At 41.1% G+C, this 42,987-nt stretch carries 43 protein-coding genes and 1 tRNA gene; 9 read left to right on the plus strand and 35 right to left on the minus strand.

Annotated elements, in window-relative coordinates; genetic code table 11:
* Positions 1–194: 194 nt before the first annotated feature.
* From HMPREF2758_RS03260 to HMPREF2758_RS03280, 5 genes are all read right to left on the minus strand, one after another.
* A complete protein-coding gene (locus HMPREF2758_RS03260) occupies positions 195–1,205 on the minus strand; it encodes a YdcF family protein (protein WP_231385334.1) in 1,011 nt (336 codons plus the stop codon).
* Positions 1,206–1,297: 92 nt separating this feature from the next.
* Positions 1,298–2,335, minus strand: coding sequence for a hypothetical protein (locus tag HMPREF2758_RS03265; RefSeq protein ID WP_070609126.1), 1,038 nt, complete (start codon positions 2,333–2,335; stop codon positions 1,298–1,300).
* A gap of 10 nt (positions 2,336–2,345) precedes the next feature.
* On the minus strand, positions 2,346–3,143 hold the full coding sequence (locus HMPREF2758_RS03270; protein WP_016647914.1) for a hypothetical protein: 798 nt from the start codon (positions 3,141–3,143) through the stop codon (positions 2,346–2,348).
* A complete protein-coding gene (locus tag HMPREF2758_RS03275; RefSeq protein ID WP_070609127.1) occupies positions 3,136–3,828 on the minus strand; it encodes an ATP-binding cassette domain-containing protein in 693 nt (230 codons plus the stop codon). Before HMPREF2758_RS03275 ends, HMPREF2758_RS03270 begins: the two co-directional genes overlap by 8 nt.
* The gene (locus tag HMPREF2758_RS03280) at positions 3,821–4,192 is read right to left on the minus strand and encodes a GntR family transcriptional regulator (RefSeq protein ID WP_070609128.1); all 372 of its coding nucleotides are present in this window, start codon (positions 4,190–4,192) and stop codon (positions 3,821–3,823) included. Before HMPREF2758_RS03280 ends, HMPREF2758_RS03275 begins: the two co-directional genes overlap by 8 nt.
* A gap of 175 nt (positions 4,193–4,367) precedes the next feature.
* On the opposite strand from HMPREF2758_RS03280, the gene HMPREF2758_RS03285 reads away from it, so the two are divergent.
* Positions 4,368–5,666 (plus strand): MATE family efflux transporter, encoded by a 1,299-nt coding sequence (locus HMPREF2758_RS03285; protein WP_070609129.1) that lies wholly within the window; start codon positions 4,368–4,370, stop codon positions 5,664–5,666.
* 110 nt (positions 5,667–5,776) lie between these two features.
* Here the strand turns inward: HMPREF2758_RS03285 and HMPREF2758_RS03290 are convergent, their stop codons facing one another.
* The gene (locus HMPREF2758_RS03290) at positions 5,777–6,280 is read right to left on the minus strand and encodes a hypothetical protein (protein WP_246823236.1); all 504 of its coding nucleotides are present in this window, start codon (positions 6,278–6,280) and stop codon (positions 5,777–5,779) included.
* Between the two features lie 12 nt (positions 6,281–6,292).
* A complete protein-coding gene (locus tag HMPREF2758_RS08990) occupies positions 6,293–6,481 on the minus strand; it encodes a hypothetical protein (protein ID WP_242491993.1) in 189 nt (62 codons plus the stop codon).
* A 126-nt stretch (positions 6,482–6,607) separates the two neighbouring features.
* Here HMPREF2758_RS08990 and HMPREF2758_RS03295 point away from each other — a divergent pair, with 126 nt between their 5' ends.
* The 4 genes from HMPREF2758_RS03295 to HMPREF2758_RS03310 all read left to right on the plus strand — a co-directional run bounded on the left by HMPREF2758_RS03295 (position 6,608) and on the right by HMPREF2758_RS03310 (position 10,363).
* Positions 6,608–7,279 carry a DUF3841 domain-containing protein gene (locus HMPREF2758_RS03295; RefSeq protein ID WP_070609130.1) on the plus strand — a complete coding sequence of 224 codons (672 nt, stop codon included), beginning with the start codon at positions 6,608–6,610 and terminating at the stop codon, positions 7,277–7,279.
* A gap of 190 nt (positions 7,280–7,469) precedes the next feature.
* Positions 7,470–8,426 (plus strand): tRNA dihydrouridine synthase, encoded by a 957-nt coding sequence (locus HMPREF2758_RS03300; protein WP_070609131.1) that lies wholly within the window; start codon positions 7,470–7,472, stop codon positions 8,424–8,426.
* A 61-nt stretch (positions 8,427–8,487) separates the two neighbouring features.
* A complete protein-coding gene (gene sppA / locus HMPREF2758_RS03305; protein ID WP_070609132.1) occupies positions 8,488–9,492 on the plus strand; it encodes a signal peptide peptidase SppA in 1,005 nt (334 codons plus the stop codon).
* A 1-nt stretch (position 9,493) separates the two neighbouring features.
* Positions 9,494–10,363 (plus strand): RDD family protein, encoded by an 870-nt coding sequence (locus HMPREF2758_RS03310; RefSeq protein ID WP_070609133.1) that lies wholly within the window; start codon positions 9,494–9,496, stop codon positions 10,361–10,363.
* 87 nt (positions 10,364–10,450) lie between these two features.
* Here HMPREF2758_RS03310 and pheT read toward each other — a convergent pair whose 3' ends face one another.
* The 3 genes from pheT to HMPREF2758_RS03330 all read right to left on the minus strand — a co-directional run bounded on the left by pheT (position 10,451) and on the right by HMPREF2758_RS03330 (position 14,788).
* Positions 10,451–12,880: a phenylalanine--tRNA ligase subunit beta gene (pheT, locus tag HMPREF2758_RS03315; protein WP_070609134.1), complete on the minus strand. Its 2,430-nt coding sequence runs from the start codon at positions 12,878–12,880 to the stop codon at positions 10,451–10,453.
* On the minus strand, positions 12,874–13,947 hold the full coding sequence (gene pheS / locus HMPREF2758_RS03320) for a phenylalanine--tRNA ligase subunit alpha (RefSeq protein WP_006907842.1): 1,074 nt from the start codon (positions 13,945–13,947) through the stop codon (positions 12,874–12,876). The genes pheT and pheS overlap by 7 nt, the downstream gene beginning before the upstream one ends.
* Positions 13,948–14,284: 337 nt before the next feature.
* The gene (locus tag HMPREF2758_RS03330) at positions 14,285–14,788 is read right to left on the minus strand and encodes an HD domain-containing protein (RefSeq protein WP_016647923.1); all 504 of its coding nucleotides are present in this window, start codon (positions 14,786–14,788) and stop codon (positions 14,285–14,287) included.
* A 160-nt stretch (positions 14,789–14,948) separates the two neighbouring features.
* Between HMPREF2758_RS03330 and HMPREF2758_RS03335 the strand changes: the two genes are divergently transcribed.
* On the plus strand, positions 14,949–15,470 hold the full coding sequence (locus HMPREF2758_RS03335; protein WP_016647924.1) for a transcription repressor NadR: 522 nt from the start codon (positions 14,949–14,951) through the stop codon (positions 15,468–15,470).
* A 104-nt stretch (positions 15,471–15,574) separates the two neighbouring features.
* Positions 15,575–16,147 (plus strand): hypothetical protein, encoded by a 573-nt coding sequence (locus tag HMPREF2758_RS03340; protein ID WP_016647925.1) that lies wholly within the window; start codon positions 15,575–15,577, stop codon positions 16,145–16,147.
* 91 nt (positions 16,148–16,238) lie between these two features.
* Here the strand turns inward: HMPREF2758_RS03340 and HMPREF2758_RS03345 are convergent, their stop codons facing one another.
* The 8 genes from HMPREF2758_RS03345 to HMPREF2758_RS08905 all read right to left on the minus strand — a co-directional run bounded on the left by HMPREF2758_RS03345 (position 16,239) and on the right by HMPREF2758_RS08905 (position 24,528).
* A complete protein-coding gene (locus HMPREF2758_RS03345) occupies positions 16,239–17,006 on the minus strand; it encodes a TrmH family RNA methyltransferase (RefSeq protein ID WP_016647926.1) in 768 nt (255 codons plus the stop codon).
* 80 nt (positions 17,007–17,086) lie between these two features.
* The gene (gene pepV, locus HMPREF2758_RS03350; protein ID WP_070609135.1) at positions 17,087–18,505 is read right to left on the minus strand and encodes a dipeptidase PepV; all 1,419 of its coding nucleotides are present in this window, start codon (positions 18,503–18,505) and stop codon (positions 17,087–17,089) included.
* A 254-nt stretch (positions 18,506–18,759) separates the two neighbouring features.
* Complete coding sequence (selA, locus tag HMPREF2758_RS03355) at positions 18,760–20,145, minus strand: L-seryl-tRNA(Sec) selenium transferase (protein WP_070609136.1); 1,386 nt, start codon at positions 20,143–20,145, stop codon at positions 18,760–18,762.
* Positions 20,142–22,058, minus strand: a complete 1,917-nt coding sequence (selB, locus tag HMPREF2758_RS03360) for a selenocysteine-specific translation elongation factor (RefSeq protein ID WP_070609137.1) — start codon at positions 22,056–22,058, stop codon at positions 20,142–20,144. The genes selA and selB overlap by 4 nt, the downstream gene beginning before the upstream one ends.
* 21 nt (positions 22,059–22,079) lie before the next feature.
* On the minus strand, positions 22,080–22,421 hold the full coding sequence (gene yedF, locus HMPREF2758_RS03365; RefSeq protein ID WP_016647930.1) for a sulfurtransferase-like selenium metabolism protein YedF: 342 nt from the start codon (positions 22,419–22,421) through the stop codon (positions 22,080–22,082).
* 15 nt (positions 22,422–22,436) lie between these two features.
* Positions 22,437–23,414: a selenide, water dikinase SelD gene (selD, locus tag HMPREF2758_RS03370; protein ID WP_256388678.1), complete on the minus strand. Its 978-nt coding sequence runs from the start codon at positions 23,412–23,414 to the stop codon at positions 22,437–22,439.
* A 262-nt stretch (positions 23,415–23,676) separates the two neighbouring features.
* Positions 23,677–24,183 carry a hypothetical protein gene (locus HMPREF2758_RS03375; protein ID WP_016647932.1) on the minus strand — a complete coding sequence of 169 codons (507 nt, stop codon included), beginning with the start codon at positions 24,181–24,183 and terminating at the stop codon, positions 23,677–23,679.
* Positions 24,184–24,431: 248 nt separating this feature from the next.
* Positions 24,432–24,528 (minus strand) — tRNA-Sec (locus HMPREF2758_RS08905).
* Positions 24,529–25,149: 621 nt separating this feature from the next.
* Between HMPREF2758_RS08905 and HMPREF2758_RS03380 the strand changes: the two genes are divergently transcribed.
* The gene (locus HMPREF2758_RS03380; RefSeq protein ID WP_070609141.1) at positions 25,150–26,103 is read left to right on the plus strand and encodes a radical SAM protein; all 954 of its coding nucleotides are present in this window, start codon (positions 25,150–25,152) and stop codon (positions 26,101–26,103) included.
* Positions 26,104–26,297: 194 nt separating this feature from the next.
* On the opposite strand, the gene HMPREF2758_RS03385 is transcribed toward HMPREF2758_RS03380, so the two are convergent.
* The 14 genes from HMPREF2758_RS03385 to HMPREF2758_RS03450 all read right to left on the minus strand — a co-directional run bounded on the left by HMPREF2758_RS03385 (position 26,298) and on the right by HMPREF2758_RS03450 (position 39,014).
* A complete protein-coding gene (locus tag HMPREF2758_RS03385; protein ID WP_070609142.1) occupies positions 26,298–27,497 on the minus strand; it encodes a hypothetical protein in 1,200 nt (399 codons plus the stop codon).
* Between the two features lie 11 nt (positions 27,498–27,508).
* Positions 27,509–28,120 (minus strand): hypothetical protein, encoded by a 612-nt coding sequence (locus HMPREF2758_RS03390; RefSeq protein ID WP_070609144.1) that lies wholly within the window; start codon positions 28,118–28,120, stop codon positions 27,509–27,511.
* A 76-nt stretch (positions 28,121–28,196) separates the two neighbouring features.
* Positions 28,197–30,053 (minus strand): alkaline phosphatase, encoded by a 1,857-nt coding sequence (locus HMPREF2758_RS03395; RefSeq protein ID WP_070609145.1) that lies wholly within the window; start codon positions 30,051–30,053, stop codon positions 28,197–28,199.
* Between the two features lie 403 nt (positions 30,054–30,456).
* Positions 30,457–31,131: a YdjY domain-containing protein gene (locus HMPREF2758_RS03400; RefSeq protein ID WP_070609147.1), complete on the minus strand. Its 675-nt coding sequence runs from the start codon at positions 31,129–31,131 to the stop codon at positions 30,457–30,459.
* Between the two features lie 19 nt (positions 31,132–31,150).
* On the minus strand, positions 31,151–31,525 hold the full coding sequence (locus HMPREF2758_RS03405) for a hypothetical protein (protein WP_070609149.1): 375 nt from the start codon (positions 31,523–31,525) through the stop codon (positions 31,151–31,153).
* Complete coding sequence (locus HMPREF2758_RS03410) at positions 31,512–32,441, minus strand: nucleoside hydrolase (protein ID WP_083304842.1); 930 nt, start codon at positions 32,439–32,441, stop codon at positions 31,512–31,514. The genes HMPREF2758_RS03405 and HMPREF2758_RS03410 overlap by 14 nt, the downstream gene beginning before the upstream one ends.
* Complete coding sequence (locus HMPREF2758_RS03415; RefSeq protein WP_070609152.1) at positions 32,425–33,132, minus strand: TVP38/TMEM64 family protein; 708 nt, start codon at positions 33,130–33,132, stop codon at positions 32,425–32,427. Before HMPREF2758_RS03415 ends, HMPREF2758_RS03410 begins: the two co-directional genes overlap by 17 nt.
* The gene (locus tag HMPREF2758_RS03420; RefSeq protein ID WP_016647940.1) at positions 33,107–33,790 is read right to left on the minus strand and encodes a TVP38/TMEM64 family protein; all 684 of its coding nucleotides are present in this window, start codon (positions 33,788–33,790) and stop codon (positions 33,107–33,109) included. Before HMPREF2758_RS03420 ends, HMPREF2758_RS03415 begins: the two co-directional genes overlap by 26 nt.
* Positions 33,791–33,849: 59 nt before the next feature.
* A complete protein-coding gene (locus HMPREF2758_RS03425; protein ID WP_070609156.1) occupies positions 33,850–34,743 on the minus strand; it encodes a TlpA family protein disulfide reductase in 894 nt (297 codons plus the stop codon).
* Between the two features lie 9 nt (positions 34,744–34,752).
* Complete coding sequence (locus HMPREF2758_RS03430; protein ID WP_070609157.1) at positions 34,753–35,403, minus strand: cytochrome c biogenesis CcdA family protein; 651 nt, start codon at positions 35,401–35,403, stop codon at positions 34,753–34,755.
* Positions 35,404–35,629: 226 nt separating this feature from the next.
* The gene (locus HMPREF2758_RS08995; RefSeq protein WP_246823238.1) at positions 35,630–36,352 is read right to left on the minus strand and encodes a glycine/sarcosine/betaine reductase selenoprotein B family protein; all 723 of its coding nucleotides are present in this window, start codon (positions 36,350–36,352) and stop codon (positions 35,630–35,632) included.
* Between the two features lie 2 nt (positions 36,353–36,354).
* Positions 36,355–37,041: a TIGR04283 family arsenosugar biosynthesis glycosyltransferase gene (locus HMPREF2758_RS03440; protein ID WP_070609159.1), complete on the minus strand. Its 687-nt coding sequence runs from the start codon at positions 37,039–37,041 to the stop codon at positions 36,355–36,357.
* Positions 37,038–38,561 carry a TIGR04282 family arsenosugar biosynthesis glycosyltransferase gene (locus tag HMPREF2758_RS03445; protein ID WP_070609160.1) on the minus strand — a complete coding sequence of 508 codons (1,524 nt, stop codon included), beginning with the start codon at positions 38,559–38,561 and terminating at the stop codon, positions 37,038–37,040. Before HMPREF2758_RS03445 ends, HMPREF2758_RS03440 begins: the two co-directional genes overlap by 4 nt.
* A gap of 15 nt (positions 38,562–38,576) precedes the next feature.
* Positions 38,577–39,014: a hypothetical protein gene (locus tag HMPREF2758_RS03450; protein WP_070609161.1), complete on the minus strand. Its 438-nt coding sequence runs from the start codon at positions 39,012–39,014 to the stop codon at positions 38,577–38,579.
* A gap of 173 nt (positions 39,015–39,187) precedes the next feature.
* Here HMPREF2758_RS03450 and HMPREF2758_RS03455 point away from each other — a divergent pair, with 173 nt between their 5' ends.
* The gene (locus HMPREF2758_RS03455) at positions 39,188–39,901 is read left to right on the plus strand and encodes a rhodanese-like domain-containing protein (RefSeq protein WP_070609162.1); all 714 of its coding nucleotides are present in this window, start codon (positions 39,188–39,190) and stop codon (positions 39,899–39,901) included.
* A gap of 73 nt (positions 39,902–39,974) precedes the next feature.
* On the opposite strand, the gene HMPREF2758_RS03460 is transcribed toward HMPREF2758_RS03455, so the two are convergent.
* The 3 genes from HMPREF2758_RS03460 to HMPREF2758_RS03470 all read right to left on the minus strand — a co-directional run.
* Positions 39,975–40,745 carry a glutaminyl-peptide cyclotransferase gene (locus HMPREF2758_RS03460; protein ID WP_070609163.1) on the minus strand — a complete coding sequence of 257 codons (771 nt, stop codon included), beginning with the start codon at positions 40,743–40,745 and terminating at the stop codon, positions 39,975–39,977.
* A gap of 16 nt (positions 40,746–40,761) precedes the next feature.
* A complete protein-coding gene (locus HMPREF2758_RS03465; protein WP_070609164.1) occupies positions 40,762–41,874 on the minus strand; it encodes an alpha/beta fold hydrolase in 1,113 nt (370 codons plus the stop codon).
* Positions 41,875–42,120: 246 nt separating this feature from the next.
* Positions 42,121–42,987, minus strand: an 867-nt coding sequence (locus HMPREF2758_RS03470) for a Cna B-type domain-containing protein (RefSeq protein ID WP_148128875.1), incomplete at its 5' end; no start/stop codon positions are given.

Genomic DNA, 42,987 nt, shown 5'->3' on the forward strand with positions numbered 1-42,987 from the left:
CGAGCATTTTCGCAGAAAATGTTGAGGGTTTTTGCTTAGAGTCTAGGCTCTGACTTTTGAAGCACGTTTTGAACAGAGTGCGATCAATACATCTAGCAGCTCATCAGTCAATGAGCCTTGATAAACTTACTAATAAATCAATTAAAAAACTGGATCCATTGAGAAACTCACTCAATGGATCCAGTCTTTTATTTTTATCCTTCCAACCATGCAAAAACCACTAAACAAATGGCAATAAAGGCTAAAATATGCTCTTTCTTCTTTAAATACAAGAAACCAACATATTCACGAATATAAGCATTTAAGGAAAAAAGCCAATCAGCTGACGCAGCAATCCCAATTAAGGGAATATCCAATTCGTCCGCAATCAATAAAGCCCTCAAGAGATGATAATAATTAGTTACCAAGGCGATTCGTGCAGGGAAGTCAATCAACTGCTTACAAAAAAGGAGGTTTTCATATGTCGTGGTCGATCGATCTTCTTGAAGAATCTGTTCCGGATCTACCCCACGATCCTTGACATAATTTGTCATCGCTTGAGCTTCCGATATCAACTCATCCTCCCCCTGACCTCCTGACATAATCAAACAACTCTTAGGATTCAAATGAAATAGTTCAATCGCCTTATCCAAACGACGTGCCAATGTGGGGCTTACCTGATCGTGCTGAAGTCCTGCCCCCAGAACAATAATATAATCAAAATTCTGACTTTTCGACCGTCCTAGGTTTAACAAACTGGCTAAATTATAAATACTCAATAGAATCAGCGCATAGATAAAACCTACCGCCAGAAACCAATAACATAATTTGAAAGCCCAGTGGACAGACTGAAGATGGCGCAAGGAAGGATTAGCCCATAAAAAACTGGCGATAAAGAGGGTTAATAATAAACAACCCAGCGAAAACAGTCGCCGTCCTTCTGGTTTAAAAACCATTAAACTATTCAACAAGACTAAAAGTGGTCCAGAAAAGACGCCGATACCAGCCCCTAACATCAACAAACTTGCTAAAATCTTTTTGAACCAAGAACTCGTCTCCAAGTAGGTAAAATAGCCAATCAGCATCACTAAGGACAAAGTTAAAAAAGCCAATAAGCCTAACAAGATCGTATGCGGTCGCTTAAAATAATAATATATCAGCACTAAAAGACTCATTACTAATAATAAGTATAATAAAACCAAGCCCTCACCTACTTTTTTTGACATTAGCTCTATTCTAACATGTCAATAAAAAAAGTAACAGCTAAACACATACTAAAAGAGATGAAAGAAGACTCTCCCATCTCTTTGACATGGACTTAACTCACTGAAAGCCCAACAATTTGATAACCCTTACCTGTCGATAATTCTGCCGAAGCTAATTCTTTCATACTTGCTAGATCATAGACCATAATTTTTTGATCTTTAGTAATCAGGTAAAGATAATCCCCTTCAAGTTGAAGATCTAAAATCGACATATCTTCAAAAAGCGGCTTCTCTTTCGTACTATTAAAACTCATTTGTGAGACTTGAACTTGACCTTCGGAAAATAAAACCTTAAAAACTTGATCTTGATAAAAATAATATTGGCTCTGACGATCTGTGATTTTTAAAGGAGTCTTGCTAACTTTAAGTGTTTCAGGGTTTAGACGATAGACTTGAAAGTTAACGGCTTCTTCCGGATCAATCATCGATGAAGCGGATTGGTCGAGGTCTTGTTCCAGAATAAAATCTGATGTTGAACGAATCGTACTCATGGCATAATAAGATGGATCAATCCCTTCAACGAACCGCTCATCTTTAACCTCACCAGTTTTAGCATCTAGGGTTAAGACACACAATCCTCCATCCGCCGAATAGATCAAATAATCTGCCTGATTGGTATGCACAGCTTGACTAATATAAGGAAATTGCGTCTTTTTTAAGGCATAACTTGTCTCATGATAAGTCTTTTCAGCAATATTTAATTTGACAATTGCCAACTGACGTGGACCCGTATTTCTAATCCAAAGTTGATTATTAAAATAAGGGGTAAATCCCTCTAAATTCGGGCGATTTGGTAATGGAAATTGACGATAGATCGCTTCTTTGTCAATGGATCCTTGATCCACGACATTCATAAAAGAATCTAACTCTAAAGAATTGGACTTACCTTGATAGACATCAATCCGCTCCAAAGGCGTATTGGGCTGTGACTCTAAGAAGAAACTAAGTGGCCGATCCTTTAACAATTCGGCTTGTCCCTTAATCTCCTTTAATTGAACTTGATTCAAGGCCCATAAAGGCAAGCTCCAAACAATGAGGACAAATGCCAAAGCCACTCCAATAGCTCCAATCGCTAGTTTTTTTCGTTGCATATGACCCCTCCTAAATTGAAATATAGTTATTCATTAAGTACTTAGCCCCTGCTAGATTCAGAGCAATCATCAGAGCCTGCGCAACGATAAAGAAGCAAGAACTTTCAGATTGCAAAAGAGGCATCCATACAACCGTCATCACGATAGCTAGCTGTAACAATACAAAGACCATAAAATACAGTCCCCCAAGTAACAAGGTCTTGCGCCAGCCATGAGATTTCTTGGAACCAATAATAATACAAAGATTAAAAAGACTCACTAAAAAATTAATCCCCGCACTATAATAGTAAATTCCCATTGTGATTCCCACTGGTACCAAGAGATACACCAGGTTCAAGGCATGGACCCAGGCTTGAGGCCAGGCGATGACTCGAAAGATTCTTGGGAAGAAGGAACCGATTAAATTGATCAAGGGAAGCATCAGAACCTGAACCAATAACAAGCCGGCTACCATCAATAAGATGGAAAACAACTTAGCCATATAAACAGACATCCGTGAGCCTGGTAAGCTTAACAGTCGGTAGATATAAGCACCTTCTAAACGCCACTCCCTAAGCCAAGTATATATACTATAAACAATCATGGCTAATACCACACCGCCAATCACTAGGACCGTTAGCATTGACTGATCAAGAACTGTTACTATGTCTATTTTATTATTCAAGCCCATGGGATCGATCTGAAACTGTTTGACTAAAGCCAAAATCAAAGCGGCCAATTCACCGATCACCGCAAAAGCTAACAAGAATATATAAAAGCCTTTGGCCCGCCTTAACTCATCGCTCAATAACATTAAAAATTTATTCACCTCGATACACCTCCCGCATCCGATCAATCAGACCCTTACCAGTGGCTTCACGATAATCCTCTAACTGTAATTGGTCCACAATCCGCCCATCTTGTAAAAAGACAGCCTGATCAATCATAAATTCGACCTCTTGCACATCATGGCTAGAGATCAAGACCCCTTGACCCTCAATTAATTTGGAACAAAAAACCTGACTAATCTCCTCGCGAGTAAATAAATCAATCCCCGCAAAAGGCTCATCCATCAAGATATATTCGGAATCCAAAGCTAGACCCAATAGGAGATTTACCTTGGCCACATTTCCCTTAGAGAGTTCATCAATTCGATCTTCAGCATTAAGATGAAAAAATTCAAGCATCTCCAAAGCTCTGGACCGATTAAAAGCCTGATAATAATCTTGCATAAAATCTAGTGCTTGCTGAATGGTCTGATTTTTTAAGACAATAATCTGGTCTGGGACATAGGCCACTCGATTATAATCTGCTTCGGTCATCACTTGACCATCAAGCAATATTTCTCCTTTTCCTTTGGGGATCAAGCGCATGATCAAGTTCATCAAGGTCGATTTTCCTGAACCATTCTCACCAACCAAGAATGTAACTTGACCTTTTGGAATCTGCAAATCCACTTGATCTAATACCACTTTCTTCCCGTAAGATTTTGATACGCTTTTCAATTCAATCATGGGATGCCTCCTCTTCTAAATAGTCTTCTAATGCTTGGAACATAACTTTTTCATCAACATTCAAGGCCTGCACTTGACGATAAAATTGCTCAATGGCCTGCCTTAGTCGCTGCCTCCTCAATCGATTCAATAGAAGCTGATCTTGAGTCACTTGACTCGGTACATTCGCCAAGGTTACAATCACCCCTTCTTCCTCCATAGCTTTAAAAGCTCGCTGAACCGTGTTGGGATTAACCTTAAATTCAGACGCTATAGCCCGTCTTGACGGTAGCTCACTCCCTAAGGGATAAGTTCCCGCTAGGATCGCATCAATAAAATATTCCTTCATTTGTTGGTAGACGGGCAGCTTATCATTCCACTCCATTTTACCCCCCCTGTAACTTTTTAACTAAGTGTATTAAATGCTTCATACAGCTTATGTGTATTATATACTTGATACACTTTTTCTGTCAAGCACTTTTAGAACTTTTTACCGCTTTGACATTATTTTAGACTTCATGCTATGATGATCGCTAAAGACCTTAGAAAAGAGTGACCCCATGCAAGATCTCAAAGAATTTATCCACTACACCCTCAGCAATACCCTTAGTATGATCGGTATCTCTATCTATATCATGGCGGATGTTTACTTTATTGCTAAAGGGGTTGGCCCCGAAGGCATCGCTGCCTTAAATTTGGCCCTCCCCATTTATAATCTCGTCAATGCCTGCGGACTCATGCTAGCTGTAGGATCTGCGATCTATTTTATCCAGGCCAAAGCACAAAATAATCACCTGGCTAGAAACCAAGCTTATTCGACTGGACTCATCACTTGCTTAATCATCGGGGGACTCTTTTTATTCATCGGGCTCATTGCCTCTAGTCAATTAACCAAGTGGCTAGGTGCCGACGCGCATGTCTATGAAAGTACCCATGTCTATCTACGTTATGTGCTACTGTTTGCCCCTTTTTTTATTCTGAATCAATTCTTCTCCCTCTTCGTTAAAAATGATGGCCATCCACAGCTGGCCATGTATGCCATGTTGGCAGGTAGCCTCTTTAATACAATTTTTGACTATGTCTTTATTTTTATCTTTGATATGGGGATGAAAGGAGCTGTCTTAGCTACGGCCTTCTCCCCGATTCTTGGCATCCTAGTCAATAGTTGGCACCTCATTAAAGGAAAACCCAATTTTAGTTTCCAGGTCCAAGCTTTTCAACTTCAAAGATTAAAAGCTGCTCTATCCGCTGGGCTCCCCTCCTTCATTTCTGAATTATCCGTGGGCCTTGTGATGCTAGTTTTTAACTTTTTGATTTTGGATCTAGCTGGCAATACAGGAGTGGCAGCTTATGGTATCCTAGTCAATTTACTTTTCGTCATTATTGCGATCTACAATGGAATTGCCATGGGAGCCCAACCTTTATTAGGCCGTTTTTACGCCCTTCGTGACTTTAAAGGCCTGCAACGCATTCTTCATTATTCACTCATAACTGTCATCCTTGTTAGCATAGTCTTCTATAGTGTGGCTTTACTAATTCCTCATGAATTGATTGCCCTCTTTAACTATCAAGAAGACTTAGCAATGGTGCAAGTTGCCTACCAGGCGTTTGGTCCTTATTTCAGCCAATGCCTCTTTCTTGGCATTAATACCGTATTAATTATGTACTTTATCTCCAGCAATCGCTCCCGACTCGCTCAAGTTCTAGCCATTCTAAAAGGCTTTGCTTTAGTACTCCCACTAGCACTAGTCTTAACCCATCTTGCAGGGCTGTCTGGTCTATGGTTATCCATGACCCTTAGCGAAGGCATCGTCACGGCTCTTGGCATCTACTATTGGCGAAGTTCACCCCGACTATAAATCATCAAATCCAAAAAGCCGCTACTATTCACAATGAAAAGTAGCGGCTTTTTAACTAACTCCAATAATAACGAACTCTTGGTTCTAATCAACTTTAATCCGGAACCTATTTACTGAATCACTTGCCTCAAAATCGTCTCTTGTAAATCCGCATAGTCAAAATGATCTAAGGAGCTCGGATCCACCTTAGCGGCTTTTACCACTTGCCCATCTTGAATTATAAGAAAACCTGCTTCCAAATCTTGCCCTTGCGAAGAAGTTGATTTTAAACAAGCGATGATCGAAAAGGGCTTATCGGCTAGCATTTGACCAAAAGCTTGAAGTTGAAAAGTTGAATCTTGAATCAAATCTTCCACCGGACTCCCTTTAGACCATGCCTGAAAAGTGGCATCACTCACTCCTCGATGAGTCGAGTGAAGAGGGTTTTCTAGACTAACACAAGCCGTATAAGTCAAGTGATCATAATAGAAGTAAAAGTCCAACTCTGCTTGATCTTGGTAAGGGTAGACCACACGAACGAGTCCTTCTCCCAATTCTTCAACCCGTCGTTTAGAATCATCCAGTCGATCCTTAACCTTCAGATCGAAGGTCTCACGATTCGTACCTTCTTCCATCTTTGCCAAGTCTTATAATACTAAATCCTCCATGACACTTTGGTAGTCAGCATAGGCTACTTCAAGACTAGTATTCGTAGAAACAGCTGAATTTAGCCAGTCCGGAAGTGATTGCGCTTGAACGATCGACGGATTGATGGCCAACTTACCTAACAAGACTATGATAATAACCCAACTAAAATAACGGGAAACTTTATTCATGGCAATGCCTCCTTTATTAGTTACCTAAGATTGTAGGCAACTATTCCTAAAGTCGCAAGTTATTTTTATTTAAAAATTATTTTTGATAAAATAGGTTTATCACCAAAATGAAAGGGGAATCAAAGAATGACCGAAATTGTCGACCTCTATACCCGCCAACATGAGAATTCTATCTATGAATTAATGAATAAAGGGTTTATTACAAACAAAGAACTTTACGTCCGCCTCCATATGGGACTAGATGCGAATTTCTTCATCGAGCGTTATCAGACCTTTGTCGAAATGGCTCAAACAATTGTAGCACGCCCCGATTCTAGCCGTTTTCCGATCTGGGGTTCTCCCTACAAGGAATATAGCCTCATGCCAGAGGAAAATTCTTTAGTCTATCATCTTAGACTTCCGAGGGAAGAAGTGATTTATTTTGACGGTCTCAAATGGGACTATGTCCTCAATTACCTTTATGTCCCACTAGATGAAGCGGACCAAGCCCAACATACAGCCAAACTGGAAGCTCTAGGGATCCAATCAGGACATTATCTCTTCCAAGCAAAATTCCAAGGGATGTATGAAGATCTCAAGAAGGAAGTACGGCAATCCTGGTGGCGTATCTTTGATGTTGACCACATTGAACTATTTAATACCCAAGGGAACATCTGGCAGATCAAACCTGAATGGGTTCAGTCTATCCGCCATTATGGCGAAAGCCTCCAAGAGGCTGAAGCTCGCCCTCTAAATCTTCAAGCAAGTCTTGATCGTGTCAAAGCTCGCCAAAGCAGCCTAAGTGACAATCATTATTAAATGAATTAGCTATTCTATCCTTCTTGGCTAGCCACAATTTATCTAAGCTTTTTCATAGCAGCTTATTCATTCAGCTTTCTTTGCAGAAAGAATGCTTTATGCTAAAATTAAAGCACTATTTATCGAACAAGATCCGGTTTGCAGCCTGTAACCGGATTTTTTATATGAATCGCAAATTGGAGGTTTTTTAATGCAGGTTAATTTTTGGCAAAAACTTAAACGCCCCTTCTTCATCCTAGCACCGATGGAAGATGTGACCGATGTCGCTTTTCGACATGTCGTTGCTAAAGCAGGACGACCAGATGTCTTCTTCACAGAATTCACGAACTCCGAATCCTATTGTCACCCAGTAGCCGTAGACTCCCTACGCAAACGCTTAGTCAAAACAGACGATGAACAACCGATTGTTGCCCACATATGGGGAGATCGACCAGAGTATTTCGCTAAAATGGCAAAAGGAATGAAAGAAATGGGTTTTGCAGGAGTCGATATTAATATGGGTTGCCCCGCACCTAATGTCTATAAACACGGTCGAGGAGCTGGCTTAATCCATCGACCAGAAGTAGCCGCACAGTTAATTCAATCCAGTAAAGAAGGTGGTCTGCCCGTTTCGGTTAAAACAAGGCTAGGTCATCAAGATCCCGAGGAATATAAAGAATGGTTAGCTCATTTGCTAAAGCAAGATATTGCTAACCTATCCGTTCATTTACGAACTAAAACAGAAATGTCCAAAGTCCCCGCTCATTGGGAATTAATTCCAGAAATAAAAAGACTGCGCGATCAAATCGCCCCAAACACCCTGTTGACGATTAATGGCGATATACCAGACCGACAAAAAGGCTTGGACCTGGCACAAGAATATGGAATCGATGGAATTATGATTGGTCGAGGAATCTTCAAGAATCCCTTTGCTTTTGAGGATCCAGCTAGAGACCACTCTGCCAAAGAACTGATCGATCTTTTCCGTTATCATCTTGATGAGTTTGATCGCTACCCCTTTAAGCCCTTCCCCGCTCTGAGACGGTCCTTCAAAATTTATATCCGTGAGTTTAAGGGAGCCAATGACCTAAGGATTCAGCTCATGGAAGCAGAGACTTCCGATCAAGCTCGCCAGATGCTGGATGATTTTGAACGCCAGCATTTGTAATCAAATAGGTATACCCTTACAACAAAAGATGTTAAAATAAGCTTAGAAAGGTGGATCAATTATGAACAAGAAAAAATGGATTGTTATTGCATTTGCCGTCATTTTATTGGTGGCAGCAAGCCTGTCAAACTCATTTAGGCAAAAAGATTCCAGCGAAGACAAAACGGACTGGTTCAATCAACAGATGACAAGTCTCCTCTCAGACAAGAACTACGTCGAAAAAATACGCGAAGAAGGCGACCCCTCCCAACGAATCCTAGTTATCCCCATTGAAGGGGTCATTGGTGGCAACAATTCTGCTTATAATCAAGAACTCATCCTTGATACCATTGAACAGATTCGAAATGACGAAAGTATTGCAGCAGTCGTCCTAGAGATCGACACCCCAGGGGGATCCGTCTATGAGACACGGGAAGCGTATGACCTCTTTAAAGAAATCCAAAAAGAACGTCATATTCCGGTCTATGCTAGCATGAAGTCTGTGGCCGCCTCAGCCGGCTACTACTATGCCATGTTAGCCGATAAGGTTTATGCTACTCCTGAGACCCTAACAGGTTCGATCGGGGTTATCATCAGTGGTCAAAATGTCAGCAAATTACTCAACAAAATCGGTATCGAATCTTATGTGTTCAAATCAGCCGACCTAAAGGATATGGGATCCAGCACCCGTGAAATGACTCAAGAAGAAAAAGACATCTTCCAGAATATGATTGACGAAAGTTTTGAGACTTTTGTCAAAGTGGTCATGGAAGGACGCCACATGAAAGAAGACAAAGTACGCAAACTCGCTACCGGACAAGTCTATACCGCCCAACAAGCAGTCGACAATGATCTGATTGATGGAATTAAGTACTATCGTCAAGTCATCGATCAAGTGCGAACGGACAACGATCTTCAAGATGCCCAAGTCTTTGAGAAAGTATCGGATAATGAAACGTTCTCTGGCATCTTCTCTAGCTTCATGAAGGGACAAAAATCTTATCTCGACCAATTTAATGAGATCATCGACCGAGCTGAACGGTTAGAATTACCGAAAGTAGAGTATCGCTGGGAAGGTGGTTATTAATATGACCACAGCCCGGCTTAAACAAGATCAGATCGAACAAGTATTCAGAGGAACTTCGATTAAAGCATCGATTAAACGCCTTAAGTCTTCCGATATCCGCGTTATTTCCAATGATGACTTACAAAAACGACTCAAAAAGACGCAGGAGCATGAAAAGAACCAAACATTCGATCAAACCGATAAAAGTTTGGTTGATCCTGTGGCTAAATCTCAAATCGATACGCCTCCTACTTCTGAACAGAGCGTGATAGCTCCCGCTGACAAAGATCTAAAAAAGCCAGAATCAGCGGCCATTCAAGCAGGATTAAAGCCCAAATTCAAAGCAAAGGATCCAGTTCAGTCTCAGGGCCAAGCTGAAAGTAAGAATCAAAGCACTTCCCCACTAAAGCCTGGCTCATTAAAAGATTTGAATCAATTTAATTATCAGTCACTTCCTCAGGAAGTTTTTGCTGGTTTTGGGCTTCGAATTAGCGCCTACCTGGTAGATTGGCTTATCGTTCAATGGCTCAGTCGTTTAATTCTCAATCTTTGGTCACTATCCGATCGAGATTCATTCACAGGTATCATAACGATCCTCATCTATATTGGCTACTTCTTCTTATTTACTTGTTTTCTTAGAGGACGTACACCCGGTAAAATCTTATTTAATTTACGCGTGGTGCCACTTGATAAGGATCGTCAGACCCTTTCTTGGTCGAGTCTCTTGGTCCGTGAAGTGTTCGGCCGCATCATTTATTACTATGCACCCTGGTTAGGCTTAATCCTAGCTGTTACCCCCTACCACCAACACCCTGTGGATATGCTAACAGATACAGCCGTAATCAATGAGAACTACCTCACAGCCTTTAGTAAAATGCAAACTGTTCATTAAAAATACAAACCGCCATTCATTCCTCTCTTATCGGAATGAATGGCGTTTTTTTACTTGAAACTAAATCACTATAGTAACTAGACTTGGCTAACGAATTTCTAAGCCTTGAACTTGCCTCAAAGCTTCTTCAACCCGATCCATACTTGCCTTGACTTCCTCATCTGTCAAAGTCTTAGTCGAATCTTGGAAAGTTAGACGATAAGCTAATGACTTCTTACCAGCCTCAATCCGATCTCCTTCATAGAGATCAAATAGTTCTAACTCAATCAGATGTTCCCCTGCCGCTTGGCTAATGATATCCACCAGGTCTTGATGAGCCGTTGCTTGATCAACCAAAAGAGCCAAGTCACGGCTAGTTTCTGGGTATTTAGCTAGTGGGGTTTGAGTAAGGTCAGCGACTTTCTCATTAAAGATCGGTTCCAAATTCAATTCGGCAAAATAAGTCGCAGCCTCTAAGTCAAAATCTTTCGCTAAATGAGGATGGACTTGTCCCAAATAACCAATAGATTGACCATCAAAGAAGACTCGAGCGGTTTGACCTGGGTGCATAAAGGAAATTTCTTCTTCCACGTGGAATTGAATGCGATCTAATATGCCTAAATCATCAAAATAGCTTTCTAACATTCCCTTAATATCATAAAAATCATAGTTTGTTTGTTTTTGATACCAGTTGGACGCTTGAGACTGACCAGATAAAAGGATCGATAATTTTTCAATCTCTGTAGGCTGTGTATTTTCCACTTCTTGACCGTAGAATACCTTACCAATTTCATAAAAAGCAAGAGGTCCATTATGACGTGCCCGATTATATTGTGCAATATCTAATAAAGAAGCCAATAAAGACTGCCTTAAAACAGCATGGTCTTCAGACATCGGATATTGCAATTTGACAGGTATCCCTGCTTGTTCTGTCAAGGCTGCTTCTTTCTCGGAAACCAAGACATAAGATACGCACTCGGTCAAGCCCACGGATTCCAGAATAGACCGACTGGCCCGAATCAATTTTTGAAGACGCGTCAATTGAGCAGGCTTACCAGTTGCTTGAGGCAGGGTATCTGGAATCTTATCATAACCATAAATTCGAGCAATTTCTTCAAGAATATCTGCTGGAATCGCAATATCCCAACGTCTTGCAGGAACCGTCACGGTAAAGTCCTCTTCGGTAAAAGTCAGTCCAAATCCTAATCGATCAAAAATATCCTGTAGCTCGTTATCCGTCAATTCAATGCCTAACTTATCGGAGATTTGGGATTTTTCAACCGTCACTTGAACAGCTTGAGCAGGTTGGTTAATCACTTCAACTACTCCTTCTTCGACCTGTCCATGTCCAAATTGAGCCATCATAATTGAAGCCTGTTCTCCTGCAAAACTCGTTAAATCGCGGTTAATCCCTTTCTCGAAGCGACTTGAAGATTCTGAACGTAAGCCTAGACGCCGAGAACTGAGCCGGATAGTCTGACCCTCAAAGACAGCAGATTCAATTAATACCGTCTTGGTCTGGTCGGTCACATGTGTCGATAAACCACCCATCAACCCAGCTAGGGCTACCGCTTGATCACCTGCAGCAATCACTAAGTCTGAACTTTCCAACTGACGGTCTACTTCATCCAAGGTCACTAGGGTCTCATCAGGATAAGCCTTACGCACAGAGATTGACTTAGACTTCAAAGCATCAAAGTCAAAAGCATGTAGAGGTTGACCATACATAATTAAGCTATAGTTCGTCGCATCCACAATATTATTAATTGGACGAATATTCGCTTTCATTAATTTTATTTGCAAAGCGATCGGACTTGGCTTAACTGACACGCCCTTAACGAGCCGCAACTGATAATGGGCACTCATCTTAGGATCTAATACTTTGACTTGAACTTGATCCAAATAGTCAATCGCTGCAACCTGATCCGCTTGAAGACTTAAATAATCAAAGTGAGGCTCTTGATTAACAATAGCACCAACTTCATAAGCCGTTCCATACATGGATAAAGCATCTGCCCGATTGGGAGTGATGGATAATTCTAAAATAGGATCATCTAAAGCTAGATATTCAATAACAGAGGTCCCAATAGGCGCATCTTCCGGTAAAAGCATAATGCCATCTGCGAATTCCTTAGCGACTACCGAATCAGAAAACCCAATTTCCTGCAAGGAACATAGCATTCCATTGGATACTTCCCCTCTTAGCTTCGAGGACTTAATTTTAAAGCCACCTGGTAACTCTGCCCCTACTAAAGCTACAATGACTTTGGCTCCTTGATGAACATTAGGTGCACCACAGACAATTTGTAAAGGTTCGCTTTGACCCACATCCACTTGAGTCACTTGTAAATGATCCGAATCCGGATGAGCATGCTGTTCTACTACTTGCCCAACTAGCAAAGGTCCCTTCAAATCATCCGCTAAATTGGTTACTCCTTCAATCTCAATCCCCGTTCGGGACATTCTTTCGGCAATCTCCTCAGCTTGATAGCCAGAAAGATCCAATAATTCACTTAACCAACGATAAGATACTAGCATCGATTTTGACCCCCTTTAAATTGACTTAAGAAACGTAAATCGTTCTGATAGAAATGACGAATATCATCGATTGAATACTTCAACATAGCCACACGGTCGATTCCGACACCAAAAGCAAAGCCAGAATATTTTTCTGGATCAATCCCCGACATGGCAAGCACATTTGGATGGACCATCCCTGCTCCCAACACTTCAATCCAGCCAGTGTCTTTACAAATATTGCAGCCCTTGCCGCCACACTTGAAGCAAGACACATCGACTTCAACTGAAGGCTCTGTAAAGGAGAAGAAGGACGGACGAAGGCGAATTTCACGCTCTTGACCGAAGAAGGCTTTAGCAAATTGCGTCAAGGTCCCTTTAAGATCGGCTAATGTAATTTTCTCAGCGACGACCAAGCCCTCCATTTGATGGAATTGATGGGAGTGCGTGGCGTCATCATTATCTCTCCGAAAGACCTTACCCGGTGAGACCATCTTGAGCGGTCCATCCTTTTCAAAGTCGTGCTTTTCCATGGTCCGTGCTTGAACAGGTGAGGTATGGGTCCGCATTAAAACTTCTGAGCTAATATAGAAGGTATCCTGCATGTCACGAGCAGGGTGATTCTTCGGCAAATTCATCTTCTCAAAGTTATAAGAATCCAATTCAACCTCGGGTCCCTCTACAATTTGATAGCCCATCCCCAAGAAAAGATTTTCCAACTCTTCCCGTGTTTGAGTAATAATGTGACGACTTCCTTGAAAGTTTCGACGTCCTGGAAGGGTAATATCAATCCGTTCACTTGCCAACTGAGCTTGCAATTCTTTGGCCTTTAGAGCTTCTTCCTTGGAGGCCATCACCTGATTGAACTCCCGATGAAAATAATTAATCATTTGTCCTAACTGTGGTTTTTCCTCATTCGACAGATTTTTCATGGCTTTGGAAACCTGAGTCAATTGACCCTTTTTACCCGTATAATCTACTCGAATTTGTTGTAGAATCTGAGTTGACTCCGCCGCTTGAATTTGATTTAATGCGGACTCCAATAATTTTGTGATTTGATCTTGAAGTTCTTGCATTTGATCTACCATATTATTCCTCCTTCATTTAAGCTAACGTCAATAAAAAAAAGCACCTCCCAAAAGGGACGCGCAAACGTGGTACCACCCTAGTTCCTAAACGGCTGACCATTCAGGCACTTGACATTGTTAACCCCAATGAAGGTATCCTTTTCTAGTGAACCACTATTAACAGATCGACTCCGAAGTTGAACGAAAGGTCTGCTGCTCCTAGCTGGTTTTCACTCAACCCAGCCTCCCTGAAAGGATTCACAAATACCTTGGACTTCATCTTAGCCTTTAATATTGGTTCAAGTATAACTTGAAATAGATATAGAGTCAAGAACCCAAAAATTGGCTTTTCCTTCAATTAACGCACTGAAACAAAATACTTAAAAGGTGCCCTATGCTTGACTGCCTCTTTCATACCCGTCAATAATTCACGGATCGAGGAATATTTATCCATGAGGGTCACAATATAAGACTCTGGATAAGCCGGTAAAGCCAAGGTCGCTCCAAACATATGTTTTACTATAATATCTTGCTCTTTAGGGGATAACTGGGTAATTGCTAAGGCATTCTTCAAAGCAATTCTTGGATGTTCATAATTATGCCCCCGTCCCCCAACGGTCTTCTTATCTTTAGAATCATAAAAGAATAAATCATGCAAGAGTCCCGCTCGTGCCGTTGCCTTAGCGTCCAAGCCCAACCACTTGGCCAAGCGATAAGACCGATAGGACACACCAATCGAGTGGTCTAAACGGTTAGTATAATGATGATGGACATAATTTTTTAGTGACTGAACCTGTTGATTGTCCATCAAATCCGCTACATCATCTAAATACTCACGATCATCTTTCCATTTGCTAATCATTTAACCGCCCCTCTCATTCCTACCATTCTACTATACCCTAAAAAGATGACTTTTATGTAAAGATTCGATTATTTTTTGAGGTGAATCCACCAATAACTATTCTTTCCCCTCGCCAAAGAAGGAAATCTTTCTTATACTTAGAGAAAAAGGAGGTCTAAGCATGAAAGCCAAAGAACGGCGCCAAGCTATCTTAGCTGATTTAAAAGAACAATCCCATCCTATCACTGCTTCGCAACTTGCCCAACGCTACCAGGTCAGTCGTCAAGTCATTGTTGGAGACATTGCACTCCTTCGAGCCTCCAATATTGCGATTACCGCCAGCAATCAAGGTTATTTCCTAACGTCTCACTTAATAAACACAAGTTATTACACCGGTAAGATCGTCTGCCAACACGGACTAGACCAAACAGCCACCGAACTCCAAGCTATTATTGACTTAGGAGCCCGACTCATCGATGTAGAAGTCGACCATCCCATCTACGGACTCCTCCTAGCCCCTTTACCCATTGAGAAGCAGGCAGACATTGATTATTTCATGGAAAGTATCAAGCAAGATCCATCCAGACTATTATCGTCACTCACAGAAGGCCTTCATAGTCACACCATCCAATGCCGAGACTTTGAGCATTTCCGCCAAGTACAAGATCGACTCAAGGAGCTGGGCATTCTCTATCAAGACTAAAGTTCTGCCTTATGATCGATCGATACTACAATCGAAGATGTATCACCTGTCTTGACACCTGACAAACTTTGCTTTACACTGAGATCATTCTAAAGGAGGATCTCATGGCAACCCATCTTAACTATCATCCATCAAAAACTAAAAACCTAACTTATATGGCAATATTAACAGCATTTGGTATCTTAATTCCTGCCACCATGCCCATCCGTTTTGTACTAGGTCCCGCTTCTTTTACGTTGGCTAGCCATGTCCCGATCAAACTAGCCATGTTTCGTTCACCCAACTGTGCTATCACGGTAGCTATTGGCGCCGCGCTGGGATTCCTATTATCTGGTATGCCCCTGGTCATCGTCTTGCGTGCCCTTAGCCATTTAATCTTTGCCAGTATAGGCAGTTATTACTTGATGAAGCACCCAAGGCTATTAAGTCAAAGAAGACGACGTTTTATGTTCTCTTTAGTCATCAATTTTATTCATGGTATGGGTGAAGTCGTAGTAGTTTATTTATTAACCAGTATCGGACTGGCTGATTTAGGTGCGCATTATCTATTAACCCTCTTTGTCTTCATCGGCTGCTCCAGCTTCATTCATGGACTAATGGACCTAGAATTAGCTTATTATCTAGCTCGCTTTTTAAAAGAACGAGCAAAGATTCCCATCACGCCTCTAGACCTATAATTATAATGGGCCCATCAGATTTCTATTGAAGACTAAATAACGAAAAGGCTACAGACCGTAGCCTTTTTCTTGCTTTATTTAAGCTCAATTATTAAGCTTTCACCCATTCAAACATTAATATTCCACTAGCCACTGCCACATTCAAAGATTCCGCCTGACCTGGCATGGGAATATAGACCCTTTCTGTCGCTCTTTGTAAAAAGGTCTCACTAACCCCTTGGCCTTCATTTCCTACGACCAGGACGCCTTTTTTTCCAGTAAGATATTGATAAGACTGGGCTTGTCGGTGTAAGGCTGAGGCATAGATCGGCAGCTGACTTTCTCGAATAGCCTCTAAGATTTGATCATTTCTCCAACCATGTAGGATCGGCAAATGCCATAATGAACCTTGGCTAGATCGAATAACTTTATCATTATATAAATCGGCACACCCTTGATTTAACACGACACCCGATAAGCCAGCAGCATCAGCTGTGCGAATAAGGGTACCTAGATTTCCAGGATCTTGAACGCCATCACACAAGAGATAGCGGTCTCCCTTCAGGCCAAAATGACTGGTCCCTGGTATTTGAAGGACTGCCATAATCCCTTGGGATTGCTGAGTCATGGCTAAGGTATCAAAGGCCTCTTTTGACAATTGAATCACTCGATCGTCATCGATACCCTCAATAAGCCCTAATTCATCCACCCAATCCTCACGAATGAGGAGCCACTCCATGACTTGGCTAGTTTTTAAAGCTTCTTGAATCAAATGAGGCCCTTCAATAAGATAGGCTCCTGCTTGCTTGCGACCTTTAGCAGTTTGGAGTTTACGCCAGCCCTTTACTCGGTCATTATTTTTTGATTGAATCCATTCCATGACCTTCCTCCTTATCCATTATAAATTGAACAGCGCCTCAAGCTTTCAACTTGAAGCGCTGTTTTTTGAATTGCAAAATCTTAACAAGCCAAGCGGTAAATAGCTTCAGCATAAATCGCGGTTGCACGAAGCAAGTCTTCTAATGCTAAGAATTCATTGGCTTGGTGCATGGTATCAATCGAATCAGGGAACAAGGCCCCATAGGCTACCCCACGTTTCATTAAACGACCATATGTTCCACCACCAATACACTTTTCATGCGCTTCAAGACCTGTTTGGTGATGGTATACATCGAGCAGTGTTTTCACCAGATGGTCATCAGCTGGCACATAATGCGGCTCTTTAGCATGCGACATCTTGATTTCTAGATTCAGATTAGCTAGGGATTTCTCAATTTGTCCCTTGATCTTATCAGAGTCCGTTCCTTTTGGATAGCGGAAGTTGCAATCAACAAAGCCACCCTCTTCTTCATCATAACGAATGATACCCACATTCATTGAGAGAGCCCCCATCGTTTCATCAGTAATCGCTACACCTAAACGACGTCCTTCGAAGTCAATATGCAAAATTTCTCCAACTAATTGTGAGAAATCTTGGGCTGCTTGATTATCAAAGGCATAATTTTTTAAGAAATTAGCTAAATAAGTTCCTGCATTCTCTCCAACTTCTGGCGTTGAACCGTGTCCGGCCTTACCCACTAGCTCTATGTGCAAGCCATCCGCTTCAACCTGAGCTTTACCACTCACTGGTAGATCTTTAAGATAAGCCTCGAATGCCGTCTTAGCTTGGTCATTATTCGAAAAATCAACCACAGCACTCGCATCTTGTGGCACCATGTTGGCTCGAATCCCAGCTTCTAACTTAATTAAGTGGGCTTGACCTTCTTTTGATTCACCTTTAGCTAGGCTAATTAAGGCAGAGACATTTCCCTTTTCACCGTTAATAATAGGGAATTGAGCGTCTGGTGAAAATCCATAATCCGGCATTTTTTCCACTTTGGCATAATGATCCATACATTGCCAGCCAGACTCTTCGTCAGTTCCAACAATTAGATGAATACTCTGCTTAAATTCTGCCCCCAATTCACGCAATAATTTAAGGGCGAAATAAGCTGCTACCGTAGGTCCCTTATCATCGGAGGAACCCCGAGCATAGATCCGCCCCTCTTTAATAACAGGTTCATATGGATCCGTATCCCAACCAGTTCCTTCAGGCACAACGTCCATATGACCTAAAATACCCAGGACTTCTTCCCCTTGACCGGCTTCTAACCGTCCAACAAGTGGACCGAATTGCTTCGTTTCAAAACCATCTTCCCTAGCCATTGCTAGAAATTCTTCTAGGGCTTTCAAAGGTCCAGGCCCTACTGGAGCTTCCTCGCTCGCTTTATCATCTTCACGGACTGAACGAATCTTCAATAAGCGGAACAGATCAGCCAAGAGATCTTCTTGTCGTTTTTCCACTTCTTCTAACCAATTAATATGATCAAGATTTGTCATATAATCCCTCCTTATAATTCGAATAAATAAAACCTGAATACGGTACCATTATATCATAGTTACTGGAAGCTCTTCAATGTTGATTCTCCTAAACCAATGATCAAATATAAAAAGAGTGTATTTATCAAGTATCTGAATAATACAAGGCCAAAATCTGTGACCTTGATACAAGACTGAAGGCTTGCTACACACATAAAAAACCGACTTTTGAGGCGACGAAAAAATCACCGCATCAAAAGCCGGTTAATCATTAACTACGCTTCTTTTAAGACCTGTGCAATTTCGCTCATTTCTTCTTCAAGCAAGGTTCGAACATCGAACTGTACTGCATCCTGATGAATGCGAGCAATAATCGGTTTGGCTTGACCTCGTAAGTAACTTTCTAATTGGGCAGCCGACCAAGTTGGGTGCTGCACCTGTACTAAAACGGTCGGCAAAGTAGCTCCTGGATAGGACCCTCCTCCAATTTGAGATTGCCCAGCTAGGCAGTCAACTTGCCAATCTGGTAAGAGGCTTTGAATTTGATGCTTCAAAGACTCTGCTTTGACTTCTAATTCCTCTAAAGATTGACTGATCTTTTGCAGAACCGGAATTTTTTCTAAAGCGATCTCGTCCTTTAAATATTGTCGCATGGTCACTTCCAGGGCAGTTAAGGTTACCTTATCGGTCCGCAAAGCCCGCGTCAAAGGATGCGCCCGTAATTTATCCAGCAAGACCTTTTTACCCACAATAATACCGGCTTGAGGGCCTCCTAATAACTTATCTCCTGAAAAGGTCACAATATCATAACCAGCTGCAATCGACTCTTGAACTGTTGGTTCATAGGGCAAACCAAATTGCCGCATATCCATAAAGAGTCCGGACCCCAAGTCATTAAGAGCTAGAAGTCCACGATCATGAGCTAGTTGTACCAGGTCAGCGGAATCAACCTTTTCAGTGAACCCTACCAGTGCAAAGTTAGAGGTATGTACCCGCAAAATAGCCCCAGTATTCTCATTGATGGCCGCTTCATAATCGCTTAAATGTTCCTTATTAGTGGCACCAACCTCATGTAAGATGGCTCCACCTTGAGTGATCACATCTGGGATTCTAAAGGATCCCCCAATCTCAACTAATTCACCGCGAGAAATTAAGACTTCTTGATTAGCTGTTAAAGCCGATAACATCAATAAAACAGCCGCCGCATTATTATTAACTACTAATGCATCTTCCGCACCTGTGATCTGCTTCAAGACATCCTTTAGATGACTATAACGAGATCCCCGACTACCAGCTTCCAGATCATACTCTAAATTCGAATAAGAATAGGAAATCGCATGGATAGCCTCCACTGCCTCTTGAGACAAGGGTGCTCGACCTAAATTAGTATGTAGAACGGTACCAGTAGCATTGATAACTGGCTTCAAAGAAGGCTGAATCCGCTCCTGCAAGGCTTGATCAATTTGAGATACTACTTGATCAAAGGCGACTTGACCTTCATCCTTCAATTCTCCTTGAAGAATCGCTTGCCTTAATCGATCAATCTCGACTTGGATCGTCTCCTTGATATAAGCCCCGGCCAATTGGTCCTGCCACTGGCTAATCCGGTCATCAGCCAAGACCTTATCCACTTTGGGTAAGTTTGCTAATAAATGTTTCATGATAACTTGGCCTCCTCAATGCTCTCAGCATACTTGGGATTAAGAATTCGATGATCTTCTACCCGTTTAGTGATGCCCCGCTTGTCAAAATTATCCAAGATCAACAAGGCGTATTTACGGCTAGTTCCCAATAAATTACGGAAGTCAGCCAGTTCAATGACTCCATGATCTTGACAATACTCCGCTAGTCGATCCAAAGCTTCATTGTAATAGACCGTTCGAATCTCAGTTTGCTTATCTAAACGATAAAATTCATTATTCTTACGCATTTGTAAATAGACTTCTCGCTTAACCTTATCTTTGCCTACCACTTCTTCAAAAGTCAATGGTGCAAATGGATTCTCGGCTAATTGTTGAGTGATCGCTTCATAAGCCTTGGCTTGTTGCGGTGAAATAGCTATTTGATAACCTGCCAACTTAATAAGGTCGCCATCAATTTCAAGCTTTTCTGCATCAACCAAGCTCTGAATGATGGCATTTAATTCCTTGGCAGGCAACTTAGAAAAGTTAGATCGAAATTCTTCCAGAGCCATTCCTGCATCCATATTGCGTTCTTTATGATAGGTCTCCAAGAGCTGGATCATATTCTCAGCTAATTGATCATAAGAGGACTTGGCCATATAAAATTGGCCAAATTTCAACAAATGACCACTCTCCATTAACTCGGCAACATAGCCTTCAACGGCCTTCATTTCTTCACCTAAATAATCAGACATCTCTTTGACAGAAGTAAATCCAGTCGAACGATTAGCCAAGAAATCAAGGAGAACATCCACTGTCGAACCGGTTTCCATGACTTCTAGGGACTCAATGACTTCCTGGTTGAATCGTTTATGCTTTTTAGGCGTTGCATCTAATACTTCGCCCCCGCCAATAGTAACGACTGGCGAAAAGTTACGCAAGATAAAGCGGTCACCCTTCTTAACAGCAATTTGTTCTTCAAGCCGAAGTTGAATAAAGGCCTCTTCACCCGGCATAATCCGTTCAACCCCAATCGGTACTAGCCGACCAATCACTTCGCGCGTTCCAATATGTACATGGACGCGGTCCCATAATTCCATGGGTTGGCTGGCCTCTTTAAGGCATCGAACCTTGGCATCAATCATATAAGATGCCTCTAGCGGGGCTGCCGATAGAACATCTCCCCGCCCAACTTGATCCAAATCAACCTTGGTCAAATTGAGGGCGGTACGATTCCCAGCATGAGCAATTTTTTGATCTTGTTCATGAATCTGGATTGTCCGGATCCGGGTAGGAATCCCCACCGGATAAATGGTCATTTCATCTCCCACTTCAATTGCACCATCAATCAAGGTTCCAGTTACTACCGTTCCAAAGCCCTTGACTGAAAAAGCACGGTCAACATTCAAGCGTCCCGGCAAATCTTCAGCTTTCCGCTGAATATGATCCACCCGGTCTTGGATCAATGCCTTCAGCTCGTCAATGCCAATCCCAGCTACTGCATCCGTCTCAACAATCGGACTATTTTCAAGTTTACTTCCTTTGAACTGCTCACGAATATCCTCATAGACTAATTCTTTGAGGTCGGCATCCACACTAGCTACCTTGGTCAGAACAATGATAAAATCATCCACCCCTAAAAGGCTTAAGACAGCTACGTGTTCCTTGGTTTGAGGCATAATTCCTTCATTGACATCAATCACTAGTAGGGCCAAATCAATTCCAGCCGCCCCAGCTAACATATTTTTTATAAACTTTTCATGGCCAGGAACGTCCACAATCCCGACCCGCTCACCATTTTCTAAATCAATATAGGCAAAACCCAAATTGATAGAAAGGCCACGCTGCTTTTCCTCTCTAGTCGTATCGGTTTCGATACCGGTGAGGGCTTTAATCAGCGTGGTCTTCCCATGATCAATATGACCTGCCGTTCCTATTACGACATTTTTCATGCACGATTCCTCGTCGACGCTCTATGCAGGATATACAACTTTAGCTGCTGTGCGTTGGGCATCCAAGATATAACGCATATTGGTTTCTTCACCCACAGCTAAGTGATCTTTCATTTCATAGAAAGAAGTACAGGTTCCACAAGCTTTCACCGATACGCCTTTATCAGCCAGGCTTTGTAGATCTTCAACGGTATCTGCGCCTTCTTTAGCCAATAAGACTCCCCCATTATATAAGATGACTTCCTTAGGAAGCTCTTCTGCTTGTGCTAATACACTCACAAAAGATTTCATCAAGGTATGTCCTAAATCATCATTTCCACTACCTAATTTATCACTGTTAATAACTACGATATATTCTGCCATTGTACATTTCCTTTCTTATTTTACAATAATTGCCTTGTCTTGTTGTTGTGTAATATAACCAATGTGGGCAGCTTGGATATTGGCTTTCTGATAAGCTTGCATAATACCGTCTAATTGATCTTCAGGAACAGTAATTAATAAACCACCCGAAGTCTGAGGATCAAAGAGGATTTCTTCCATCGCTGGATCAGCTATATGGAAATCAATCTGGTCCTCATAGTATTGGCGGTTACGCTTAGCACCACCCGTTGTCAAATTAGCTCGGGCTGCTTCATAAGCTCCTTCAATGTAAGGAATCTTAGCGGCTTCCACTTCAGCTGAAGCGTGACCTTCAACCATTTCAATCATATGGCCTAAAATACCAAATCCGGTAATATCCGTACAAGCAGTCACTTGATAATCTAACATAATCTCGGCTGCATATTTATTCAAGGTGGTCATAAATTGAATTGCCTCATCAAATGCTGCTTGAGAAATCAAGTTCTTATTATGGGCTGTGGTAACAATCCCGACACCTAGTTTCTTGGTTGCAATCAGGGCGTCCCCTGGTTTACAGCCGTTGTTGGTCACAATCTTATCAGGATGAACGACACCTGCTACCGCCAAGCCATAGAGTGGCTTGCTTTGACGAATGGTATGTCCCCCAGCAAGTACCCCACCAGCTTCAAGCACCTTTTCAGCGCCTCCCTTTAGAATTTGAGCTAGATTATCTAAAGGCTGGGTGTTATCTGGATAGCCTACAAGATTTAAAGCGGTAATCACTTTCCCACCCATCGAATAAACATCCGAAAGGGCATTGGTTGCTGCAATCCGACCAAAATCATAAGGATCTTTCACCATTGAAGGGAAGAAATCGGTTGTTTGAATCACGGCTACATCCGGAGACACTTGATAAACCGCTGCGTCATCGCTGGAATCATAACCCACTAAAAGATTGGGATCAAATTGTTTAGGTAAACCGCCTAAAATTTCAGACAAACTGCCTGGTCCTATCTTGGCGTTTCACCCACCACAAATTTCTAGTTCGGTAACCTCTTTATGTTTATCTACCATTATATCCCTCTTTTCTTTAACTTTATATTTCCATTATACAACGAATAACAAATAATTTCAGCGCTTGGGCTCATAAAGTCTACTCTTTTATATAATCGAGCCTTGAATTATCATAGTAGGCAAAGGCCTATGCAAGCTAGCTCAATTGTCTGACCCTAACAAAAAAAGCTAAGCCTGCAGGCTTAGCTTAAGATTAAAGGAATTAGAAGTCTAATTTTTCTGATTTAACGCGACCTTTTTCATTTACGAAGTAGCGGTCAACACGATCAGTGAAAGGCACAGCAGAAGCTCCGGTACCATCTTTACGTAAAGATACTTGTAAGACTTTGTGGTCAAAGCCTTCAACTTCTTTAAGTACACCCTTCATGACTTTAAGGATTGAAACTGGAGTTTCAGGTTCTTTAAGTGTTACGAAAGCTTTACCCTTCTTCAAGGCTTCACCTACTAATGTTTCAACTTCTTCAGCTGGTGCGCCAAAGATAAGATAGTATTCGCCATCTTTTTCTAAGTCTTCTGCTTTACGCACTTGAACAGAATCATGTTTTTTCTTAGCTAATTGCATGATGTTAGCCATCAAAGGACGTGATCCAGTTGAACGGTGTCCAGCAATAATCACTGATTCCTTGTTATCGAAAGCTTCTTCGATATATTGAGCAACTTGTTCATTAAAAAGACCTTGATCTACAAACTTTTGTAATACAGCATCCATTAATTAAAACCTCCATAACATTTCATTACTTACTATCTATACAATAGCACAATTTCCATCAAAATGAAAGTCTATCGCAAAATCTATGGAAAAGTATACCAGGTCCAGTGAGTCTCTTTTAGCATCTTTCCTGACGATCGCTATCCGATTCTATCATTGATTATTATCTAGCCCTAGTAATTACTCCATCCGGTCTATACAAGCATAAAAAATAGCCAGCTGTTAAACAACTGGCTAGCTAATATTCCTGGCGGGAACGTGTGAGAATCGAACTCACCCAAGACGCTCTTAACGCCTCATACTGGTTTTGAAGACCAGAGGGAACACCAGAACCCATCCGCTCCCTTTAACGGCTTTCTCAAGCACGCTTAACATATTAGCAATTCTGACCGATAAAATCAAGTATTAAGTTGAAAATTAAAATCTTTCCAAAAAGAAAAGCCCCGAGTTATATTGGCCCTATAAATCCTCCTTTATAGTACTGCGTTGCCCCCAAATAGTTAGATTGAAAGCCCAAATTTTGAGTTTTTTCTGGCTAAGTAACATTTAGATAGAAAGCTTCAAATGACAACTGATGATAATAAAGTTAAAGAGGAAATAAACGATTAGCGAAGAAATAAAATGTCTAGAAATTAATCTTACAAGGATGGAGTCATAATTATCAAATTTTAGCTTAAAAAATATTCAGATCAAAAACAAGACCGCTTACATTATCGAAAGATATCTAGATATGATATAATGATAGTTGAATACGGAGTTAAATGATCTCGAAACGACTATATAGTTAACAATAAATAATCCGATCAATTTAATAAAAACTGTCGACCTAGACTATAACCTTGTTAGAAATTTTCTTGGGATTATAAAACAAGTAAGTAGTAGTTCGAGTAACGATCCTGAATTATACCCATTCTATCGACTCTGGCAATTAATTATTTTCGATTTAAGTAAGAAAGAAGGGATCCTGTGAGTTCAATCTATGATTTTTACCCCAAAGAATACTACACTCCCATGCCAGAAATGCATAATGAAAGTATCCCGGTAACGGCAGGCTGTAATTATAATTTTTGTAAGTTTTGTGATTTGAACGGCTTACTCAAATATCAAGAATTCGAACTAGCAGATATTAAACACTACATTAAAGAGCGTGCTAAATTTTATGAAGGAAAAAGATATGTCCCTAAAAAGTTCACCCTGCTTGAAGGCAATGCCCTTTGTGTACCCACTCAGCGCCTACTCGAGATTATGCATTGCATCCATGATTCCTTTCCCCAAGTGGATTATATTTCTACTTTTGCACGGTCTAAGGATATTTTAGACAAGCCCATAAAAGATCTGGCCCTACTAAAGGAAGCTGGCTTAGACCGGATTTCTATTGGAATCGAATCCGGTTCGGATCAGGTTTTGCATTTCCAACGTAAGGGAGTCACAGCCAACCACCAATTGCAGGCCTTAAAAAAATTAGAAGCCTTAGACATCCACTATACTTGTTATATTATGGTCGGCCTAGGTGGACAAGAATTAAGCCAGGAACATGCTGACAAAACCGCTGAGTTCTTAAATCAAGTTCAGCCCGATGAACTCACCGTTGTCACCATGGTCCTCTTCAAGGGGGCTGACCTGGTAAAGGATGTCATCTCAGGACGCTTCAAACGCCTAAAACCTAGCCAAACCGTCCTTGAAGAAATCCGACTCCTAGAAAAATTAGACTTAAAGTCCATTTTCAATGCCAGTCATCCCACCAATCTTATACCTGTTAAAGGGATGATCCTGCAACAAAAAGACGTCTTAATTCAGAAGCTCAAAGAAGGCTACTTAACTAGTCTTGAAGCTACGCGAAAGACAGATTACTATCAAGGAAGCAAATGGCATCAACTATCCAAAGAAATTGGTCTAGACCAGGCCTTAAAAGGTCAATGAGCCTACAAGAGGTCCTCGTTCTTTATAAGAGAGCGAGGATTTTTCTTTAACCACATCGTTAAATTTCGATTACTCGTAGCTCAATAATAGATTCATTAACCCCGGCCAAATATGGCTGCCTAGCAAAATAAAAAACGCCCCTAAAGTAGTTGCCGTCTTGATTTTCTACTTTAGGAGGCGCAAATTCATTCATTTTAATTTTTAGACTTTAACCATTGGTCAGCGTGGTATATTCCGCCTGCATGATGAAGGTCTTCCGCTAAATAAAGCGACTTACCATCATAGACATACAATTCTGTTTGGTCAATCATAAATGTCCATTTAATGGATCGACCTTCTCCCAAGTCAACTTTGACGTGACTTGGATCCACCATTTCAACCTTTGTATCTAATGGAAAAGAGCGATTAGTTTGTAAATGCATCGCTAGTATTTCTTGAAGAAAGTCATTAGCTGTTTCAAAATGAAAGGCAAAATCATTATGATCGACTAAATAGCGATCAAAGGATTCTTGTAAGATTTCATAGCTATGTTTTTCAACTAAGAAATGATCCTCACTCTTCTCCTTGCTTGGTGCTAATTCCAGCTGATAGGAGTTCTTCGAATCCAAGCCAATCAGATGATTCACATCGACATAAACATTGCCCTCAGCCAAGTAAAGACCCACATTTTGGTAGATACGATACTTGCTATAAGTTTCTCTTAAGTCATAAGCCATATTCGTATAAGGATATAGAGCAATTGGCTGGCCTTTTTGACCTAATAAGACAACCGGCGAAAGGGTCTTACGGATCAGACCGCCGTATAGTCCACCTTCTCCTACCTTCAAACCGCCAGTCATAATGACCAGATCTTGATAGATTGCTGGACGTGATTGCAGCTCTCCTTGACCATCTTCATAAAAGCGTTGACCTTGCTTGGCTTCATCCTGGACAAAGTAATAAGCCAAGTTAAAAAGTCCATCCTCTTCGATGGATAAGATAATCTTTAAATCAAGATCGAGATCCTCGATACGGAGAGCCCCTTGATAAAAGCCTTGATAATCTGCTACTTCTTTAGGAGCTTGGTAGGTCGAATCATCGGGGTTCAAAATTTCCTCTGGGATAAAGTTAGCCCGTTTAAAACGATGCCCATGATGATGGTTATCGACAAAGGAAGACTTGATGGATTGAATATGATCAGGCAAGTCTTCATTCTCTTCATCATGATCATGATCGTGATGATGGCCATGATTGGCATGTTCGTCCTTTGATTTTGTCCCCGCTTTGGAATGTTGGAGGACCTCTTCTGTTGAATCCGCCGTTGAAGACTCACTCGCTTGAATCGGCGTTAAACTTTGAAAAGCTCCCGCCAATAAACTAAGAAGCAGTGGATAAGTGACTATTTTATGCTTCATGATTCCTCCTTCTAATGGGGCATAATGCCATCCACGTACTCGAACTCTCGGCCAGCTTGATCAAGTAGCTTTTGGCCTACTTGTTTAAAAGTGAAAAGCTCTTGACCGAATAGAAATACTCGCCAACCATCATCCACTTCAGTGACAAGCGGGCTTGCAATGATAAAATAATGATATCCTGCTTTTTGGTCATAATAAATACCTGGAATTCTCTGGTTAAGTAGGTGGAGCACATCTTCTTGAGACATCTTAGGGTCAATTTGATCTAGTAGATTTTTGTAAGTTTCCTGCAGATCAAAAGGTAAATTAAATTCTTCCAGATAGACCTGCTTCACCGACTGACTATAGGCATTTAAGTCTGGATAAGGAAAAGAGTGAAATTCCGTTAGCTGGGCTAAATCCTCGTAACCTGCCAGGTCTTCGTCTATCGCTTCGAGGACCTTGACATAAACATACAATTCATTCCCTTTAAATACCAATCCCTCAATGGCGTTATCTTCTTGATTGAGATAGTAACCTTCAAAGGGTAAATCCTTTAATTCCATGGCCTGAATTTCATGAACTAAGCCCGTCATCGACAGAACGATAAGGCATATCAAACTCTTGATAAATCTTTTGTACATAATTACTCCTTTAAACTAAAAAGCACAGGGCTCTAACCCCCCGTGCTTAAAGTTATCACTTTGTCAGAAGGCTTAGTTATTCAGCCGCTTCTTCAGAAGATTCCTCTGAGCTTTCTTGTGCGGTTTCTACTTCAGAGCTTTCTGCTTCGGAACTGTCTGCACTTGATTCTTCGGATGCTTCACTCGATTCTGAATTTTCTTGGATATTCTCGGAAGAAACAGATTCTTGGCTAATCTCTTTAGAAACAGTTTCTTGACCTGCACCAGCCTTAGTAGTTACAGAAATCTTATCGACCTTTGTGTCGCCGCCTTCATAAAGACCCATGGCTGCGAGTAACTTGTAAGCAATGTCGATATTTTCGTAATTTCCTTCAAACATGGCAGCACCGGCCCCAATTGCATACACAGGTACACGTTCTGGAGAGTGGTCAACAGTTGTAAAGGCTAGGCCAGCCTTACGAGCCAGTAAACGTGTGGAAGCAATAGAGATTGGTAGGTATGAGTGGTAGCCCTTAATGATGTCTGTTTGACCAGCATTACGTTCTTTGAATGGTAATTTAGATTGTTCGAAGGCATATTTTAATTCTTCTAATTCATAAGGAGTCACTAACATTAAGTCTTTTTCTTCCACTTCGCCCGCTTCTTCAGCCGCTTCGACTTCACCAAAAGTCTTCACATCTTCACTTGCTTCAAGGTCAAAAACAAAACCAAAGTTCTCTTCAAGCGTTGGTAGGAAATCTTCAAAGGTCATTTCTGGGTTAGCTTCTAAAGCTTCAGCAAAAATGGTATCAAATTTTTCTTGAGAAACTTTTTGGTTATTTAATAAGTGGAAATAGGAATTATAACCTGTTTCAGAGTTGCCAATAGTAAATCCACCGGTTGGGTGGTCAGCAGTTACAACGATCAAAGTTTCTTCTGGGTGTTCATAGTAGAAATCAACCGCTTTTTGGATAGCATTTTGGAAGTCGATCACTTCCTTAACAGTTGTTGCTGCATCGTTAGCGTGTTCTGCCCAGTCAATCTTACCGGATTCAGTCATCATGAAGAAGCCATTTTCATTAGTAGATAATACGTCAATACCTTTTGCTACCATATCTGCTAAGGTTTGTTCGCCTTCTTCTTGGTCGATGGCATATTTCATAGAAGAGCCATCCGCATCTGACATTACTTCAGAAGGGGCATATACTTTACCTGTTTCAGCAGTAATGGCCTCGAAGTCTTCTTTGCTTTCTGCCACAGTATAGCCATTTTCTTTCAATACTTCGTAGAGGTCCTTTTGATCTTCATTATCACCAGTACGACGGCCTAGAGAACCACCCGCAAAATAGTCAAAGTTTGATAAAGCCATTTGTTCGCCAATTTCGTAATAGTTATTACGGTGTTCTACATTGGCATAAAAGGCTGCTGGCGTCGCATGATTTAAAGTAACGGTAGATAAAATCCCTACTGCCTTACCATCATTTTTTGCTTTTTCAGCCACAGATTCTGTTTGTTCGGTATAACCTGGTGTTAAACCAATGACATTTGAATCAATCTTAACACCATTTCCAAAAGCAGTAGCAGTTGCTGCAGAATCGGGAACATAGTGATCAGCATCCGTTGGATTTTGTAAACCAATCACTGGAAATTGAGAGAAATTTAAAGGTTGAGCTTGGGCTTGTCCTTTGCCTTCATCCCCATTATCAGGTCCTAAAAAGTATTCAGCCGCAGATACTGGAATATTTCCCATACCATCTCCAATAAATAAGAAGACATATTTCGCTTGGTTTTCGCTAATTAAGCTTAGGTCTTCTGTGAGTGCTCTACCTTCTTCTAATGCCACAACTGGCAATTCTGAAAATTGCCCTTCTTCTTGCTTGGCTAAAGCCGCAACAGGACTCAATGCTGATAAGACTAAGGCTGTTGATAAGGTCATCAAGATTGATTTTTTCATGCTCTCAATACTCCTCTTTTCTTATTTTTTTGAAATCCTTCTGAATTTCACACCTATCTTATCAATCCAATGTATTTTTTAAGTAAAACTACTGTAAAGATCATGTAAATCGTTTCTTTCATACATTTTCAAAGATCAAAAACGCTAGTAAAACCTGCTCCTTATCAGTATTAGGACTTTATATCGCTCTTTTATGCCAATTAGTTCATAAGCGGATGATACTCTCGGCAGAGATCATCCTCTTCTAGATGTCCTATTTCTTGACTAACACTCTATAAACACCTTTACCCTCTCATCATCAGTGATCAATTGAAGCCTACAAATTCAATAATAAATAGCAAAAAAGACCCCAAGAGTTAGATTAAAAATCAAACTCTTGGGGTTCTCTATATGTAAACCTTTTTTATCCGCAGCAACTACTTGCTACAGGTGCTTTACGAATGGAATAAGTCAAGATAACTTCCGTTCCATCTTCAGGTAATACATCTGGGTTACCAGTAAATTTCACTTCGCCCCGTTTTTCGACAGCGCCGTAAGTATAAGTTGTATTTGAGATCAAGCCAACTGGACAAGAATCTAAGCAAGTGATACAACCTGTATGTTTTTCTTTAGCGTTATCTTTGTTTCCTCCGAAGTGGAACTCAATGTCATTGCCATTTGAATCCACAATGGTATCCGCAATGTCATATTCCTTATCGGCACCTTCCCAAGTTACTTTGATATCAATGATATCTCCTTCAACATGGGTTTCTTCGGCATTTTCACCGGTCATATTATTACCAGGTTCTGCACCGATTTCTAATAAAGCTTCGTAAAAGTCATTTTGATTGGCAGTCGTTCCATAGATCGATTTGCCACCGAAGTTACCATCATCAAATACAACCGCATGACGAGTAGATGTTTCTAAATATTTTCCATTAACATGAGCCAAGATCTTGATCGTTCCTGCTTCTTTATCCACTACCATTGGATTTTCCTTAGTAGGAAGTGCTTCATCCGCAAAAACGGGTGTCATTGAAGATACGGCTAGAGTAAAGACAGCTGCAAAGGCTGCAATTTTATTCATAATTTTTTTCATTAGATAAACTCCTTTTCTTTTATGCTTTTTTTCTTTGTTCTGAAAGTAAATACAACATGATAATATTTAAGACCGCAACAATCGTTAAAGTCAGCCACTTAATCTGATCAAATGGCATATCTAAGAAGAACATATCTCGCACATTATATATAAATATATTGGGAGATTTCACAAAGACTAAAACGACTATAACCGCTTCTAATATAAAGAAAAGTAACGGCTTGATCTTAAAAAAGACACTGATCATGATGAATAAAGCCAATATGAGCCAACACAAGACCCAAGTATGGATACGCATCTCCAGCCAAACCCAGTAAGACATCAAGGCACCAGCTAATAAAGCTGCCATAAATCCCGTTGATAACCCACTTAGGATCTGCTTAACACTTGCCATCAATTCGCCTCCTTTCAAGTTGAGAGTCTACCGCCAACCAGCGGTCAAAGAGTGCTTGCTTGACCGCTTGCGCTGATTTTACCCGTGGCAAATTCAATGACACTTGGCGAATCGGCTTAGTGACAACATAGGTGGTTGGGTCTTCCTGGTCAGCCAAGAGTGACCCCTTTGATAGACTCTGAATTGACACTCGGTAGCTAGCCAAATTATCTTGGAAGAGCTGAGGATCTACCAAGTAGGCCGCCGCCAAACTATCCCAGTTATAAAAACCCTTGATTCCATATTCCAAATCATTATCAACAAACCAAGGGTCTGAATAGGTCTCAATTAATCGTGTCACACGACACTCTTGTCCAGCAAAAGCCTGATCATAATCCTCACGAGTAAATAGGACATCTAAACAGGCATTTCCCGTCAAGATTGAAACATTTTTCCCTTTGGAAAGGACCGTTAATGTGGCTTGTGGATCACAAGAAAAATTCAACTCCAACATCTCTGACTTCGCAAAGATTAAAGGCGCCACGGTTCCCCCCATTAAAACAATCTGCTTAACCTTATCAAAAAACTGCGGATCTCTTAAATAAGCTCCTTGGAGATTGGCTAAGGATCCTGTCGCTAACAAACAAAGGTCTCCCGCATAACGATCCGCCAAATCCACTAATAGCTGGCTAGCCGGGCTTAAATAATCCCCTGCTTCTTTCGCCCCCTTAGCATAAGGAATCGATTCAAGGCCAAGCGCTTCAATTAAGCGCTGGGTCGACTGGTCGACTTCTTCAATCGGGGCATTTCCAAAACAAGAAGTGATCCCCACTAGATCAACCTGAGAGGACCCCAAAAGATACATCAAGGCCAAACCATCATCCACGTCTCGATTGGGTGTATAAAAGGTATTATCAAAATCAATCGCGACCTTCATGATTTTCCTCCTTTTTGACCGAATCTTTTTTAGGCTGTTTTAAGTATTTTCCAAGGAAAGTCGTTCCCACCACTAAGACCGCCAATAAGACCAATGAAATAACGAATGAGGAATCTCCCGGCTCCAGTGCCTTGTCCCCCACATTGACATAGATGAAAGTCCCCGGCAAGATAAATACGAGAGAGACCCAGAGATAATCCCAGAATGGAATATCTGTCAAACCAAAGGCATAGTTCTCAATGTTATAAGGGATCACCGGCATCAAGCGCGCCAAAGCGAGCACAAAATTTAAGCGTGAGCGATCCGCCGCTAAAATTTCTTTGGATTTAGGGTATTTCCGATAGAGGAAGGATTGGAGCCCTTCACGGAACAAATACCGTGACATAAAGAACATAAAGGTCAAGTTCAGGGCTGCTCCCACAAAGGTCAATATAGACCCCTCAATCAAGCCGTAGCCCATACCACCGGCAAAAGCTAGAAAAGGCACTGGAAAAAATCCAATCGGCAAGAAAACCCATAGAGCGATATATACCAAGCGACCATAGGCGCCAGCCGATTCAATTAAGCTTCTCACCCGATCTGGTGAAAAACTAACTGTAATCCATATGGTGGCCATCAATAACAAGCCGATCAAGATGATCTTGAACAGCTTCTCCCATGAAAAATTAGGCTTGCTTGGCTTGTCGATCATTGTATACCTTCTTAATAATATAGATAACAATTGACACAGAGAAGAGTAATAAAAGACCTACAAAGAGTTGTTTTCCTCCACCAGAGAAGTTTTGTCCGATATAAGAGTAAACAATCGTTGCTGGTAATTGACCAATCCCTGTAGCGATGAAGAAGGACCAAAAGCCCATTGAGGTAAGGCCCGCTGCATAAGATACCAAGTCAAAAGAAACGAATGGCAATAAACGACAAACGACGATCGTATACTTCCCATATTTTTCAAAGAAGGAATCCAATGACTCTAATGCCGTATTAGAAGTTAATTTAGCCACAACATCTCGTCCTAAAATACGAGCGATATAGAAGCAAAGTGCCGCTCCTACCATGGAAGAAGTCCAAGATAGGATCGCTCCTCTAACCCAGCCAAAGATGGCTGCATTCGATAAGGTAATTAAGAAGGCTGGAATTGGCGAAATGATCGATTGCAAGATCATTAAGAAGAAAGAAACAACCGCAGCAATCGAACCATATGAACGAATAAAGGCAATCGTATCTTCTAAGTTCACAGACTTCATGGCTGCAACCGATTGATTGATAAAGCCATTAACCGATGGCACGAAGAAATAGGCTAATAAAGCAGCAACAGCAAGAATAATTACAATAATTTGACTCTTTTTCATAATTTCCTCCTCAAAAATAATAACGCTAAAAAACAAAGCCCCCTTTCCACAAATTAAGATTAATTCTTAAGTAATTTCTGCAATTGCTCCTCAATCGCAGCTTGATCCATCTGGCCAAATTGATAATGAACGACCTGGCCCTCTGAATCAATAAATAGGGTGGTTGGGAAAAAGACCGCATTGGCAACTGCCATCGTCTTTAAGTGATAATCATAATAGATTGGCATTTTAAAGTTGAGTTCTTCTAAAAAGTCCTTGACTTTTTCCTTGGTTTCAGTCGGCTTAGAATCTAAAGCATTCACTAAATAAAAATTAACGTCTTCTTGATAATCTTCCCAAACCTTCTGGAATTCAGGCATTTCCTGACGACAAGGATTACACCAAGTTGCCCAGATGTTGACAACCGCCGGCTTTCCTTTAGAATCCTTCACGAAATCAACCATCTCGTCCTCTTGATCCATGAAGCGAAAATTCTTAGGCTCAATAGAAGCTAAAAAATCCGCCTTGGACATGGATGCATCTTCATCATCCTCACTTGTCTTTTTAGTCGATGATCCTTCCTTACTAGTAGAAGTCGTCTTACTAGTGCTCGTCCTCTCAGTAGTTTTCGTTGTTTCAGACTTCTTGCTAGTTTCTTGACTCGTCCCAGTGGTCTTCGTCGTTTCAGACTTCTTGCTAGTTTCTTGACTCATCCCAGTGGTCTTCGTCGTTTCAGACTTCTTACTAGTCTCTTGACTCGCCTCTGTGGTCTTCGTCGTTTCAGACTTCTTGCTAGTTTCTTGACTCTCCTCTGTAGTCTCGGTGGTCTCAAGACTTGTCTCAGTCGTGCTTGTAGTCTGAGAACTAGTTAGGGAATCTGACGAATCTCCATTTTGGTAGTGACGATAAAAGCCACTAGCAATCAATAAAAGCGCCACTAGACTCAATCCCAAATACATTAATCGCTTATTCATACTTACCTCCTATGCCAATGACAATAGCCAATTTTCTAACCAACCAAACATCATCATGATTCCAAAAAGAATGAGTAAAACACCAGAAATACGGTGAACCCAGCGGTAGTTTTGCTTGATAAAGCCCAAAACCCGCTTGCTTTCTTCCAATAAAAGAGCTGATAAGACAAAAGGAATTCCTAGACCTAAACAATAGGCAAGGATCAACCCAATCGACCGTCCCCAAGAACCAACGGTAGCAATATAAGATAAAGCAGCCGCTAAAAAAGTCCCCACACAAGGCGACCATGATACAGCGAATAACATACCAAACGCAAAAGGATTCAAGACCGCTCCCCCCGAATGCTTGGGCGTTAACTTGGCCATCAACTTTTGCCCCGTTAAATAATCCAGCCCCAAAGCGATTAAGATGAGTCCAGCAATCCCATTCACCCAGGCTCGGTGCATCAATAGAAAGTGCCCTAGCGTTGAAACAAACAAGCTTAAGGCCATAAAGACTAGCGAAAAGCCTGCCACAAATCCCAAAGCCTTCATCAAGGGCTTAGACTCAGCATCCTCCTCCGCCCCCACAAAGTAAGCAATATACATAGGTAACATGGGTAACAAGCAAGGAGACACAAAAGTCATGATTCCTTCTAAAAATAAAATAAAATAATCCATCCTGCACCTCCTTCGTTTAGCACACTCTTCAAAAACTTTCTATCCAATCGGTATTCTAACAAATCCATTCTGACAAGTGAAATGATTCGAGCAAGGCAATTAACCTACTTATTAATGCTAAAAAAGCTATATTAATAAGCTTACGTATGTCATATACCGTTTTTATCTTTTTATATATTTAATATTCTGATAAGTCTAGAGAAGAAAAGCTCCCAGTTCCCTCACATTATAAGGGGTTGTAGGGAACTTCTTCTTCCGGTCCCCCATCGATGGCAACTTGAATCAATTGATCTAAAACATGGCGATGTCCCGGTCCATCAAAGGCATCCCCAAAAGTTAACCCTAGTGGAAAATCAATGGCTAAAAAGCGCGGTGGACGGACCTTTTCAATCAAACGCGGTAGATGGGCAATAGAAGCTGTGCGAATCCCTTGTTTTTCAACTTCTCGTTGTATTAGTCCAACGGACTGATGACAGATGTATCAACCTGGAGACATCAAACAAACATCGACTTGATCTTCTACCAATTGACGGGCAATATCTGGAGCGACCTCATTGATCAAAAGATCCGTTCTGGGAATATATCCCATTAGACCAAAGTTACGTGGTGCCACCGACCCAATACGCCCCTCTTGTGCATAATGACGCAATAAATCCAAGGGGAATACAACATTCAAGTCCTGATCAGCGGCCTTATGGTCATAGTGATCATGAGTAATCGTTAATAAATCTGGCGTTGCTGTCCCAGGAATCATTCGATAAGTATGGTCTCCATTGACATTAAAGGGCGGATCTGACTTCAGATGCACGCCCGCCGTGGTTACAAAGGCGACCTTACAATCTTGGATTGGCTTGGTTAAGTCGACAATATTTGGAGGTTCTTCCAGCGTCATAACCATCCGCTCTGCCCCCTTGGCTATAATTTTTTCTTTAAAGCTACGCTTCTTCATGCTTATCCCCTTTCTTGATAAATCTTTTGAATCTGTTCAACCGAAACACCTTGACGGAATAAGTGCTGACAATACTGCATCGTCCATAGGGTCTTAAGCGCCCCCCCTTTTTTAAAGCGACGAGAAGCCGTATAAATTGATAGAGGAGGTATGATAAACCGCCCACCAGCTTGTTTATAACGCATTGACCAGTCATAATCTTCCATTAAAGCTAAAGATTTAAAGCCCCCTGACTGATGATAAGTCTGACGAGTCATAAAAATCCCCTGATCGCCAAAGGCAATACGGCGATACTTTAGTCGCCAATTCGATCCCCAAGCAATCGTACTTAACAAAGGGCTGCTAGGATCAAATCGCAAAGGAAAGGCACCCGCATTACCTTTGTTAAGAGCTTGAATAATGGCCTCCAAAGGATCCTCTTTAAAATAACTGTCCGCATGTAAAAAGAGCAGGCGATCACTTTGACTAGCCAAAGCACCAGTATGAAGCTGCTGACCTCTTCCTTTAGCAGAATGAATGCAAGTCCAGCCTGCTTGTGTAAGATGTTCAGGGGTTCCATCCAAAGATCCCCCATCCACGAACAGGACTTCTACCTTTTGACGGTCAAAGACGTGCAGGTGGTCTATAAGACGGGTTACTTGCTTGGCTTCATTATAGACGGGAATGATCAGTGAAAGTTCTGGCTTCATTGAAGCAACCTCTCTAAGTCATTAATATAGGTCTGAATATTTTCGAGAAATGGTAGGCTGATAAAGCGTTCAATTGTGGCAAAAGCGGATGAATTTGCTGCCTTCACCTTCGTTTGATTTAGATATTGAACATAAGCCATAGCACACCAAGTGACGCCTCGTAAGCAGGTAAAGTGCAGGTACTGTTTTAAGCGGTCTCCTTTAACAGGGACGGTTGAATACTTGTTATAAGCAGTCACAAAATCAGCCAGATCTTCCCCCTCAATCAATTGATCCGTTCGCCAAAGCGTCGTTGTCGGTGCTAAAAAGTGGGCCAAATCTTGTTCACGCTCACCAATCAGCGGTTTCTCCCAATCAATAATATAAGAAGGTCCTGACTCATTGATCAAAAAATTATGGGAATTTAACTCGGTATTAATAATACAAGGGTCCTCTAAGGGAAGTTGGCGGTCATAAATAGACAAGCTGTCCAACAAGGATAAAATAACTGATTCGACTTGTGAATCCTTTTGTGGCCAATCTTGATAGTGCTTGAACATGGACTGAAATTCTTGATACATCAGCTCAAATGGTTGATTAGCTCGAATTAAGTCCTTCCCCCGATTGATATCCACTTGGTGAACACGCGCAAGAAGCTCTGCCGCCTTATTCAAGTCGGTTTGATAGTTCAAAGGACGTCCAGGAAGAAATTCTTCCGTCAAAAAGCCTAATCCCATCAGATCCGTCTCCGCCTGACAATCATAAACCTTGGGTACCACCCCTGAAGGCTCCAGGGCCTTTAAGGCTTGATATTCATAGACAATTTGGTGTTTTAAGTACATCTGAGACCCCAGGGCAACACGTAGTAATTTTTTCCCCTGATCAAAGATAAAATTCGCATTATATTCTCCTTGGTTCAAGAACGTCGCTGACGGATCCCCTGTCAAATATGCAGCCACATCATCACGGTCATCGATATCCAAAATGGTCCGAGTTAAGTTCCAGGTTAAGCCCGCTGCTTGAGCTTGATCCAAAGTTTGACGAAGGACTTGATCGTGGGAATAGTGTTTCAAATTAAATAATTCAGGATGAAAAGCCTTGCTAGCGATTAGGCCATAACCGCCATCACGGGCTGGAGCCAAAACCAGATCACAATGATCCAAACCCTCAAAAGCCTGATTCAAGATCGATCGATCTAAATCAATCAAATCACAGCCCATAAGAGCTACTTTTTGATAACCCAATTGAAAGACCTGCTCCATCGCTTGAGCCATTCGCTGACCCAGATGGTCCGACATCAACTGTGGAAAAACCCGACCCAAGTCAATATCTAGATAATCAGGGACCTGATCCAATTCCTCTTGAGGTGTCGCAAAGAGATAGACATCCGCCGGATATTCTTGTATCACCTGATAGTTATGCTGAATTAAATAAGTGCATAAATGAAGGATATTATCCGCAGGTAAAAAATTCTGTAAACGCGTCTTAGAATAGCCCTTCTTAGGCAGCTTCATAAAATAGATAATTGCTGACTGATTCATTGAAAACTCCTTTATTTAGCAAGCTTGATCGGCAGGATGAAAATGACGAATACCGAGAGCGATCAAACAATTTATAAAGGCCATCACAGTGATACCCACTATGAAATAAGGCAGCATCAAGAAAGACTGTTCCATCGAAAATCTCCATAGTAAACCTAGAGCCAATGCCGACAATAAAGTCACCATGATCCAATGGCCTCGCCAAGAAAAACGATAACAAGTTTGAATCAAAGTTTTAGTACGCCAAAGGGCAAGGATCGCTATTAATATAAGAACCACTCCGATGAGAATTAGATAGCCGTGATATTCTGCTGCTAAAAATCCTTGTTGTGCTTGGCTTAGCCGAAAATACAGATGCCGATATAATCCCATCCTCTGACGAGAATATTGATTGATCAACCAGCCCAATATAAGAACTAGCACTTCAAACACCCAATATACTTTACTTGCCATAATGACCTCCAAAAGTTAATATAATGCCAGTATAACATAGCAATCTCTAATCTCTTAATGAAAAGAAATAGGTATAACTAATAAATGAAATTGATCTATCAGAGCATTTAATTAGTGAGCTTTTCAAGACTATGTTATAATTAAGTTATCACTAATATTTAAGGAGTGTATGTATGCGTAAAACATTAATGAATGTAACTAAATCAGCTTTAGTTTTAGCAACAGTGATATCTTTAGGGGTTGGATCAATCCATGCCGCTGATATCGAAGTCATCGAGGGTGAAAAACTCGAAAAAATTGAACAAGACAACAAACAAAAAGAAAAAGTCTTGGTTATCGACGTGCGTGACGATGATGCCTACGAAAAAGGTCACGTTAAACATGCTATCAATATTGAAGCCGATGACTTAGAAGAAAGCCTTCCACGTCTTGAAAACTACAAAAAAATGCAAGTGGTTGTCATTGCTGCTACCAAAGAAGACTCTGCCGCTTCTGCTCAATTATTATTAGATAATGGCTTCGAAAAAGTCCAAAACGCTGATGGTGTTGATGAATTTGACTATCAATTAGTGACTTTCGAATCCATCTTACCTGATGAGTTAATGGATGAAATCGGTGATGATGATGTTATCTTCATTGACGGACGTGAGGAAAAAGACTTCAATAAGTCCGCCATTAAAGGGGCTCACCATGTAGATAGCGAAAAACCTGAAACTGCCCTTGAATTCTTACCAGAAGATAAAGACACTGAAATTATCACTTACTGCTACTCTGGTAACCGTTCAGGTGTTATCGCAGAATACTTAGAAGAACAAGGTTACACCAATGTGAAAAACTCACTTGATGGAACTAAAGAAAATAAAGATATTCCACTTGAAAACAAATAATTAAGCGCAAAATCATGAAAATGAACCCGGCAAGTTAACTTGCCGGGTTTTTTATGGTTAAATACTCTATCTTTTATTTTAAGCGAACTTTATAAATATAGGGATAAAGCTTACCCGTAATATAGAATTCATCACCTTCGATATGAGCTATCCCATTCAAGGTATCCACTGAAGCGATCTCTTCCTCATTTAAGGTCTGATCAAGCATTGGACGAACATCATAAGTCTCCACTACCGACTCAGACGCTAGGTCGATCTTTAAAATTTCATCACGATATAATCGGTTCGCATAGATATGACCATTGGCCCATTCCAATTCATTCAATTTTGAGGCAGCCAGTTTACCATTCATAATTTTCACTTGACCCAGTAATTCAAAGGTCTCAGGATCGTGCTTATAAAGGGTTGACGTCCCATCCGACCGCCATATAACCTTCTCATCTGGATCATAACAGATTCCCCATCCTTCGGTATTAATATCTATCTCATCCAAAATTTCAAAGGTCTTTGGATCCCGCTTAAGAACTTTTTTCTCCTTCCAGGTCAACTGCCACAAAGCGTTAGGGGTAAAGGTAATTCCCTCACCAAAATAATTATTTGGCAAATTTTTGGCATCCTCTAATTCACCTGATTGAAGATTAAACTTGCCCAGTTGAGATTTTCCCTCTAAGCCTGTTCCCAAGATCAATTCCTTACCTGTTGGATCCAACTCTAAACCTTGGGTAAAGAGTGGCGTTTTTACGGGATACTTATCCAACAAATCAACCTCAGCTGCCCAAGTGGTTGCGGGTTGACATAGACTTGCGATCATTAAAAAGGCTAACAGTGATTTCTTCCGTTTCATGATCGGACCGTCCTTTCTACTTAATCTTTTGAGCAAATTCATCAATTAAACGAGCCATTTCCTCATACTGGGTCATGTAAATTAAGTGGTCTCCTTCTAATACATGAGTCTCAACTTCATCTGGATTTTCGGACATCGAAACATGTTGTTCTTCCCAGTCTTCAGTAATCTTATCCATGAATTCACGACGCATCTCAATATCTTCATAAGAGTCTTGTGCTAAAAGATATAAAGCAGGAATCCCTGCAGGAATCTTTTCGTCCTTGTTATCCAATAAGACTTGGTTAGAGCGCTCACTCTCATCTGCCACATCTTCATTATTCAAATTCAACTGAGCGATCAGCTTATACTGCTCGTTCACTTCATCATCCACATCAGGGATCTCCGGAAGATCAGTTGCTGCCCCACTATCATCCACTGGTGCTTCCTCATGTTGCATGTCCATAAATCCATTCATCATTGGTGTAGAGGTATCCATACCAACCACCCCTTGAACTTCTTCAGGGTATTTTTGAGCATACTTCATGGCATAAATACCGGACAAGGAGTGAGCCACTAATAAATATTTATCTACTTTTTCTTGTTGAAGTGCTTGATGCAATTCATCAATAATCGTATCTACTGTTCTTTCTTCGTGACTCACATCAGATAATCCATAACCAAAAGGCTCTACCACTAAAATATGATATTTCTTAGCTAATAAATCTAAGAGATTCTTATGAGTTAATGGTTGCGAAGCTTCACCAAGACCTGGCATAAAGACGAGCGTCTTAGACTGTCCTTTATGTTCTTCACCCATTTCATAGATATTCATTTGATGGCCATTCACAGTGATCTTATGGCCGTATTCCTTAATTAAAGCCTTCAATTCTTCGGGATCCGTTGGAATTTCATCCTTATCCGATTTTTCTGCTGAGGATTCACCTTGGCTAGCATCTTCAGTTTCTGCGGCTGATCCTTGACTTGATTCCATTTCAGTCATTGATTCTGCATCTGATTCCGATTCCATTTCCTGACTTGTTTCTTGACTGGTGTCCTCTTGAGCAAAAGTCTGAACAAGTGGTAAAGCTGTTTGAGCCAATAACATTCCTGATAAAACGGCCATCGTTAACGTTTTTTGTTTTTTCATTTAAATCTTCCTTTCTGATTTAACTAGAATTCAGTATAGCTGGCAAATATGTAAAGTTTATAAAATTACAAAAATTATTATTCTCTCTGAATCTATAAAATAAGCGTCCAAAACATTAAAAAGGAATCGTTAAGAAACAAATAACTAAACTTAAAAGCCAAAGATCAGCTATCAAACAAAAAAGACTCAAGCAAATGGTGCTTAGACCATTGCTTGAGTCTTATGGGCTGTGAATAGTCACACCCTTTAGCGTTTATTCGAGTTCATAGAATCGACAATTAAGCAAAAGCCTATCAGAGCAAGAAGAGTAGCTATTAACCAGATAGCCGTCAAGTCTGATTCACCTGTTGCTGGAAGTGATGACTTCAATATTGGCTGATCAGGTTCTTCGGGTTTTTCTGGCTCCTCAGGTTCTTCGGGTTCTCCTGGTTCATTAGGAATCTTTGGTTCCTCAGGCGGAAGGTAGGTATTCGTGATCACATAACCTGCCTGCATGGAACCGGTCACTTGGCTAATATAATGATCGACCGCTAATTCTCTGACCGTATAGTGGTATTCCTTACCTGACGAATCTTTGGCTTCCAAGTTGGGCCATTCGTGACTGAATTGACCATTGGTTAATTGAATCGTATCAATCACTTGACCATTGCGTAGAAGTTCAATCGTAATGGTCGGACGGTCTTCACTGCCGCCTTGCCATACCTTTTCTACCTTAACTTGCGTCTTTGGAATCTTCGGTTCCTCAGGTGGAAGATAGGTATTCGTAATCACATAACCTGCCTGCATGGAGCCTGTTACCTTGCTAGTGTAACGATCGACCGCTAACTCTCTTACCGTGTAAAGATATGCTTGACCTTCGGAATCCTTAGCTTCCAGATTGGTCCATTCATGACTGCGTTGACCATTCGTTAATTGAATCGTATCAATCACTTGACCATTGCGTAGAAGTTCAATCGTAATGGTTGGACGGTCTTCACTGCCACCTTCCCATACCTTTTCTACTTTGACTTGCGTCTTTGGAATCTTCGGCTCTTCAGGTGGAAGATAAGTATTCGTAATCACATAGCCTGCATGCATGGAACCTGTTACCTTGCTAGTGTAACGATCGACCGC

The organism is Facklamia sp. HMSC062C11, assembly GCF_001810675.1.
Taxonomy (GTDB): Bacteria; Bacillota; Bacilli; order Lactobacillales; family Aerococcaceae; genus Facklamia; species Facklamia hominis.

Excerpts from the sequence above, each read along its gene's own strand:
- HMPREF2758_RS03465 (WP_070609164.1), bottom strand. The coding sequence starts at position 41,874 with ATGAAAAAACAAAAAACGTTAACGATGGCCGTTTTATCAGGAATGTTA.
- HMPREF2758_RS03340 (WP_016647925.1), top strand. The coding sequence starts at position 15,575 with ATGGCAACCCATCTTAACTATCATCCATCAAAAACTAAAAACCTAACT.
- selA (WP_070609136.1), bottom strand. The coding sequence starts at position 20,145 with ATGAAACATTTATTAGCAAACTTACCCAAAGTGGATAAGGTCTTGGCT.
- pepV (WP_070609135.1), bottom strand. The coding sequence starts at position 18,505 with ATGACAAATCTTGATCATATTAATTGGTTAGAAGAAGTGGAAAAACGA.
- HMPREF2758_RS03440 (WP_070609159.1), bottom strand. The coding sequence starts at position 37,041 with ATGAAGCCAGAACTTTCACTGATCATTCCCGTCTATAATGAAGCCAAG.
- sppA (WP_070609132.1), top strand. The coding sequence starts at position 8,488 with ATGAACAAGAAAAAATGGATTGTTATTGCATTTGCCGTCATTTTATTG.
- yedF (WP_016647930.1), bottom strand. The coding sequence starts at position 22,421 with ATGGCAGAATATATCGTAGTTATTAACAGTGATAAATTAGGTAGTGGA.
- pheS (WP_006907842.1), bottom strand. The coding sequence starts at position 13,947 with ATGGTAGATCAAATGCAAGAACTTCAAGATCAAATCACAAAATTATTG.
- HMPREF2758_RS03330 (WP_016647923.1), bottom strand. The coding sequence starts at position 14,788 with ATGATTAGCAAATGGAAAGATGATCGTGAGTATTTAGATGATGTAGCG.
- HMPREF2758_RS03430 (WP_070609157.1), bottom strand. The coding sequence starts at position 35,403 with ATGGATTATTTTATTTTATTTTTAGAAGGAATCATGACTTTTGTGTCT.
- HMPREF2758_RS03295 (WP_070609130.1), top strand. The coding sequence starts at position 6,608 with ATGACCGAAATTGTCGACCTCTATACCCGCCAACATGAGAATTCTATC.
- HMPREF2758_RS03265 (WP_070609126.1), bottom strand. The coding sequence starts at position 2,335 with ATGCAACGAAAAAAACTAGCGATTGGAGCTATTGGAGTGGCTTTGGCA.
- HMPREF2758_RS03410 (WP_083304842.1), bottom strand. The coding sequence starts at position 32,441 with ATGAAGGTCGCGATTGATTTTGATAATACCTTTTATACACCCAATCGA.
- HMPREF2758_RS03390 (WP_070609144.1), bottom strand. The coding sequence starts at position 28,120 with ATGTACAAAAGATTTATCAAGAGTTTGATATGCCTTATCGTTCTGTCG.
- HMPREF2758_RS03310 (WP_070609133.1), top strand. The coding sequence starts at position 9,494 with ATGACCACAGCCCGGCTTAAACAAGATCAGATCGAACAAGTATTCAGA.
- HMPREF2758_RS03345 (WP_016647926.1), bottom strand. The coding sequence starts at position 17,006 with ATGGAATGGATTCAATCAAAAAATAATGACCGAGTAAAGGGCTGGCGT.
- HMPREF2758_RS03455 (WP_070609162.1), top strand. The coding sequence starts at position 39,188 with ATGCGTAAAACATTAATGAATGTAACTAAATCAGCTTTAGTTTTAGCA.
- HMPREF2758_RS08990 (WP_242491993.1), bottom strand. The coding sequence starts at position 6,481 with ATGAATAAAGTTTCCCGTTATTTTAGTTGGGTTATTATCATAGTCTTG.
- HMPREF2758_RS03405 (WP_070609149.1), bottom strand. The coding sequence starts at position 31,525 with ATGGCAAGTGTTAAGCAGATCCTAAGTGGGTTATCAACGGGATTTATG.
- HMPREF2758_RS03400 (WP_070609147.1), bottom strand. The coding sequence starts at position 31,131 with ATGAAAAAAATTATGAATAAAATTGCAGCCTTTGCAGCTGTCTTTACT.
- HMPREF2758_RS03260 (WP_231385334.1), bottom strand. The coding sequence starts at position 1,205 with ATGTCAAAAAAAGTAGGTGAGGGCTTGGTTTTATTATACTTATTATTA.
- pheT (WP_070609134.1), bottom strand. The coding sequence starts at position 12,880 with ATGCTAGTATCTTATCGTTGGTTAAGTGAATTATTGGATCTTTCTGGC.
- HMPREF2758_RS03420 (WP_016647940.1), bottom strand. The coding sequence starts at position 33,790 with ATGAAAAAGAGTCAAATTATTGTAATTATTCTTGCTGTTGCTGCTTTA.
- selB (WP_070609137.1), bottom strand. The coding sequence starts at position 22,058 with ATGAAAAATGTCGTAATAGGAACGGCAGGTCATATTGATCATGGGAAG.
- HMPREF2758_RS03275 (WP_070609127.1), bottom strand. The coding sequence starts at position 3,828 with ATGATTGAATTGAAAAGCGTATCAAAATCTTACGGGAAGAAAGTGGTA.
- HMPREF2758_RS03300 (WP_070609131.1), top strand. The coding sequence starts at position 7,470 with ATGCAGGTTAATTTTTGGCAAAAACTTAAACGCCCCTTCTTCATCCTA.
- HMPREF2758_RS03280 (WP_070609128.1), bottom strand. The coding sequence starts at position 4,192 with ATGGAGTGGAATGATAAGCTGCCCGTCTACCAACAAATGAAGGAATAT.
- HMPREF2758_RS03375 (WP_016647932.1), bottom strand. The coding sequence starts at position 24,183 with ATGGATGCTGTATTACAAAAGTTTGTAGATCAAGGTCTTTTTAATGAA.
- HMPREF2758_RS03285 (WP_070609129.1), top strand. The coding sequence starts at position 4,368 with ATGCAAGATCTCAAAGAATTTATCCACTACACCCTCAGCAATACCCTT.
- HMPREF2758_RS03415 (WP_070609152.1), bottom strand. The coding sequence starts at position 33,132 with ATGATCGACAAGCCAAGCAAGCCTAATTTTTCATGGGAGAAGCTGTTC.
- HMPREF2758_RS03395 (WP_070609145.1), bottom strand. The coding sequence starts at position 30,053 with ATGAAAAAATCAATCTTGATGACCTTATCAACAGCCTTAGTCTTATCA.
- HMPREF2758_RS03460 (WP_070609163.1), bottom strand. The coding sequence starts at position 40,745 with ATGAAACGGAAGAAATCACTGTTAGCCTTTTTAATGATCGCAAGTCTA.
- HMPREF2758_RS03335 (WP_016647924.1), top strand. The coding sequence starts at position 14,949 with ATGAAAGCCAAAGAACGGCGCCAAGCTATCTTAGCTGATTTAAAAGAA.
- HMPREF2758_RS03385 (WP_070609142.1), bottom strand. The coding sequence starts at position 27,497 with ATGAAGCATAAAATAGTCACTTATCCACTGCTTCTTAGTTTATTGGCG.
- HMPREF2758_RS03290 (WP_246823236.1), bottom strand. The coding sequence starts at position 6,280 with ATGGAAGAAGGTACGAATCGTGAGACCTTCGATCTGAAGGTTAAGGAT.
- HMPREF2758_RS03425 (WP_070609156.1), bottom strand. The coding sequence starts at position 34,743 with ATGAATAAGCGATTAATGTATTTGGGATTGAGTCTAGTGGCGCTTTTA.
- HMPREF2758_RS03445 (WP_070609160.1), bottom strand. The coding sequence starts at position 38,561 with ATGAATCAGTCAGCAATTATCTATTTTATGAAGCTGCCTAAGAAGGGC.
- HMPREF2758_RS03450 (WP_070609161.1), bottom strand. The coding sequence starts at position 39,014 with ATGGCAAGTAAAGTATATTGGGTGTTTGAAGTGCTAGTTCTTATATTG.